Annotated in this window: 53 protein-coding genes (2 of these 53 only partly in view); 31 read left to right on the plus strand and 22 right to left on the minus strand. The window is 63.3% G+C overall.

Annotated elements, in window-relative coordinates; genetic code table 11:
* The 4 genes from H156_RS0106385 to clpB all read right to left on the minus strand — a co-directional run.
* Positions 1–897: the 5' portion of an OmpA family protein gene (locus H156_RS0106385; RefSeq protein WP_010962287.1), read on the minus strand. The gene continues 150 nt to the left of window position 1, outside the view; only the first 897 of its 1,047 coding nucleotides appear in the window; the start codon lies at positions 895–897; its stop codon lies off the left edge, out of view.
* A 197-nt stretch (positions 898–1,094) separates the two neighbouring features.
* Positions 1,095–2,411 carry a phosphate regulon sensor histidine kinase PhoR gene (gene phoR / locus H156_RS15880; protein WP_051220192.1) on the minus strand — a complete coding sequence of 439 codons (1,317 nt, stop codon included), beginning with the start codon at positions 2,409–2,411 and terminating at the stop codon, positions 1,095–1,097.
* Positions 2,412–2,414: 3 nt separating this feature from the next.
* Positions 2,415–3,113 (minus strand): phosphate regulon transcriptional regulator PhoB, encoded by a 699-nt coding sequence (gene phoB, locus H156_RS0106395; RefSeq protein ID WP_010962289.1) that lies wholly within the window; start codon positions 3,111–3,113, stop codon positions 2,415–2,417.
* Between the two features lie 106 nt (positions 3,114–3,219).
* The gene (gene clpB / locus H156_RS0106400) at positions 3,220–5,799 is read right to left on the minus strand and encodes an ATP-dependent chaperone ClpB (RefSeq protein WP_010962290.1); all 2,580 of its coding nucleotides are present in this window, start codon (positions 5,797–5,799) and stop codon (positions 3,220–3,222) included.
* A gap of 235 nt (positions 5,800–6,034) precedes the next feature.
* Here clpB and H156_RS0106405 point away from each other — a divergent pair, with 235 nt between their 5' ends.
* Genes H156_RS0106405 through H156_RS0106415 form a run of 3 tightly spaced genes read left to right on the plus strand, consistent with a single transcriptional unit; the run spans position 6,035 to position 7,987 of the window.
* On the plus strand, positions 6,035–6,358 hold the full coding sequence (locus tag H156_RS0106405; RefSeq protein ID WP_010962291.1) for a hypothetical protein: 324 nt from the start codon (positions 6,035–6,037) through the stop codon (positions 6,356–6,358).
* Positions 6,359–6,384: 26 nt separating this feature from the next.
* Positions 6,385–7,236, plus strand: a complete 852-nt coding sequence (locus H156_RS0106410) for an HvfB family MNIO-type RiPP peptide maturase (RefSeq protein WP_010962292.1) — start codon at positions 6,385–6,387, stop codon at positions 7,234–7,236.
* Positions 7,229–7,987 carry an HvfC family RiPP maturation protein gene (locus H156_RS0106415; RefSeq protein ID WP_010962293.1) on the plus strand — a complete coding sequence of 253 codons (759 nt, stop codon included), beginning with the start codon at positions 7,229–7,231 and terminating at the stop codon, positions 7,985–7,987. The genes H156_RS0106410 and H156_RS0106415 overlap by 8 nt, the downstream gene beginning before the upstream one ends.
* A 6-nt stretch (positions 7,988–7,993) precedes the next feature.
* On the opposite strand, the gene H156_RS0106420 is transcribed toward H156_RS0106415, so the two are convergent.
* Genes H156_RS0106420 through H156_RS0106430 form a run of 3 tightly spaced genes read right to left on the minus strand, consistent with a single transcriptional unit; the run spans position 7,994 to position 12,640 of the window.
* Positions 7,994–11,230: a DUF748 domain-containing protein gene (locus H156_RS0106420; RefSeq protein ID WP_476638831.1), complete on the minus strand. Its 3,237-nt coding sequence runs from the start codon at positions 11,228–11,230 to the stop codon at positions 7,994–7,996.
* A 40-nt stretch (positions 11,231–11,270) separates the two neighbouring features.
* The gene (locus H156_RS0106425) at positions 11,271–11,714 is read right to left on the minus strand and encodes an NfeD family protein (RefSeq protein WP_017364787.1); all 444 of its coding nucleotides are present in this window, start codon (positions 11,712–11,714) and stop codon (positions 11,271–11,273) included.
* On the minus strand, positions 11,711–12,640 hold the full coding sequence (locus H156_RS0106430; protein ID WP_010962296.1) for an SPFH domain-containing protein: 930 nt from the start codon (positions 12,638–12,640) through the stop codon (positions 11,711–11,713). Before H156_RS0106430 ends, H156_RS0106425 begins: the two co-directional genes overlap by 4 nt.
* 323 nt (positions 12,641–12,963) lie before the next feature.
* Here H156_RS0106430 and pap point away from each other — a divergent pair, with 323 nt between their 5' ends.
* From pap to H156_RS0106530, 20 genes are all read left to right on the plus strand, one after another.
* Positions 12,964–14,436, plus strand: a complete 1,473-nt coding sequence (gene pap / locus H156_RS0106435) for a polyphosphate:AMP phosphotransferase (protein WP_017364786.1) — start codon at positions 12,964–12,966, stop codon at positions 14,434–14,436.
* An 82-nt stretch (positions 14,437–14,518) separates the two neighbouring features.
* On the plus strand, positions 14,519–16,396 hold the full coding sequence (mnmG, locus tag H156_RS0106440) for a tRNA uridine-5-carboxymethylaminomethyl(34) synthesis enzyme MnmG (protein ID WP_017364785.1): 1,878 nt from the start codon (positions 14,519–14,521) through the stop codon (positions 16,394–16,396).
* A complete protein-coding gene (gene rsmG, locus H156_RS0106445) occupies positions 16,396–17,028 on the plus strand; it encodes a 16S rRNA (guanine(527)-N(7))-methyltransferase RsmG (RefSeq protein ID WP_017364784.1) in 633 nt (210 codons plus the stop codon). Before mnmG ends, rsmG begins: the two co-directional genes overlap by 1 nt.
* Positions 17,029–17,817 (plus strand): ParA family protein, encoded by a 789-nt coding sequence (locus H156_RS0106450; protein WP_017364783.1) that lies wholly within the window; start codon positions 17,029–17,031, stop codon positions 17,815–17,817. It begins immediately after the preceding gene.
* A 21-nt stretch (positions 17,818–17,838) separates the two neighbouring features.
* Complete coding sequence (locus tag H156_RS0106455) at positions 17,839–18,687, plus strand: ParB/RepB/Spo0J family partition protein (protein WP_010959377.1); 849 nt, start codon at positions 17,839–17,841, stop codon at positions 18,685–18,687.
* Positions 18,688–18,742: 55 nt separating this feature from the next.
* Positions 18,743–19,114 carry an ATP synthase subunit I gene (locus tag H156_RS0106460; protein WP_017364782.1) on the plus strand — a complete coding sequence of 124 codons (372 nt, stop codon included), beginning with the start codon at positions 18,743–18,745 and terminating at the stop codon, positions 19,112–19,114.
* Positions 19,115–19,141: 27 nt separating this feature from the next.
* Entirely contained in the window at positions 19,142–19,921 is a 780-nt protein-coding gene (gene atpB, locus H156_RS0106465; protein WP_010959379.1) for a F0F1 ATP synthase subunit A, read from the plus strand.
* A gap of 55 nt (positions 19,922–19,976) precedes the next feature.
* Entirely contained in the window at positions 19,977–20,222 is a 246-nt protein-coding gene (atpE, locus tag H156_RS0106470; RefSeq protein WP_010959380.1) for a F0F1 ATP synthase subunit C, read from the plus strand.
* Between the two features lie 62 nt (positions 20,223–20,284).
* Positions 20,285–20,758, plus strand: a complete 474-nt coding sequence (locus tag H156_RS0106475; protein WP_010959381.1) for a F0F1 ATP synthase subunit B — start codon at positions 20,285–20,287, stop codon at positions 20,756–20,758.
* Positions 20,759–20,764: 6 nt separating this feature from the next.
* Positions 20,765–21,301 carry a F0F1 ATP synthase subunit delta gene (locus H156_RS0106480; RefSeq protein WP_017364781.1) on the plus strand — a complete coding sequence of 179 codons (537 nt, stop codon included), beginning with the start codon at positions 20,765–20,767 and terminating at the stop codon, positions 21,299–21,301.
* Between the two features lie 15 nt (positions 21,302–21,316).
* Positions 21,317–22,858, plus strand: a complete 1,542-nt coding sequence (atpA, locus tag H156_RS0106485) for a F0F1 ATP synthase subunit alpha (RefSeq protein ID WP_017364780.1) — start codon at positions 21,317–21,319, stop codon at positions 22,856–22,858.
* Between the two features lie 10 nt (positions 22,859–22,868).
* Positions 22,869–23,732 (plus strand): F0F1 ATP synthase subunit gamma, encoded by an 864-nt coding sequence (gene atpG / locus H156_RS0106490; protein WP_017364779.1) that lies wholly within the window; start codon positions 22,869–22,871, stop codon positions 23,730–23,732.
* A 35-nt stretch (positions 23,733–23,767) separates the two neighbouring features.
* Positions 23,768–25,150 (plus strand): F0F1 ATP synthase subunit beta, encoded by a 1,383-nt coding sequence (atpD, locus tag H156_RS0106495; RefSeq protein ID WP_010959385.1) that lies wholly within the window; start codon positions 23,768–23,770, stop codon positions 25,148–25,150.
* Between the two features lie 25 nt (positions 25,151–25,175).
* Positions 25,176–25,598, plus strand: coding sequence for a F0F1 ATP synthase subunit epsilon (locus H156_RS0106500; protein ID WP_010959386.1), 423 nt, complete (start codon positions 25,176–25,178; stop codon positions 25,596–25,598).
* A 118-nt stretch (positions 25,599–25,716) separates the two neighbouring features.
* A complete protein-coding gene (gene glmU, locus H156_RS0106505) occupies positions 25,717–27,102 on the plus strand; it encodes a bifunctional UDP-N-acetylglucosamine diphosphorylase/glucosamine-1-phosphate N-acetyltransferase GlmU (RefSeq protein ID WP_017364778.1) in 1,386 nt (461 codons plus the stop codon).
* On the plus strand, positions 27,090–28,922 hold the full coding sequence (gene glmS / locus H156_RS0106510; protein ID WP_010959388.1) for a glutamine--fructose-6-phosphate transaminase (isomerizing): 1,833 nt from the start codon (positions 27,090–27,092) through the stop codon (positions 28,920–28,922). The genes glmU and glmS overlap by 13 nt, the downstream gene beginning before the upstream one ends.
* Before the next feature lie 86 nt (positions 28,923–29,008).
* Entirely contained in the window at positions 29,009–31,093 is a 2,085-nt protein-coding gene (metG, locus tag H156_RS0106515; RefSeq protein ID WP_017364777.1) for a methionine--tRNA ligase, read from the plus strand.
* A gap of 7 nt (positions 31,094–31,100) precedes the next feature.
* Entirely contained in the window at positions 31,101–32,456 is a 1,356-nt protein-coding gene (locus H156_RS0106520; RefSeq protein ID WP_017364776.1) for an adenosylmethionine--8-amino-7-oxononanoate transaminase, read from the plus strand.
* A 6-nt stretch (positions 32,457–32,462) separates the two neighbouring features.
* Complete coding sequence (locus H156_RS0106525; protein WP_010959391.1) at positions 32,463–33,194, plus strand: 16S rRNA (uracil(1498)-N(3))-methyltransferase; 732 nt, start codon at positions 32,463–32,465, stop codon at positions 33,192–33,194.
* 36 nt (positions 33,195–33,230) lie between these two features.
* Positions 33,231–33,692, plus strand: coding sequence for a CopD family protein (locus H156_RS0106530; protein ID WP_017364775.1), 462 nt, complete (start codon positions 33,231–33,233; stop codon positions 33,690–33,692).
* Positions 33,693–33,695: 3 nt separating this feature from the next.
* Here H156_RS0106530 and djlA read toward each other — a convergent pair whose 3' ends face one another.
* On the minus strand, positions 33,696–34,526 hold the full coding sequence (djlA, locus tag H156_RS0106535) for a co-chaperone DjlA (protein ID WP_010959393.1): 831 nt from the start codon (positions 34,524–34,526) through the stop codon (positions 33,696–33,698).
* 87 nt (positions 34,527–34,613) lie between these two features.
* Here djlA and H156_RS0106540 point away from each other — a divergent pair, with 87 nt between their 5' ends.
* A complete protein-coding gene (locus H156_RS0106540; RefSeq protein ID WP_017364774.1) occupies positions 34,614–35,507 on the plus strand; it encodes a phosphoribosylaminoimidazolesuccinocarboxamide synthase in 894 nt (297 codons plus the stop codon).
* A 20-nt stretch (positions 35,508–35,527) separates the two neighbouring features.
* Here H156_RS0106540 and H156_RS0106545 read toward each other — a convergent pair whose 3' ends face one another.
* On the minus strand, positions 35,528–36,805 hold the full coding sequence (locus tag H156_RS0106545; RefSeq protein WP_017364773.1) for a multifunctional CCA addition/repair protein: 1,278 nt from the start codon (positions 36,803–36,805) through the stop codon (positions 35,528–35,530).
* Positions 36,806–36,870: 65 nt separating this feature from the next.
* Between H156_RS0106545 and H156_RS0106550 the strand changes: the two genes are divergently transcribed.
* Positions 36,871–37,755 (plus strand): sulfite exporter TauE/SafE family protein, encoded by an 885-nt coding sequence (locus H156_RS0106550; RefSeq protein ID WP_017364772.1) that lies wholly within the window; start codon positions 36,871–36,873, stop codon positions 37,753–37,755.
* Between the two features lie 6 nt (positions 37,756–37,761).
* Here H156_RS0106550 and pgl read toward each other — a convergent pair whose 3' ends face one another.
* The 8 genes from pgl to H156_RS15885 form a co-directional block, all read right to left on the minus strand.
* Positions 37,762–38,469, minus strand: a complete 708-nt coding sequence (gene pgl / locus H156_RS0106555; protein WP_010959397.1) for a 6-phosphogluconolactonase — start codon at positions 38,467–38,469, stop codon at positions 37,762–37,764.
* A 1-nt stretch (position 38,470) separates the two neighbouring features.
* Positions 38,471–39,958, minus strand: a complete 1,488-nt coding sequence (zwf, locus tag H156_RS0106560; protein WP_010959398.1) for a glucose-6-phosphate dehydrogenase — start codon at positions 39,956–39,958, stop codon at positions 38,471–38,473.
* Between the two features lie 209 nt (positions 39,959–40,167).
* Positions 40,168–42,909 carry a DEAD/DEAH box helicase family protein gene (locus H156_RS0106565; protein WP_017364770.1) on the minus strand — a complete coding sequence of 914 codons (2,742 nt, stop codon included), beginning with the start codon at positions 42,907–42,909 and terminating at the stop codon, positions 40,168–40,170.
* A gap of 33 nt (positions 42,910–42,942) precedes the next feature.
* Complete coding sequence (locus tag H156_RS0106570; protein WP_017364769.1) at positions 42,943–43,233, minus strand: nucleotidyltransferase family protein; 291 nt, start codon at positions 43,231–43,233, stop codon at positions 42,943–42,945.
* The gene (locus H156_RS0106575) at positions 43,230–43,616 is read right to left on the minus strand and encodes an endonuclease domain-containing protein (RefSeq protein ID WP_017364768.1); all 387 of its coding nucleotides are present in this window, start codon (positions 43,614–43,616) and stop codon (positions 43,230–43,232) included. Before H156_RS0106575 ends, H156_RS0106570 begins: the two co-directional genes overlap by 4 nt.
* A gap of 145 nt (positions 43,617–43,761) precedes the next feature.
* Positions 43,762–45,573, minus strand: a complete 1,812-nt coding sequence (locus H156_RS0106580; protein ID WP_017364767.1) for a site-specific DNA-methyltransferase — start codon at positions 45,571–45,573, stop codon at positions 43,762–43,764.
* Between the two features lie 2 nt (positions 45,574–45,575).
* Positions 45,576–46,160, minus strand: coding sequence for a DUF1016 N-terminal domain-containing protein (locus H156_RS0106585; protein ID WP_017364766.1), 585 nt, complete (start codon positions 46,158–46,160; stop codon positions 45,576–45,578).
* Positions 46,157–47,272, minus strand: a complete 1,116-nt coding sequence (locus tag H156_RS15885; protein ID WP_017364765.1) for an OmpH/Skp family outer membrane protein — start codon at positions 47,270–47,272, stop codon at positions 46,157–46,159. The genes H156_RS0106585 and H156_RS15885 overlap by 4 nt, the downstream gene beginning before the upstream one ends.
* A gap of 840 nt (positions 47,273–48,112) precedes the next feature.
* Here H156_RS15885 and edd point away from each other — a divergent pair.
* The 3 genes from edd (at position 48,113) to dhaL (ending at position 51,526) form a co-directional block, all read left to right on the plus strand.
* Positions 48,113–49,942 (plus strand): phosphogluconate dehydratase, encoded by a 1,830-nt coding sequence (edd, locus tag H156_RS0106595; RefSeq protein ID WP_017364764.1) that lies wholly within the window; start codon positions 48,113–48,115, stop codon positions 49,940–49,942.
* A gap of 31 nt (positions 49,943–49,973) precedes the next feature.
* Positions 49,974–50,597 carry a bifunctional 4-hydroxy-2-oxoglutarate aldolase/2-dehydro-3-deoxy-phosphogluconate aldolase gene (locus H156_RS0106600; RefSeq protein ID WP_026045868.1) on the plus strand — a complete coding sequence of 208 codons (624 nt, stop codon included), beginning with the start codon at positions 49,974–49,976 and terminating at the stop codon, positions 50,595–50,597.
* Between the two features lie 290 nt (positions 50,598–50,887).
* Positions 50,888–51,526, plus strand: a complete 639-nt coding sequence (gene dhaL / locus H156_RS0106605; protein ID WP_017364763.1) for a dihydroxyacetone kinase subunit DhaL — start codon at positions 50,888–50,890, stop codon at positions 51,524–51,526.
* A gap of 13 nt (positions 51,527–51,539) precedes the next feature.
* Here the strand turns inward: dhaL and dhaK are convergent, their stop codons facing one another.
* Positions 51,540–52,529, minus strand: a complete 990-nt coding sequence (gene dhaK, locus H156_RS0106610) for a dihydroxyacetone kinase subunit DhaK (protein ID WP_017364762.1) — start codon at positions 52,527–52,529, stop codon at positions 51,540–51,542.
* Positions 52,530–52,558: 29 nt separating this feature from the next.
* Complete coding sequence (locus tag H156_RS0106615; protein WP_017364761.1) at positions 52,559–53,575, minus strand: Gfo/Idh/MocA family protein; 1,017 nt, start codon at positions 53,573–53,575, stop codon at positions 52,559–52,561.
* 198 nt (positions 53,576–53,773) lie between these two features.
* On the opposite strand from H156_RS0106615, the gene H156_RS0106620 reads away from it, so the two are divergent.
* The 3 genes from H156_RS0106620 to H156_RS0106630 all read left to right on the plus strand — a co-directional run bounded on the left by H156_RS0106620 (position 53,774) and on the right by H156_RS0106630 (position 55,184).
* Entirely contained in the window at positions 53,774–54,280 is a 507-nt protein-coding gene (locus H156_RS0106620; RefSeq protein ID WP_010959414.1) for a peroxiredoxin, read from the plus strand.
* 41 nt (positions 54,281–54,321) lie between these two features.
* Positions 54,322–54,750 (plus strand): ribose 5-phosphate isomerase B, encoded by a 429-nt coding sequence (gene rpiB, locus H156_RS0106625; RefSeq protein ID WP_010959415.1) that lies wholly within the window; start codon positions 54,322–54,324, stop codon positions 54,748–54,750.
* A gap of 212 nt (positions 54,751–54,962) precedes the next feature.
* Positions 54,963–55,184, plus strand: coding sequence for a hypothetical protein (locus H156_RS0106630; RefSeq protein WP_010959416.1), 222 nt, complete (start codon positions 54,963–54,965; stop codon positions 55,182–55,184).
* Between the two features lie 9 nt (positions 55,185–55,193).
* On the opposite strand, the gene nfi is transcribed toward H156_RS0106630, so the two are convergent.
* The 3 genes in view from nfi to H156_RS0106645 are tightly spaced (at most 3 nt apart) and all read right to left on the minus strand, a layout consistent with a single transcriptional unit that may run on beyond the window.
* Positions 55,194–55,862: a deoxyribonuclease V gene (gene nfi, locus H156_RS0106635; RefSeq protein ID WP_017364760.1), complete on the minus strand. Its 669-nt coding sequence runs from the start codon at positions 55,860–55,862 to the stop codon at positions 55,194–55,196.
* Positions 55,863–55,865: 3 nt separating this feature from the next.
* Positions 55,866–56,654, minus strand: coding sequence for a nucleoside triphosphate pyrophosphohydrolase (mazG, locus tag H156_RS0106640; RefSeq protein ID WP_017364759.1), 789 nt, complete (start codon positions 56,652–56,654; stop codon positions 55,866–55,868).
* A gap of 2 nt (positions 56,655–56,656) precedes the next feature.
* Positions 56,657–57,147: the 3' portion of a carbohydrate kinase family protein gene (locus H156_RS0106645; RefSeq protein WP_017364758.1), read on the minus strand. The gene runs 442 nt beyond the window's last position; only the last 491 of its 933 coding nucleotides appear in the window; its start codon lies beyond the right edge, outside the window; the stop codon is at positions 56,657–56,659.

Below are 57,147 nucleotides of genomic sequence, written 5' to 3' on the forward strand. Positions count from 1 at the left end.
CGCACGGCGAATCGACAGGCGCATGTTGTACTCGTTGGTACCCTCGGTGCTGGTATGGCCGGCGACTTCGATGTCCCGCTTCTCGGGGAAAAGGATCAGGTTTTCCGCCGTCTCGTCGAGGATACGCTTGGCGCTGTCGGTCAGCTCGGCCGAGTCGTACTTGAAGTTGACGCCATGCAGCTCGATGCGGATCAAGCAGCCATCGCTGTCGACCTTCGCGCCCTTCATCGTGCCGGGACATTTGTCGAGGCAGTCGTTCACACCGTCGCCATCGGAATCGCGCGATTCGCAGGTGTCCTGGGCAACCGGTGCGGCGGCCACGGCTGCATGGGGCTTCTCGCCGAACGGAACCATGAAGCCGATGTTCAGTATCAAACCGTGCTGGTCTCCAGGACCATTATTGTCCGCCAGCACGTTGGCACGGTAACGAAGGTCACCGCGGAGCAGGAAGTTGTCGCTCAGCTCGTAGTTTGCACCGAGCCCGGCTTCCCCCAGGAAACGGGTCGATCGATTATTTCCGTTGTAGCCCCAGGTCGAACCACCGGCGGCAACGACCGCATACGGCTGGAACGCATCCCTAGAAAAGTAATACTGCACGTCGACCACGCCGCCGTACATGTCCGCGTTACGGTTCTCCGGCCCACCTACATTGGTGGTGTTGCCTTCGTAATGATTCCACAACGGACGTACTTCGACATTGAAGTATTCATTGATAATCTTGCCGATGCCAAGACCTGCGCCCCAGGCTTGCTGAAGAATGCCCGGACTACGCCCCGTATAGGTGTACTCCGCGACCGGCGCAATGTACCAGCGGTCGTCCATGAAAGTCTCTTCGGCCTGTACCGAAGCGGTCGCTGCGGCCACCATGCCCAGCGCCATCAAAGTGCGTTTAACCATACCCCGTCTCCTTAGCAAAAATGCAACAAATCACGCGTGATAAAACAACAGGTCCAATAGTAAAACAGCCTAACAGACGAGCGCAACCACAATCCCACCCCCTCCATTGAATTTTCTTGACAGGCGGATTCGAGCCCGATCCGGGGGGATTCAGTGCAAATGATAGAAAAAGAAGGACCCGGAAAGGAACTCGCCGGTTACTCTGGGTCTCCCCTGTCCGCGCCGGGCACGACGCGGCTCGACGGGAAAAGACAGGTGAACCGGCTGCCTCGGCCCAGTTCACTGGCGATGAGCAATTCGGCATCATGCCGCGACATGACGTGCTTGACGATGGCGAGTCCCAGGCCGGTGCCCGACTTGTTGCGGCAGCCTTCGATTTCCACCCGATAGAAACGTTCAGTGAGACGGGGAATGTGTTCCTTCGGAATTCCCGGACCGGTATCTTCGACATCCAGCCGGGCGGCTCCGGATTCCTCCTGCGACCAGCGTACCGTCACGGTATCGGACGGTCTGCTGTACTTGATGGCGTTGGAAACCAGATTGGCGAACGCGCTGTGCAGGTCGATCTCGTTGCCCAGTAGGGAAACCTGGGAATCGAGTATCAGCCGCACGGGCGTGTGTTCATTCGCCTCCGCCACGTTGGCTTCCTTGCACAGCCGTTCCAGCAGAGCGGGCACCCGAACCACGGCCGCCGGCTTGGGCGGACCCGATTCCAGGCGGGTGAGGGAAAGCAGATTGTCGACCAGACTCTGCATGCGGCCGGTCTGTTCCACCATGCGCTGGACCATCTTTCGGTAGGCCGACGGGGGGAGATCCTGTCCGCCCTCGTTCAGCGTTTCCATGTAACCCTTCAAGACCGTCAACGGCGTGCGCAGCTCGTGAGAAACGTTCGCCACGAAATCACTGCGCACCCGCTCCATGAAACGGAGCTGGGTCACGTCCTGGGCGATCAGCAGCCTGGAGTCCTCACCGTAGGGGACGACCCGAACCTCCAGCTGTATCGCCTCGTCCACCGGGGAGGGGATGCAGACGGTCGCGCTGTCCCGGGAATTCTTCAAGTGTTCGGCGAACTTCGGATAGCGCACCAGATTGCCGATGTTCTGACCGAGATCGCTCTTGCGGAGGCCGAGAAGACGGCAGGCCGATTCGTTGAACCAGTCGATTTCGTCCCGCGCACCCAGCACCACCGTGGCGTCCGGCAAGGCGGAAGTCGCCGTCCGGAATTGCTCCAGCATGCGGATGAGCTGCTTCTTACGCCGTTTGTTGCGGCGGCGCAGCTTGTGGATCAGGTAATAGATTTCTTCCCAGATTCCCGTGCCGGCGGGAACACGGCCGCTCCGCCCGCCCCGCATCCAGACATACAGGCGGTTGGCATGGACCAGGTGATGAAGCAGGTACAAGAGCGTGCCGACCCACAGGGCGAAACCGAAGTCCTCAGCGATACGGCCAGCGATGACCGCAACCAGCACCACCCAGAATATCGTGAAGAGCTCGGAGGCCCAGGCCCGGAACATGCGTCAGTCGGGCCGCGTCGAGAAACGATAACCAAATCCGCGGACGGTCTGAATCATGTCTTCCCGGTCGTGTTCCGAAAGTATCTTGCGCAGCCTCCGGATATGGACATCGACCGTGCGTTCCTCGATATAGGCACTGCGGCCCCACACCTGGTCGAGCAGCTGGGCCCGACTGTACACCTTGCTCGGGTGGGTCAGGAAAAACTCCATCAGGCGGTACTCCGTCGGACTGAGGTTCACCGATTCGTCATCGATGCTGAGTCTGTGTTCATCGGTGTCCAGCAGGATACCGCCGATCTCGATGCGCCCGTCCAGCTTGGACTGCCGGTTGCTGCGACGCAGGACCGCGCGGATGCGTGCGATCAACTCCCGCGGCGAAAAGGGCTTGGTCACGTAGTCGTCGGCGCCCACGTCGAGCCCCCTGATCTTGTCTTCCTCCTCACCGCGGGCCGTCACCAGTATCAACGGGATGTCGCCATAATTCTCGTCCTTCTTCAGGCGACGCGCCCACTCGACGCCGCTGACGCCGGGCAGCATCCAGTCCAGCAGGATCAGATCGGGTTCCTGTTCGTCCATCCGGTTCAAGGCCTGCTGGACGTCTCCTGCGGTCTGCACGGCGAAATCCGCCTGTTCGAGGACCAGGGTCAGCATCTCCCGGATGGCTTCCTCGTCTTCCACTACCAGCACGTTGATGTCGGACATTCTTCGGATTCCAGCGTTAAAAAACCGCGTCTAATCTAATTACCGAAGATTACCGTCCCGTTACAACTCCGCGTCAGGCCGGGGGACGAAGGCGGCGCGGTCAGCCTCAGCCCATCCGGGAGAATTGCAGCTTTCCGTTCTCGACATCCACCCCGATCACGTCGCCGGCTGCGAAGCGGCCGGCGAGTATGTCCAGCGCCAGAGGATTTTCCAGTTCCTGCTGAATGGTCCGCTTCAGCGGCCTCGCCCCATAGACCGGGTCGAATCCGGCCTCGCCGAGCAGGTCCAGCGCAGCATCCGATACCACCAGGGACAGTTCGCGCGCCTCCAGGCGTTCCTGGAGATGGCGGACCTGGAGCCGGGCGATGGCGCGGATCTGCTCCCGCCCCAAGGGATGGAACACCACCGCCTCGTCGATGCGGTTGATGAACTCCGGCCGGAAATACTGACCCACGATTTCCATGACCTCGGCCTTCATCTCGGCGTAATGCGCCTCCCCCGCCAACTCCTGGATGCGATTGGAGCCCAGGTTGGAGGTCATCACCACCACCGCATTGCGGAAATCCACAGTACGGCCATGGCCATCGGTGAGGCGGCCATCGTCCAGCACCTGCAGCAAGACGTTGAAGACGTCCGGATGGGCCTTTTCGACTTCGTCCAGCAGGATCACGGAATAGGGCTTGCGCCGCACGGCCTCGGTGAGATAACCGCCCTCTTCGTACCCGACATAGCCGGGCGGTGCCCCGATCAGGCGGGCGACCGAATGCTTTTCCATGAATTCCGACATGTCGATGCGTACCATCGCCTCGTCGGTGTCGAACAGGAATTCGGCCAGCGCCTTGCACAATTCGGTCTTGCCCACGCCGGTCGGCCCCAGGAACAGGAATGATCCATTCGGCCGGTTGGGATCGGCCAGACCCGCGCGGGACCGGCGTATGGCGTTGGCCACTGCGGTAATCGCCTCCTGTTGGCCAACCACCCGCCGGCTCAGGTTCTCCTCCATGTGCAAAAGTTTCTCACGCTCACCCTCGAGCATCTTCGCCACCGGAATTCCGGTCCATTTGGAAACGACCTCGGCGATTTCCTCGTCGGTGACCTTGTTGCGCAGCAGGCGGAACTCGCTATCCTCACCGGCTTCGGCCACGGCCAGCCGTTTTTCCAAAGCCGGGATCCGTTCATACTGGATCTGGCCGGCGCGGGTCAGATCGCCGCTGCGCTTGGCGTTGTCCAGGTCGAGCCGGGCCTTTTCCAGTTCCTCCTTGATGCTGGCGGCACCGGAGAGCCGGGCCTTTTCGCTCTTCCAGATCTCCTCCAGATCGGCGTATTCCTTTTCCAGCTTGCCGATCTCGCCTTCCAGTGCCTCCAGCCGCTTCTTCGATGCCTCGTCGGTCTCTTTCTTCAAAGCTTCGCGTTCGATCCGGAGCTGGATCAGACGGCGGTCGAGCCGGTCCATTTCCTCCGGCTTGGAATCGATCTCCATGCGGATGCGGCTGGCGGCCTCGTCCACCAGGTCGATGGCCTTATCCGGCAACTGGCGGTCGGTGATGTAACGGTGCGACAGCGTGGCGGCGGCCACGATCGCCGGATCGGTGATGGTGACGCCGTGATGGACCTCGTAGCGTTCTTTCAGGCCCCGCAGAATGGCAATGGTGTCCTCGACGGTCGGCTCATCCACCAGCACCTTCTGGAAGCGCCGTTCCAGCGCCGCATCCTTTTCTATGTATTTGCGGTATTCGTCCAGCGTGGTGGCCCCGATGCAGTGCAATTCCCCGCGCGCCAGTGCCGGCTTGAGCATGTTGCCGGCATCCATGGCCCCTTCCGCCTTGCCGGCGCCGACCATCGTATGCAACTCGTCGATGAACAGGATGACGCGGCCTTCCTGCTTGGCGATGTCATTGAGGACGCCCTTCAGCCGCTCCTCGAACTCACCACGGAACTTCGCCCCGGCGATCAGCCCCGCCATGTCCAGAGCCAGCAGGCGCTTGCCCTTGACGCCTTCCGGCACTTCACCGTTGACGATGCGCTGGGCCAATCCCTCGACGATGGCCGTCTTGCCCACGCCCGGTTCGCCGATCAGCACCGGATTGTTCTTGGTGCGCCGCTGCAGCACCTGAATGGTCCTGCGGATTTCGTCGTCCCGGCCGATCACCGGATCGAGCTTGCCGCGTTCGGCACGCTCGGTCAGATCGATAGTGTATTTCTGTAAGGCCTGACGCTGGTCCTCCACGTTCGGATCATCCGCCGCCTGGCCGCCACGCATCGCCTGGATCGCGTGTTCCAAGGCTTCCTTGGTCAAGCCGGCCTTGCGCAGGAGCTCGGCAAGTTCGCCGCGCGATTCCAGCGCCGCCAGCACGAACATCTCGCTGGTGATGAACTGGTCACCGCGTTTCTGGGCGAGTTTGTCGGTCAGGTTCAGCACCCGCGACAGCTCGGCCGAAATCTGCACGTCCCCGCCGACGCCTTCCACCACCGGCAGACGCTCCAGCGCCGCACCCAAGGCCTGCTGCAGTTGGGGCACGTCGGCTCCGGCCTGAATCAGCAGCGGCCGCACCGTACTGCCTTCCTGATCGAGCAGCGCCGACATCACGTGCACCGCTTCGATGAACTGATGATCACGTCCGAGCGCCAGGCTCTGAGCATCGGCGAGGGCCGCCTGAAATTTGCTGGTCAGTTTGTCCATTCGCATCGGTTCAACCCCTCAAGGTCGTATTCAATTGTCCGAGGTTGTGAGGGCGGGAGCGCTCATTTCAAGCACACTCTCGGAGTACCCAAGGTGTGGGCCATGTGTGACAATAACCGCAGGGGAGAATGCCCCGGACAATGGCTTCGGCGATTCATGATGACTTTTCGCTCCGGCGTTGTCTAACCAAATGCATGCCTCGATCGTGCATGATTACTTACCTTGGAGGATTTGAGCTGCCATGAGCAATAAATTCCAGAAAACCTCGCTGTCGACCGTCGTGGGCACCGCCCTGGCCACCTCCCTGTCGGCCGGCACCGTCGCCGCCGAGAACCCCTTCGCCGCCAAGGAACTAACGAGCGGCTACATGCAGGTCGCCGAAGCCGGCAAAGAGCAGAAGGAAATGAAATGCGGCGCCGAGGTGATGAAAAACAACCCGGAGATGAAGTGCGGCGCCTCGATGATGCAGAGCACCGACACCAAGGCGATGGAAGGCAAGTGCGCCGGCATGAAGAAAGATGGTGCCTCCCCGGCTCCCGCTCCGGCCGAGACCCCCAAACCCTGAATTTCCTACGGGCTGCGCCGCGCGGGATGAGCGACCGACCCACCGGCATTTGCGGCGCGGGGCTGGGCCTCAGACGCAACTTCATCGAATCTGTTGCCGCCGATCCGCCGGAATCGGTGGATTTCTATGAAGTCGCGCCCGAGAACTGGATGCGAATGGGCGGCCGCAACGGTCGCCTGTTTCGTTCTCTGACCGAACGCTTCCCGTTCGTCTGCCACGGACTGACGCTTTCCCTGGGCGGACCGACGCCTCTGGACCGGGCATTTCTCACCGAACTCAAGGCGTTCCTGGAATACCATTCCATCTCACTGTACAGCGAGCACCTCAGCTACTGCAGCGACGAAGGACATCTCTATGATCTGCTGCCGATCCCGTTCACCACCGACGCGGTGGACTACGTCGCGGCACGCATCCGCCGGGTCCAGGAAATCCTGGAGCGGCGCATCGCCATCGAGAACATTTCCTATTACGCCGCGCTGGGCCAGGAAATGGACGAGATCGATTTCCTCAACGCCGTGCTCGCGGAAGCCGATTGCGACCTGCTGCTCGATGTCAACAACATCTACGTGAACAGTGTCAACCACGGCTACGACCCGACGGCCTTCCTCCGGGCCCTGCCATCCGAGCGCATCGTCTACGCCCACATAGCGGGCCACTACGTACAAGCACCGGATCTCCTGATCGACACCCATGGCGCGCCGGTGGTGGACCCGGTCTGGGAACTGCTCGGCGCCGCCTATGAGACCTTCGGCGTTTTCCCAACACTGCTGGAACGGGACTTCGACATCCCTCCTCTGTCCAGACTGCTGGACGAGCTCGGTACGATCCGAGCCATGCAGCGGCGACCGGCGGCCGAACCCAAACTGTGTCATGGCTGAAACCGGATTCGCCTTTCAGCGCCTGCAGCGAGCTTTCGCCTCCCACATCCGGGATCCTGCACGGCATCCCGCGCCAGCCGGCATCCCCTCCAAGCGGATCGCGATCTATCGGGAACTGCTGTACAACAACATCGAAAGTTTCATCGGTCACGGCTTTCCGGTCATCAAACGGATTCTGGGCGAGGAGCGCTGGAATGCGCTGGTACGGGATTTCTTCGCCCGTCACGTCTGCACCACCCCGTATTTCTCCGAGATAGGCGAGGAATTCCTCGCCTATCTCGAACAAGAGCGGAAAGCGGGCGGGGATGACCCACCATTTCTGTTCGAACTCGCCCATTACGAATGGGTTGAACTCGCTCTGGCCATCCATCCTGCCGAGGCGTTTTCGCGATCAGACGGCCTGCCGCCAGACTGGCTGGACCGAAGCGTGGAGATTTCCCCTCTGGCCTGGCGCCTGGCCTACCGGTACCCGGTCCACCGCATCGGTCCGGATTTCACGCCGGATTCCCCCCCGGAAATGCCCAGCTTCCTTCTGGTCTACCGCGGCCGGGACGACCGGGTGCACTTTCTGGAGTGCCCACCACTGCTGTATCGCCTGTTGGAACGGTTCGGCGAAAGCGGAACCTCCGCGCTCAGGAAGCATGTCGAAGGGCTGGCGGAAGAAACCGGCGGCGATACCCTGATCCTGAGCCGGCAGGTCGAGCCGGTACTGGCAGACCTCCACGAGCGCGGCATTCTCCGTTTCATCTGACAGCCCTCAACTCAGGCTCAAGAGGGCGACGGTGTCACCGTCACCGGGGGTCAGCTCCACGTCGAGCAGATAAATCCGCGTCGGTTCGATCCCTTTCTGCACGAGATAGCTGCGTACTGCCGCGGCGCGCGCCTGCGCCAGACGGCGCAGATCGATTTCGCTAATGGACCAGTCCTTCAACACTTTCCCCCGGGCGCTTTCAAAAAGCTCCCCCCCAAGCACCCGCTCGCCTCGCGGCAACGCCGCCCATTCCGCTGCTCCGGGGTAACGGAGACGGTAGAAGTGACTGAACAAGCGGCGATAGTCCTCCCCGGACAGGACCGAGGAACCGGCCGGCGCCCTGTCTCGGTCTCCTCCAGCAAGACGCAGTTCGATGGCTTTGGCGTTCTCCAGCTGCCGCCGCAACTGCTGTTCTGCGAGCGCGCTCGCATCCCTGCCGCTCCGGGCTGTTCCGCGGATTTCCAGGGACAGGCCGGGGCGTTGCGAAAGCGCGGTCGCCAGTCCGTCCAGCCTACTCTTTTCGGCACCCTCCAGTTCGAACGAACCAGGACGGAAATCGATCGAGCCGGCATCGTCACTGCCGCCGTCGAACAACATGCCGATCGCTGAAAACGGCGAGCTGACCACCTTGGTGATCACCCCCACGGCAGCTTTCGTCAACAAGCCGGTGATGCTGAACTTAGGATCGTCCAAATTGCCGCTGATGGGCAAATCGATGTTGATCTTGCCGTCCAGCCCCCGCATCAGGGACACCGCGAGCTTCACCGGCAGGGAAATCGCCTCCGGGCTGTCGACGCGCTCACCCAGGGTCAGATGGTCGAACACCAGGTTGTTGTCGGCCAGCAGTTTCCGGTCGCGAAGCCGGTAATGCAGATCCAGGTCGGCCTTGCCCTTGTCGATGCGATAACCGGCGAAGCGGGCGGAATAAGGCGAGAGTTCGGTGAGATCGACGTTCTTGAAGCGTATGCTGAGGTCGGCGAAGGTACCGAACAGGAACGGGTTGATCCGGCCGCTGATGGTCACCGGTGAGGTATCGCTGATGCTGCCTTTGATCGAGACTTCCGCCTCGGCGTCCGGCCTGGACGACAAAGACTGGACGACACCGGTCAGACCGCGAATATCGACGGAAACGCTCGGCTGGAGACTGAGGTCGGAAAAATCCGCGGAGCCATCGCGAACCAGGAGGGAACCCACCGTGACCGCGAACGGCCGGCTCGCCTGCCCAGACGGACCAGCGGGCTTCGAACGCGGCTGAAACAGATTTTCGATCAAATTGAGCGTACGTTGCCGGCTCACGACGATACGGGCATAGGGCCTGTCGGCGACCAGTTGGCGTATGCTCAGCCGGTTCGCGGACGTTTCCAGTGTCAGTCCTTCCGCGCGCAAGGACCGCCAGTGAATGAAATCCCTTCCATCCTTCCTGTCCACGGTAACCAGGCCGGCGATTTCGGCCGTTCCGCTGAAACGAACGTCGTTCCCGACCGGACGGTATGCCAGCCCCCCTTCGAGGTTGAGCCGTCCCTTGGCCAGATCAATCCGGGCGAAATCGTCGAGATAGGATCGGAACGGCCGCAGACCGAGGTTTTCCACTTGCAGGCGCAGTTCGGCTTCCGGTGGATCGAAACTCCCGGAACCCTGCACGCTGATCCTGCCCTTACGGTCCACGACAGATTCCAGACGGAGCGCGAATTTTCCCTGCCGAGTATCCACTCCCTGGAGCCGTATTTCCAAATCATCGAGGCCGATACGGGCTGGCGGATCGACGCCATGGTCGGCGAGGTTGAGCCGGTAATTTCGGATCACTCCTTCCCCCAGACTGAACGCCCAGCCTTCGTTAGAAGAGCCAGGACGTATCACACCGGCCCAGTCACCGAGAAAACCAGGAATTTCGAATTCCCTTTTTGGCGAAATCCAGGCACTGATTTCAGCATCGGCGGAATCGAACTTGGCCATCGAAAAAGACCTTTTTACGAAATCGGCCGCCACATCTTCCGCTGACATTTTTCTGAAACGAATCTCCGGTGGTTCACCCAAGGTCGCGGAAGAATCCCAGAGCCTCATGCCCTCCCATCCTAATCCTCTCGCCGCCAGCCGGGTTTCACTCCATCCCAAACCATTGGACCAGAGATTGGAAACTGCCGCCGCCATGCTTCCAGACCCGCGGTCCTGGGTCAGGTCGACGGTACGTATGGCGATGCTCCCGGCCTGCGCCGAAAACCTGTACAAATCGAGCAACAGCTTTCCCAAATCCGCGTCACAAATCCGGACCTTGACCCCATTCCGGGAAGCAACTGCCAGAGTATCTATATGTGACTTGGCCAACCTCAGCGTCGCCGTAGCACCATCGTATTCCAGCCCGTCGAGGCGAATGTCGTCGACCTCCCAATCTGCGTCCGGACCGTTTTTCATGCCCCATTGAACGTCATGCCATATAAGATTCGATTTACCCAGCCTGAACACTTGTCCTGCCTCATCCGATCCATATTCAAACGCCAGATTTCCTTTCATCCTTCCTTGCTTGATCACGACGCCCATCCCTTCGAGATAAGCCGCGATGGATGTCAGGTCGAAATCATCCAGGTAGACGACTGGATTCACATGAAAAGGAATCAGCGTGAGTTCCGAATTGCCGCTGACCTTGGCCCTGCCTGCAATGGAAGCCTTCATTTCCAGGCGCGCCGGCTCGCTCAAATCCGGACCCAGACCGTAAAGATCGGCATTCACCTCCGAGGCGCCGAGGTGGACCTTGCTACCTTCATCGATGAATTCCACGCCAGCGTTTCTGATGGAAAATCTTTCGACACCAAAAGGCACCCGTGGAGCAGGCGACTCTCCGGTCCCTCCCATGAGCTTGGTCCAGTTGGAAACCCCCTTCGTATCCAGACATATACGCAGACCGACCTGGTCAGCCATGCCTTCCACCACCAAATACCCGCTTCTCAGGCTGGCCGCCACGGCGATATCGAAAAAGACGTGCTCCGCCGTCAGGGCGGATTGGCCATCGAGGGTGGCCAATGCCATCTGATCGAACTCCAACCTGCCTGAAAACGGATTGAATCTGACCTCCGTCAACCGGAGCGACCCCTGCAATCGCGCTGCCGCAATCTCCGGTAACCTGGCTTTAAGGCAATAGGGAACGATCCATAATCCGGCGGCCGCATACAAGACGAAGAGGAACGAAAACCCGACCGCCGGATAAACGATGGCGCGTAGCCGTTTATTCCGAATGAATTCGAAATGCACTTCGAAAAGACCCGCAGACGCAGGATTCAAATGACGGCAATCAATCGACCCGCTCGACCTTCAGAATGACGCCGTCCACGTCACACACCCTGATTTTGGTACCGGCGGGGCAATCATCCCCATGCACCCGCCAAATCAAGTCGTCGATACGGATTTTCCCCATACCATTGACGATGGGCTGCTCCAACATCAGGGTTCGCCCGATGTATTGCGCCGCCCGGCGGTTGAGCAGAGGCCGATCGGAAACGATGGGTTTGCGGCCGATGAATTTTTCGAAGACGAAGATGCTGGCCAGAGAAAGGACGGAAAACACCAGCAGCTGGATTTCCCACCCCAGCCCGGGGAGCAGCCAGAGTACCGCACCCGTCAGCAGCGCTGCTTCCGCCATCCAGAGGAAATACATCCCCGGGAGGAGGAGCTCGAGGATCAGCAACAGGGCACCCAGCGTCCACCAGTGCCAGAAAACCAGGCTGAACCCGGTCATTGGCGGACCTTGGGCGCGCCAAAGCTCTCCCGAGCCAGCTCGGCGATGCCTCCCAGGGAACCGAGCAGGCTGGAGGCCTCCAGCGGCATGAGGATGAGCTTGTTGTTCGGCGCGGCGGCCACATCGCGCAGAGCTTCGACGTATTTCTGGGCGACGAAATAGTTGACGGCCTGGATGTCGCCCTTGGCGATGGCCTCGGAGACCAGAGCCGTGGCGCGTGCCTCGGCTTCCGCCAGCCTTTCGCGGGCTTCAGCGTCGCGGAAAGCCGCTTCACGCCGTCCTTCGGCTTCGAGGATCATCGCCTGTTTTTCGCCCTCCGCCTTGAGGATTTCGGCCTGGCGATGACCCTCCGCTTCCAGGATGGCGGCGCGCTTGTCCCGCTCGGCCTTCATCTGCCGGGCCATCGAATCGACGAGGTCCTGCGGTGGGGCGATATCCTTGATTTCGATGCGGGTGACCTTGACGCCCCAGGGGGTGGTGGCGTCATCCACGACGGTGAGAAGGCGAGCGTTGATCTCGTCCCGCTTCGAGAGCAACTCATCCAGATCCATCGATCCCATGACGGTGCGGATATTGGTCATGGTCAGCTGCATGATGGCGAACTGGAGGTTGTTGACTTCATAAGCGGCCCTTGCGGCGTCCACCACTTGGTAGAACACCACTCCGTTGACCGTGACCATGGCATTGTCCTTGGTGATCACTTCCTGCGAGGGGACGTCCAGGACTTGCTCCATCATGTTCAGCCGGGCGCCGATCTGATCGATGACCGGACGAATCCAGTTGATGCCGGGACTCAGCGTCCTCGTGTATTTGCCGAAGCGTTCCACCGTGTATTCGGTTCCCTGGGGTACGAATTTGACGCTGAGCACCACCAGGATGATGCAAAGGACGAAGAAAAACAGAACGAACAGTGCAAAGCCGGACATGTGCGTCTCTCATGGAAGTCAGGGAATCGGGCGTGTCTAGGATAGCTTGATCGCTCACCGGTCCACATGGTCAGATGCAAAAAGTTCTTCGAAGAAAGAGATCTGATTTACGATTGGCCTGGAACGAAACGGTGGGTAACGCATTTTTTTCATATGAATCCTATGGTTAGGATGGCACCAAAAATGTTGGTAAAACGAGGCTGACATGTAGATGGATTGTGGATAACTTGATCCCATCCGGGCATCGCGAGCGACCGCACACGTTATGCACAGGGAACGACCCGGTTTTTCCCCTCTCCCTTCCGCCTCCAGGAGCCGCGCCGATGTTCGAAGTCGCAGAACTCAAGTCCAGGCTCGACAAAACCTCCTACGCCGCCCAGCTTCCCGATCTCCGGATGCAACTTCTGGATTTGCAGCAGATGATCGAACCCGCGAGGATCTCGGTCGTGTTCCTGCTGGCGGGTCTGGATTGCGCGGGGAAGGGAGACATCATCCACACGCTGAACGAATGGATGGACCCGCGCTACATGGAGACCCATGCCTTCGGGAGGCCTTCGGAAGACGAACGGGAGCGTCCGAACCACTGGCGTTACTGGATGGCTCAGCCGCGGCGGGGCCGGATCGGGATTTTCTCGGTCGGATGGTACGGACCGCCGCTTGCGGACCGGCTGTATTCGCGTATCGACGAGGCTGCTTTCTTGGCAGAACTGGCTCACATCAACCGTCTGGAAAAGGCCTGGACCAGCGATGGCACCGTGGTGGTCAAATGCTGGCTGCATCTGAGCAAGAAACAGCAGCGCAAAATCATCGAGAAGACCGAGAGCGATCCCGAGACCCGCTGGAAGATCACCGAAACCGAGCACGAGCACCTCAAGCTTTACGACGAATTTGTCGTGATCGCGGAGCAGGCGCTACGGGCGACCAATACCCCGGAGGCCCCGTGGTTCCTGGTCAACGGCTACGATTCGCATTACCGGCGGATCGCCATCGGCCGTCATCTGGCCCAGTGCATCACCGCCCGCCTCGAAGGTGTCCGGGAGCAACACGTCAAACCCGAACCGCCGGTTTCGAGTCCCGGCCCCAGCATCCTTGGCACAGTGGATTTGAAAGCCAGACTCGGAAAAAAAGCCTATCAGGAGGAAAAAACCGCCTTTCAGGCCAAGATCAGCCGCCTGACCCGGCTGGCGCGGCAACGGAAGCGCTCGGCCATGCTGGTGTTCGAGGGTTGGGATGCGGCGGGCAAGGGCGGCGTCATCCGCCGGATCACGCCGGCGATGGATGCGCGCAACTACCGGGTCATTCCGATCCAGGCGCCGACCGACGAGGAAAAGGCGCACCACTACCTCTGGCGGTTCTGGCGGCACCTGCCGCGCGACGGCAACGTCACCATCTACGACCGGAGCTGGTACGGCAGGGTATTGGTGGAACGGGTGGAAGGTTTCGCCAGCGAAGAGGAATGGCATCGTGCCTATTCGGAAATCAACGACTTCGAGGAGGAACTGACCGGCCACGGCATCATCCTGCTCAAGTTCTGGCTGCATATCTCCAAGGACGAGCAGGCCAGACGGTTCCGCGAGCGCGAGCAGACCCGTTACAAGCGTTACAAGATCACCGAGGAAGACTTGCGCAACCGGGAGAAGTGGGATGCCTATGAATTGGCGGTGAACGACATGGTGACCCAGACCAGCACCATCCATGCGCCCTGGCACCTCGTCGCTGCCGACGACAAATACCACGCCCGGATCGAAGTGTTCCGCATCCTATGCAGGGCGTATCAGCGGGAGCTGAATGGCTAGATTTGCCTAACGGCATGAAAAATCTGGTAAACTCCGCCCCCTCAAGCCATTCCCAACCGGGCTGGAACCGGTGGAGTCCCCGATGTTTTTCGACGATGAGTTCGACGTGATCGTAGTCGGCGGCGGACACGCCGGCACCGAGGCCGCCCTGGCCGCGGCGCGGACGGGTGCGCGCACCCTGTTGTTGACGCAGAACGTCGAGACCCTGGGCCAGATGAGCTGCAATCCGGCCATCGGCGGCATCGGCAAGGGGCATCTGGTGAAGGAAATCGATGCCATGGGCGGCCTCATGGCACGGGCAGCGGACCGGGCAGGTATCCAGTTCCGCATCCTCAACGCGAGCAAGGGGCCCGCCGTGCGCGCGACCCGGGCACAGGCGGACCGCAGCCTCTACCGCAAGGCGGTGCGCGAGGGCCTGAGCGCCCAGGAAAACCTCAGCCTGTTCCAGCAGACCGTGGTCGACTTGATCGTCGAAGGTCGCAGAGCGGCCGGGGTCGTTACCCAGATGGGGCTCAAGTTCCGTTCCCGCTGCGTGGTGCTCACCGTCGGGACGTTCCTGGCCGGACGCATCCACATCGGCCTGGAAAACTACGATGGCGGCCGGGCGGGCGATCCGCCGGCGACCGATCTGGCGCGGCGCCTGCGTGATCTGGGGTTCAAGGTCGCCCGGCTGAAGACCGGTACCCCTCCGCGCATCGACCGCCGCAGCGTCGACTTCAGCCGGATGGCGGAACAGCCGGGCGATGACCCCACGCCGGTGTTTTCCTTCCTCGGCACGCGCGAGGAGCACCCGCCTCAGGTATCGTGTTACATCACCCGTACCAACGAACGTACCCATGAGCTGATTCGCGCCGGTCTCGACCGGTCGCCGATGTTCACCGGCGTGATTGAAGGCATTGGCCCGCGCTACTGTCCTTCCATCGAAGACAAGGTGGTGCGCTTCGCCGAGCGCGATTCACACCAGATTTTCGTCGAGCCGGAAGGTCTCGACAGCCTGGAAATCTATCCCAACGGCATTTCCACCAGTCTCCCCTTCGACGTCCAGCTTGCCGTGGTGCGCTCGATCCAGGGGTTCGAGGACGCTCGGATCACCCGCCCCGGCTATGCGATCGAATACGATTTCTTCGACCCGCGGGACCTCCGTCATTCGCTCGAGACACGTCACATGGAGAACCTGTTTTTCGCCGGCCAGATCAACGGCACCACGGGTTACGAGGAGGCCGCTGCGCAGGGGTTGCTGGCGGGTTTGAACGCTGCGCGCAAAGCGCGTGACTTGGAACCCTGGTGGCCGGGCCGGGACGAGGCCTACCTCGGCGTGCTGGTCGACGACCTCATCACCCGCGGCACCTCCGAACCGTACCGTATGTTCACCAGCCGCGCCGAGTACCGCCTGGTGCTGCGCGAAGACAATGCCGACCTGCGCCTCACCGAAACCGGCCGCGCCCTGGGACTGGTGGACGATGCCCGCTGGTCGGCATTCGAAGCCAAGCGCGAAGCCATCGAGACGCTGGGCGCGCGTCTTGCCGCCCGGCGCATCCGCCCCGACAGCAGTCAAGCCGAAAGCTGGAACGCGCTCACCGAAATACCGCTGCAACGCGAAGCCAGCCTGCTGGAACTGCTCAGACGCCCGGATGTCGGGCTGGAACACCTTGCCGGCCATGCTCCGGAGCTGTTCGAAGGCATGGACAGGGCGGTGCGTGAACAGGTGGAAATCGCAGCCAAGTACACCGGCTACATCGAACGCCAGCAGGCCGAAATCGAACGCGTCCGGCGCTACGAGGCCTGGCAATTGCCGGACTCCATGGATTACGGCAAGGTCGTCGGGCTCTCCAGCGAAGTGCGGGAAAAGCTCGGCCGCGTCAGGCCCGCCACCGTCGGCCAGGCGGCGCGTATCCCGGGCATCACGCCGGCGGCGATCTCGCTGCTGCTGGTACACCTGCGCCGAACCGGCGCTGCGTGATGTCTCCGAACGCGATGCTCGAGCGGGGCCTGAGCGAACTGGGGTCGGATGCCGGGGGCGATCAGCGCGAACGTCTGCTTCGATTTCTCGAACTGCTGCGCAAATGGAACCGGGTGTACAGTCTCACGGCCATCGAAGACCTCTGCGAAGGCGTGCGGCTTCACCTCCTGGACAGCCTTTCGATCGCATCCTTCCTTCATGGCAGGCGGGTGCTGGACGTGGGGACGGGCCCGGGACTGCCCGGCATTCCCTTGGCGATCGTGCAGCCGGAGCGGCGATTCGTACTGCTCGACTGCAATGCGAAGAAGATCCGTTTCGTCCGGCAGGCGGTGATCGAACTGGGCCTGGCCAATGTCGTGCCGGTGCAGGCGCGGATCGAATCTTTCACCGATGCCGAGGGTTTCGACTGCGTGTTGGCGCGGGCCTATGCCTCGCTGGCGGAAATCTGGACCGATGCGGCACCCCTGCTCAGGACCGGCGGTACGGTGCTGGCCCTCAAGGGGCGCCGGCCCGAGGCCGAACTCGGCGACCTGCCGGCCGGCGTCGCGGTCGGCATCCATCGGCTGCGGGTGCCCGGCGTGGAAGCGGAAAGGCATCTTGCAGAACTGAAGCCGACAGGGCAGGATTCGTAAATGGGCAAGGCAAAGATCATAGCAATCGCGAACCAGAAAGGGGGGGTCGGCAAGACCACGACCGGTGTCAATCTGGCGGCATCGCTCGCGGCCACGAAAAACAGAGTGCTGCTGATCGATCTCGATCCCCAGGGCAACGCGACCATGGGATGCGGTGTCGACAAGCGCTCGCTGAGCCGGTCCAGCTACCAGGTGCTGATCCGGGAGGCGCCGGCGTCCGAAGCGATCATCGAACTCGATGGGCCGGGTTTCGATCTGATTCCCAGCAATTCGGACCTCGCGGCCGCGCAGGTCGATCTTCTGCAGATCGAAGGACGCGACCGTTGCCTGAGGGAGGCGCTCGAACCCTGTCTCGGCCGTTACCGGTTCATCCTGATCGACTGTCCACCCTCCCTGAACATGCTGACGGTCAACGCCCTGGTGGCGGCGGACAGCGTGCTGATCCCCATGCAATGCGAGTACTACGCGCTGGAAGGCCTGTCCGATCTGATGGACACCCTGGGCAAGATCCGCGCGACCGTGAATCCCCGGCTGGCGGTGGAAGGCCTGCTGCGCACGATGTACGACACCCGCAGCCGGCTTGCCAACGAGGTTTCCGAACAACTCCTCGAGCATTTCCCGGACCGTGTGTTCCGCACCGTCATCCCTCGCAACATCCGCTTGGCCGAGGCGCCGAGTCACGGCGTGCCGGTCATGTATCACGACAAGAGTTCCAAGGGGGCGTTGGCCTATCTGGCGCTGGCCGGTGAAATCGTCCGGCGCAACGAGCGTAAGACCGCCGCCGCATAGAAAACGAGTGAATCGACGAGCATGAAGAAACCCGCCCTGGGCAGGGGCCTGGAAGCCCTGCTGGGAGAAGCCAGGCTGGATCCGAAGCAGGAGTCTTTGCGCAAACTCCCCATCGAGCATTTGGAACCGAGCCCGTTTCAGCCGCGCAAGGATTTCGACTCTGCCAAGTTGCGCGAACTTGCCGACTCCATCAGTGCGCAGGGCATCGTCCAGCCGATCGTGGTGCGTTCCGCGGAGCCGGGGCGTTACCAGATCGTCGCCGGCGAACGGCGCTGGCGCGCGGCCCAGCTCGCCGGCGTCCGCGAGGTGCCGGTCGTGGTGCGCGAAGTGCCGGACCAAGCCGCCCTCGCCATTGCGCTGATCGAAAACATCCAGCGCGAAGATTTGAATCCGCTGGAAGAAGCCGAGGCGATCCAGCGTCTGCTGGAAGAGCATCGGATGACCCATCAGCAAGTGGCCGATGCCCTCGGCAAGTCCCGCGTCACCATCACCAACCTCAACCGCCTCAACGACTTGCATCCCGATGCCAAGGCACTGCTGCGCGCCGGCGAGATCGACATGGGCCATGCCCGGGCCCTGCTCGCCCTGCCTTACGGCCAGCAGGGCGAAGCCGCCCGGCGTGTGGCCGAAAAGCGCCTGAGCGTGCGGGAAACCGAGTCCCTGGTGAATGGTCTGTTGAAAGCCGCCGACGCCGGTCCGAAGCCGGCCAAGGTCGTCGACCCCGACATCGCCCGGTTGGAACGTCGCATGACCGAGCGCCTGGGCGCCGGCGTCCGGATCCAGCATGGCGCAAAAGGGGCGGGCAGGCTCGTCATCTCCTATGCCAGCCTGGAGCAGCTCGAGGGTTTGCTGGCGCGCTTCGAAGGCTGAACCGGTTTGATCTTTGGAAAACCCGCTGCTATGATGCCGCGGCGTTTGTGCGGGGATGCCTGAAATGTTGGGCGGGCGTTTGTACGGGGGGGTACGACGGATCATCCGCTGGCAACTCGTCGTGATGGTTGCCTGCGGAGTGATTGCCTACGTTGCGGGCGGATGGAAAACAGCAATATCGGCATCTGCAGGGGGGCTGATCGCATTCGTACCGAATGCGTTCTTCGCGCTCCGTTTCGGCTTCTTCGACCCGACCCGGAGTGCCCGCGACATCGTACGGGCCTTCTATGTCGGCGAGTCCATGAAGCTCGTCTTGACCGGCGTCCTGTTCTTCCTGGCATTCCAATTCCGCGAACTGGAATTTTTGCCGCTTTTCTCCGGATTTATAGTGGCACTCGGGGTGTATTGGATCGCCCTGCTGCAATGAATTTGAACAACTAGAGCAAGGCTGACAATGGCGACAGAAGCGCACGATGCCGGTGGCGCCACCGGTTACATCGTCCATCACCTGACCCCCCTCTCTTCCGGTGAGGGTTTCTGGACACTGCATGTGGATACGCTGTTCTTTTCGGTGTTCCTCGGCGCGGTGTTCCTGTTTTTCTTCCGTAAGGCCGCCGAACAGGCGACGGCCGGCGTGCCCGGTCCTTTCCAGAACTTCGTCGAGATGATCGTCGAGTTCGTCGACACCCAGGTCAAGGACAGTTTCCATGGCCGCAATGCCCTGATCGCCCCGCTGGCCCTGAGTATCTTCGCCTGGGTCTTCCTGATGAACGCCATGGATCTCCTGCCGGTCGACCTGCTGCCGGACGTGGGCAAGGCGATCGGCCTCGAATATCTGCGCGTGGTCCCGAGCACCGACCTCAACGCCACCTTCGGCATGTCGATCTCGGTGTTTTTCCTGATCATTTTCTACAGCCTGAAGGTCAAGGGCCCGGGCCATTTCGCGATGGAATTCCTGTTCCATCCATTCAGCCACTGGGCGCTGGTCCCCTTCAATCTGTTGCTGAACACCGTCGAGTACCTGGCCAAGCCGGTCTCTCTCGGCTTGCGACTGTTCGGCAACATGTATGCGGGCGAATTGATCTTCATCCTGATCGCGCTGCTGCCCTGGTGGGTGCAGCCGGCACTGAGCTTCCCTTGGGCGGTGTTCCACATCCTGATCATCACGCTGCAAGCGTTCATATTCATGGTGCTGACCATCGTCTATCTCAGTCTGGCGCACGAAAGCCACTAAGGGATGCTCCCGGTTCTTCTTTCTAAATCACTTTAACTGACCTTTTGGAGGAAAAATGGAAACTGTATACGGTATGACCGCGATTGCTGTCGGCATCATCCTGGGCCTGGGCGCCATGGGTACCGCCATCGGCTTTGGGCTGCTCGGCGGCAAGTTCCTGGAAGGCGCCGCCCGTCAGCCGGAAATGGTACCGATGCTGCAGGTCAAGATGTTCATCGTTGCGGGTCTGCTCGACGCAGTGACCATGATCGGCGTCGGCCTCGCTCTCTTCTTCACCTTCGCGAACCCGTTCGTGAAGTAAGCTGACCCTTCGCATACGGTTGGAACCCTAGCGAAAGCACTCAAGCAAGTGAGGACAGCGCCGTGAACATCAATGCCACGCTATTTGGGCAAATGGTCACATTCGCGCTTCTGGTGTGGTTCACCATGAAGTACGTCTGGCCGCCCCTGTTGCAAGCGCTGGAAGAGCGCAAGAAAAAAATCGCCGAAGGTCTGGCTGCCGCCGAAAAAGGCAAGCACGAAATGGAGCTTGCCGAAAAGCGTGCGACCGCCGCCTTGAAGGAGGCCAAAGACCAGGCTGCGGAGATCGTGAACCAGGCTCAAAAGCGCGCCAATGCCCTGGTGGACGAATCCAAGGAAGCGGCCAAGATCGAGGGTGAGCGTATCCTCGCCAATGCCCGGTCCGAGATCGACCGCGAGCTGGAGAATGCCAAGGAAGAACTCCGCAAACAGGTTTCTGCCCTGGCGATCAGTGCCGCCGAGAAGATCCTGCAGCGGGAGGTCGACCAGAAAAAGCACAAGGAAATCCTCGCCGGACTCGGCAAGCAGTTGGGCTAGACACCGATGAGCGAACTGACCACCCTGGCTCGGCCCTACGCCGTCGCCGTATTCAAAGCGGCCAAGGAAGCCGGCAACATCCAGGAATGGGCCGACATGCTCGAATTCCTCAAGCAGGTCATGGCCGATCCCCTCATGCAACGGGCCGCCAGTGATCCGAAGGCAGGCAAAGACAGGTTCATCGCCAACTTCTTGGATCTCTGCAAAGGTCACGTCATCCCGGAAGGCGAGAATTTCATTCGTCTCCTGGCGAGCAATGGCCGCCTGGGGCTGGTCGGGACGATCGCCGACATGTTCGCCGAGTTCCGGGCGGAAGAGGAAGGTTACGTCGATGTCGATGTCATTACCGCTTACCCGCTCGAAGAGAGCGAAACAACGAATCTCAATGCGTTGGTGGAAAAGTGGATGTCGCGTAAGGGGCGCCTTCACGTCACCGTGGATGAATCCCTGATCGCCGGCGTGGTTCTTCGCGCCGGTGGCCGGGTCGTCGATGCTTCCGTCCATGGCCAGCTCCAGCGATTGGCGAAACGACTCTCCAATTAGTAATGAGACAGTATCATGCAACTGAACGCGTCTGAAATCAGTGATCTCATCAAGCAGAGGATCGGAAAATTCGATCTGGGCGTTGAGTCACGCAGTGAAGGAACCATCGTCAGCCTGACCGACGGCATCGTCCGCATCCATGGCCTCCAGGACGTGATGCAAGGGGAAATGGTGGAGTTTCCGGGCAATACCTACGGCATGGCGCTCAACCTGGAGCGCGATTCCGTCGGTGCCGTGGTGCTCGGTTCCTATGAGCACCTTTCCGAAGGCGACACCGCCAAATGCACCGGGCGCATTCTGGAAGTGCCGGTGGGTGAAGCGCTGCTCGGCCGCGTGGTCGACGCGCTGGGCAATCCGATCGACGGAGCCGGCCCGATCGATGCGAAGCTGTTCTCGCCGATCGAGAAGATCGCCCCGGGTGTCATTTCGCGCCAGTCGGTGAGCCAGCCGCTGCAGACCGGCCTCAAGGCCATCGACTCGATGATCCCGGTGGGCCGGGGCCAGCGCGAGCTGATCATCGGTGACCGTCAGACCGGAAAGACCGCCATCGCGATCGACGCCATCATCAACCAGAAGGGCACCGGGGTTAAGTGCATCTATGTCGCCGTCGGCCAGAAGCAGTCGTCGATCGCCAACGTGGTGCGCAAGCTGCAGGAACACGGCGCGATGGAGCACACCATCGTCGTGTCGGCCTCGGCCTCCGAATCCGCGGCGCTGCAGTTCATCGCCCCTTATGCCGGTTGCGCGATGGGCGAATATTTCCGCGACCGCGGCGAAGATGCGCTCATCGTCTATGACGACCTCACCAAGCAGGCCTGGGCCTACCGTCAGATCTCGCTGCTGCTGCGGCGTCCCCCAGGGCGCGAAGCCTATCCGGGCGACGTGTTCTACCTGCATTCGCGCCTGTTGGAACGGGCTTCGCGGATCAATGCGGAAGAGGTCGAGCGTCTCACCAAGGGCGAGGTGAAAGGCAAGACCGGTTCATTGACCGCCCTGCCCATCATCGAAACCCAGGCCGGTGACGTTTCCGCCTTCGTGCCGACCAACGTGATCTCGATCACCGATGGCCAGATTTTCCTGGAAACCAACCTGTTCAACGCAGGTATCCGCCCGGCCGTGAACGCCGGTCTGTCGGTGTCGCGTGTGGGCGGCGCGGCCCAGACCAAGGTGATCAAGAAGCTCGGCGGCGGCATCCGTCTCGACCTCGCCCAGTACCGCGAGCTCGCGGCGTTCGCCCAGTTCGCGTCCGACTTGGACGAGGCGACCCGTAAGCAGATCGAGCGTGGCCAGCGGGTCACCGAGCTGATGAAGCAGAACCAGTATTCGCCGATGAGCATCGCCCAGATGGCCGTCTCCCTGTTCGCCGCCAACGAGGGATATCTGGATGACGTCGAGGTCAGCAAGGTGCGTGACTTCGAGGATGCCCTACAGGAGTACATGAAGTCGCAGTGTGCCGAACTGCTGAAGTCGATCGACGCCACCGGCGATTACAACGACGCGATCCAGGCCGGCTTGCACGAAGCGATCAAGAAGTTCAAAGCGACTCACGCCTGGTGAAGGTGCAGCCATGGCCGTCGGCAAAGAAATCCGCATAAAGATCGCGAGCGTCCGCAACACACAGAAGATCACGCGCGCCATGGAAATGGTTGCGGCGAGCAAGATGCGCCGTACCCAGGACCGGCTGCAGGCGACCCGTCCGTATGCGCGCAAGATCGCCCGGATCATCAAGCACCTCGCCCAGGCCAACCCGGAGTACAAGAATCCGTTCATGGTCGAACGCCCCGTCAAACGGGTGGGGGTGGTGCTGGTGTCTTCCGACCGTGGTCTGTGCGGGGGGCTGAACTCCAACCTGTTCCGGCTGCTGCTGCGGCGGATGAAGGCATGGGGCGAGGCGGGCGTCGAGGTCCGCTTGGGCGTGATCGGGCAGAAGGGGGCGTCGTTCTTCGGCGGCGTGGGAGCGGACGTCGCCGCCCAGGTCGTCCGCTTGGGTGACACGCCGCACCTCGAGGGCATCATCGGTGTTCTGAAGGTCATGCTGGATGCGTACGGCGAAGGCGAGATCGATGAGCTTTACGTGGCTCACAACGAATTCGTCAACACGATGACGCAGAAGCCGAAGCTGGAGTGCCTGGCCCCGATCAAGGCGGAAGAGCTTTCCGATGAGCTCAAGGGGCATTGGGACTACCTATACGAGCCGGACGCCAAGACCGTGCTGGATGCGCTCATCACCCGCTACATCGAGTCCCTGGTGTTCCAGGGGCTGGTCGAGAACAACGCGTGCGAGCAGGCCGCCCGCATGGTCGCCATGAAGAGTGCCTCCGACAACGCCGGCAAACTCATCAAGGAGTTGCAGCTGATCTACAACAAGGCGCGGCAGGCGGCCATCACGCAGGAGATCGCCGAAATCGTCGGCGGCGCGGCTGCGGTCTAGCGGAATAAATCAATAGATATCCGAAGAGGGCAGAAATGAGTTCTGGGAAAATCGTACAGATCATCGGCGCGGTGGTCGACGCGGAATTTCCGCGCGAATCCTTACCGAAGATTTACGACGCATTGCGCGTCGACGAGGTCGGCCTCGTCCTGGAAGTCCAGCAGCAGCTGGGCGACGGTGTGGTGCGCTGCATCGCCATGGGTTCCACCGACGGGGTCCGGCGCGGCGTCACGGTGACCAACACCGGTGCGCCGATCTCGGTACCGGTGGGCACGGAGACCCTGGGTCGCATCATGAACGTGCTGGGCGATCCCATCGACGAGAAGGGACCGATCGGCGAGAAGGAACGCTGGGGCATCCACCGCAAGGCGCCTTCCTATCAGGACCAGGCGGCCGCCAACGAATTGCTGGAGACCGGCATCAAGGTGATCGACCTGATCTGCCCGTTCGCCAAAGGCGGCAAAGTCGGGCTGTTCGGTGGCGCCGGCGTGGGCAAGACCGTCAACATGATGGAGCTGATCCGCAACATCGCCATCGAACACAGCGGCTACTCGGTGTTCGCGGGCGTAGGCGAACGTACCCGTGAGGGTAACGACTTCTACCACGAAATGAAGGAGTCCAACGTTCTCGACAAGGTGTCGCTGGTTTACGGCCAGATGAACGAACCGCCTGGCAACCGTCTGCGCGTGGCTCTGACCGGCCTGACCATCGCCGAGAAGTTCCGCGACGAAGGCCGTGACGTGCTGCTGTTCATCGACAACATCTACCGCTACACCCTGGCGGGTACGGAAGTGTCGGCCCTGCTCGGGCGCATGCCTTCGGCCGTGGGCTACCAGCCCAACCTGGCGGAGGAAATGGGTATTCTGCAGGAGCGCATCACCTCCACCAAGACCGGTTCCATCACGTCTATCCAGGCCGTGTACGTTCCGGCCGACGACTTGACCGACCCGTCTCCGGCGACCACCTTCGCGCATCTCGACGCCACCGTCGTGCTGTCGCGCCAGATCGCCGAGCTGGGTATCTACCCGGCGGTCGATCCGCTGGATTCCACCAGCCGCCAGCTCGATCCGCTGGTAATCGGGCACGAGCATTACGAGACGACCCGCCGGGTGCAGAGCACTCTGCAGCGCTACAAGGAGCTGCGCGACATCATCGCCATCCTCGGCATGGACGAGCTGTCGGAAAACGACAAGCTGATCGTCTCGCGCGCCCGCAAGATCCAGCGCTTCCTGTCGCAGCCGTTCTTCGTGGCCGAGGTGTTCACCGGCTCGCCCGGCAAGTACGTTCCCCTCAAGGACACGATCGCCGGTTTCAAGGGGATCGTCGACGGAGACTACGACGACGTGCCGGAGCAGGCGTTCTACATGGTCGGTTCGATCGACGAGGCGCTGGAGAAAGCCAAACGCCTGGCCGCTTGACCGGCAGCCATAGGAGGTAACTGAGATGGCCATGACGATGCATGTGGACATCGTGAGTGCGGAAGGCGAGATCTTCTCCGGGCAGGCCGAGCTGGTCGTGGCACCGGGCCAGGAAGGCGAGGTGGGCATCGCCGCCCGGCACGCGCCGTTCCTCTCGCCGCTCAAGCCGGGAGAGGTCAGGGTCAAGAGCGAGGGTCAGGAGCCGTTGTCGTTCTACGTCTCCGGCGGCATGCTGGAGGTGCAGCCGTATCTGGTGACGATCCTTTCGGAAACCGCGGTGCGCGCGAAAGACATCGACGAAGCAGCGGCGCAGGAAGCCAAGCGGGCCGCCGAGGAAGCGCTGGCGGACCGCTCCGGCCGCATGGAATACGCCAAGGCCCAGGCGCAGCTGGCGGAGGCGGTGGCGCAGTTGCGGACGCTGGAGAATTACCGCAAGGGCCGGGCGTAACCGGCCGATCCCGCGGCGGTCAGCGGCCCGGTAAAGGTGATGCTATGCTTCACCTTTACCGGGTTTTTTGTTGGCGGAAATACCCGTTTATTCGGCGATCCTCGTGAAGGAGACTTGAGTGGAAGTCATCGCTCTCATTCTGGCGGCGGGTCAGGGCACGCGCATGCGTTCCGGTCTGCCGAAGGTTCTGCACCGGATCGGCGGCCTCTGTCTGCTCGAGCATGTCTACCGGCTCGCGGCGGCCCTCGAAGTCCGTGAAACGGTCATCGTTTACGGCCACGGCGGTGAGCAGGCGCTGTCCGCATTGGGCCATCTGCCGGCGACCTGGATCGAGCAGAAGGAGCGCAGGGGGACCGGCCATGCGGTGATGCAGGCCGTGGACCGGATCGGCGACGATTCGACGGTGCTCGTTTTGTACGGCGACGTCCCGCTGCTGAGACGGGAGACGGTGGAAACCCTGCTGCACCACGCCGGCGAATCGAGCTTGGGGCTACTGACGGTCGAGCTGGACAACCCGACCGGCTACGGCCGCATCATTCGCGACGCCAGCGGCAGGGTGCTTCGTATCGTCGAGGAGAAGGATGCCACGCCGGAAGAACGCGCCGTCCGCGAGGTCAACACCGGCATCCTGGCGGTCGAAGGGGCGCCATTGAAGCGCTGGCTGAAGGCTTTGCGCAACGACAACGCGCAGGGCGAGTACTACCTCACCGACATCGTCGCCATGGCGGTGGCGGAGGGCTATTTCATCGATGCGACGCATCCCACCAGTCCGGACGAAGTGCTCGGCGTGAACGACCGCCGGCAACTGGCCGAACTGGAGCGAATCTACCAAGTCCACCAGGCGCGCGCGCTGATGGAGCGGGGTGTGACCCTGCGCGACCCCGCGCGTTTCGACCTGAGAGGGGAAATCGTCGAACTGGGTCGTGACGTGGAGATCGACGTCAACGTGATTCTCGAAGGAAGAATCGCCTTGGGCGACGAGGCGCGCATCGGTCCCAACGTTTATCTGAAGGACACCGTGATAGGACCGGGCGTGGCGGTCCTCGCCAATAGCGTGATCGAAGGCGCCGTCATCGGTGCCGGTTCCAGGGTCGGACCCTTTGCCCGGCTGCGGCCCGAATCCGTGCTCGCCGAAGGGGTTCACATCGGCAATTTCGTGGAAGTGAAGCAATCCGACATCGCCGTCGGTTCCAAGGTCAACCATTTGAGCTATATCGGCGATGCCAGCATCGGCAGGGGTGTCAACGTCGGTGCCGGCACCATCACCTGCAACTACGACGGCGTCGCCAAGCACCGGACCATCATCGAGGACGGCGCCTTCATCGGCTCCGACACTCAGCTCGTCGCGCCGGTCCGGGTGGGGCGCAATGCCACCATCGGCGCCGGTTCCACCATCACCCGGGATACGCCGGAAGACTGCTTGACTTTGAGCCGCGCCCGGCAGCTCAGCGTGGAAGGCTGGAAACGTCCGGAGAAAGCGAGGAAGGAGTCATGTGCGGAATAGTGGGCGCGGTGGCACACCGCAATGTCACCCCGATCCTGCTGGAAGGTCTGCGGCGGTTGGAATACCGCGGTTACGATTCCGCCGGCATCGCAGTGATCGCTGCGGACGGGTCGCTGGAGCGGGTGCGCCGTCCGGGCAAGCTGCGCGAGCTGGAAGCCGCCCTGGAATCCGCCCTGGTCGAAGGTGAAACCGGTATCGCTCACACCCGCTGGGCCACCCACGGCGTGCCGTCCGAACGCAACGCCCATCCGCATGTCTGCCGCGAGCGAGTCGCCGTGGTCCACAACGGCATCATCGAGAACCACGAGGCGCTGCGCCGGCAGCTCCAGCAGAAGGGGTACGAGTTCCTGTCGGAGACCGACACCGAAGTCGTCGTCAACCAGATCCACGACTTCCTGGAGCAGGGGTTCCCGCTGTTGGAGGCAGTACGCGCCACCGTCGGCATCCTGGAAGGCGCGTATGCCATCGGCGTCGTCAGCACTTGCGAGCCGGGCCGGCTGATAGCCGCCCGTAAGGGCAGTCCCCTGGTGGTCGGCTTGGGCGAAAGCGAAAACTTCGTCGCTTCCGACGTTTTCGCCCTGGTCGGCGAAACGCAGCGCTTCGTCTTCCTGGAAGAGGGCGACCTCGTCGAACTGACCACCGAGTCGGTCCGGGTCTATGGCAAGGATGGCGGCAGGGTCGAGCGCCCGGTCCACGAGACCCGGCTGGCGCCGGATTCGGTGGAGCGCGGTGAATACCGCCATTACATGCAGAAGGAAATCCACGAGCAGCCGGTCGCGGTCGAAAAGACCCTGAGCGGCCGCATCCATCAGGGCAAGGTGCTGTCTGCCGCATTCGGCGAGCGCGCCGAGGCCGCGTTCGAGCACGTCCGGGCGGTGCAGATCGTCGCCTGCGGCACCAGCTACCACGCCGGCAAGGTGGCGCGTTACTGGTTCGAGGCCTTGGCCGGCCTGCCCTGCAGCGTGGAGGTTGCCAGTGAATTCCGCTACCGCCGGCAGGTCGTGCAGCCCGGCACCCTGTTCGTGACCATTTCCCAGTCTGGCGAGACCGCGGACACGCTGGCGGCGCTGAAGGCCGCCAAGGAACTCGGCTATGCGCACACCCTGGCCATCTGCAACGTGCCGGAAAGCTCGATCGTGCGCGAATCGGACTCCTGCCTGATGACGCGGGCCGGCCCCGAGATCGGGGTGGCCTCGACCAAGGCTTTCACCACCCAGCTGACCGCCCTGCTGCTCCTGGTGCTGGCGCTGGGCCGGCGCCACGCCTTGGCCGCCGAACAGGAAGCGAAGATCGTCCGCGAGCTGGAGACCCTGCCTGCGCAGATCCGGCATGTCCTGCAACTCGAAGACGAAATCGCGGCCTGGGCCGAGCTGTTCGGCGAGAAGCACCACGCCCTCTATCTCGGCCGCGGCGCCCAGTATCCGGTCGCCATGGAAGGAGCGCTCAAGCTCAAGGAAATCTCCTACATCCACGCGGAGGCCTATCCGGCGGGCGAGCTCAAGCATGGGCCGCTGGCGCTCATCGACAACGAGATGCCGGTGGTCGCCGTCGCGCCCAACAACGAGCTGCTGGAGAAGCTCAAGTCGAACCTGCAGGAAGTCCAGGCGCGCGGCGGCGAACTCTACGTGTTCGCCGATGCCGAAGCGCCGATCGAAAACGTGCCCGGCGTCAGGATCCTCAGGGTGGCGGAGACCGACGAAGTCGTCGCGCCGATCGTCTACAGCGTGCCGCTGCAGCTCCTCGCCTACCACGTCGCCCTGATCAAGGGAACGGACGTCGACCAGCCGCGCAATCTCGCCAAGTCGGTGACGGTGGAGTGAGGCGGGCGGCTTGAGCGCTCGCCGGAGCCGCCCCGGTCGATTATGGGATAATCGCACATTCGATCCGTTTGCCAGACTCCGTTTCCATGACCAGCCCGCGAAAAATCCTTGTCACCAGCGCTCTTCCCTACGCCAACGGTCCGATCCACCTGGGCCATCTGGTCGAATACATCCAGACCGACATCTGGGTGCGCTTCCAGAAGATGCGTGGGCACGACTGCCGCTACGTCTGCGCCGACGACACCCACGGCACGCCCATCATGCTGCGTGCGGAGAAGGAGGGCATCAGCCCTGAAGAGCTGATCGCCCGCGTCCATGGCGAGCATCTGCGCGACTTCACCGGCTTCCACATCGAGTTCGACAACTACTATTCGACCCATTCGGAGGAGACCCGAGCTCATGCCGCCGATATCTACGGCAGGCTCAAGGACCGCGGACTGATCGAATCGCGGGCGATCGAGCAGTACTTCGATCCGGTCAAGGAAATGTTCCTGCCCGACCGTTTCATCAAGGGCGAATGTCCCAAGTGCCACGCCAAGGACCAGTACGGCGATTCCTGCGAAGTCTGCGGCACCACCTATTCGCCCACCGACCTGATCAACCCCTACTCCGTGGTATCCGGCGCCGCGCCGGTGCGCAGGGAATCGGTGCATTACTTCTTCAAGCTGGGCGAGTGCGCCGAATTCCTGAAGGACTGGACCCGCTCCGGCGCCCTTCAGACCGAGGCTGCCAACAAACTCAACGAATGGTTCGAAGCAGGTCTTTCCGATTGGGACATTTCCCGCGATGCGCCGTATTTCGGTTTCGAGATTCCCGATGCGCCGGGCAAGTATTTCTACGTCTGGCTGGATGCGCCGATCGGTTACATGGGGAGTTTCCAGAACCTCTGCGACAGACTGGGCCTGGATTTCGCGGAATACTGGAAAAAGGACTCGGAGGCCGAGCTGTACCATTTCATCGGCAAGGACATCCTCTATTTCCACGCCCTGTTCTGGCCGGCCATGCTGGAACATTCAGGTTTCCGCACCCCGACCAGGATATTCGCCCACGGCTTCCTGACCGTGAACGGCGAGAAGATGTCCAAGTCGCGCGGCACTTTCATCACCGCCCAGAGCTATCTCGAGCAGGGTCTCAATCCCGAATGGCTGCGCTACTACTACGCCTGCAAGCTGAACGGCACCATGGAGGACATCGACCTCAGCCTGGAGGACTTCGTCGCCCGGGTGAACAGCGATCTGGTGGGGAAGTACATCAATATCGCCAGCCGGACCGCGGGGTTTGTGACGAAATTTTTCGACGGACGACTGGATGTGCCGATGCAGCTTGCCGATGGCGAGGCACTGGATTTCCTTATCGACAGGCTGCGGGATTCGGCCGAGGAGATTTCCGGCTATTACGACAGCCGTGACTACAACAAAGCGATTCGTAAGATCATGGAATTAGCCGATGAGGTAAATATCTTCGTTAACGAGAAAAAACCATGGGAAATCGCAAAAAGGGATGACAGCTATTCCCGTGGAGACCTAAGAGTGGTTTGTGCGATAACGTTGAACCTGTTCAGGTTGCTGACGATTTATCTCAAGCCGATTCTGCCCAGGCTGGCAGAGGCGGTCGAAGGGTTTTTGAAGATTCCTTCTCTTACTTGGCAGGACGCGCAAACCCTGCTGCCGCAAGGTCATACCATCAACGATTATCGACATCTGATGACCCGCATCGACCCCAAGCAGGTCGATGCCCTGGTCGAAGCCAACCGCCAGAGCCTGCAAGCCACGGCAGGGCAGCCGGAGCCGCATTCCCAGGTGCGCCATGCCGAGCATCAGCAGCACCAGGTCCAGCCGATCGCCGAGACGATTTCCATCGACGACTTCGCCAAGGTCGATCTGCGCATCGCCCGTATCGCCAATGCCGAGCACGTCGAGGGCGCGGACAAGCTGCTGAAGCTGACGCTGGATCTGGGCGGCGAGACCCGCACGGTGTTCGCCGGCATCAAGTCGGCCTATGCGCCGGAGACCCTGATCGGGCGGCTGACCGTGATGGTCGCCAATCTCGCGCCGCGCAAGATGAAGTTCGGCCTGTCCGAAGGCATGGTGCTGGCGGCGGGGCCGGGCGGCGGCGACATCTTCCTCCTGTCGCCGGACGAAGGCGCCCAGCCCGGCATGAAGGTCAAGTAGCCGGGGCATGGGATCCGCCGACCGCGAATGGATGGAGCGCGATCTCGCGGTGCTGTGGCACCCGTGCAGCCAGATGAAGGACCACGAGTCGCTGCCGCTGATCCCGATCCGCCGCGGCGAGGGTGTCTGGCTGGAGGATTTCGACGGCAGGCGCTACCTGGACGCGATCAGCTCCTGGTGGGTCAACCTGTTCGGCCACTGCCATCCCGCGATCAACGCCGCGCTGGCCGACCAGCTCGGAAGGCTGGAGCACGTGATCTTCGCCGGTTTCAGCCACGAGCCGGGCATCCGGCTGGCGGAGCGGCTGGTAGACATCACCCCGCCGGGGCTGGAGCGCTGCTTCTACGCCGACAACGGCTCGGCGGCGGTCGAGGTGGCGCTGAAGATGAGCTTCCACTATTGGCGCAACCGGGGCCGCCCCGGCAAGACCCGCTTCGTCACCCTGGAGAACAGCTATCACGGGGAGACCCTGGGCGCACTGGCGGTGGGCGACGTGCCGCTGTACAAGGAGACCTACCGGCCCCTGCTGATGGAGGCCGTGGCCGCGCCCAGTCCGGACGCCTACGGACGCGAGCCGGGCGAAACCGAAGCCGGCTATGCCGAGCGGCGCTTCCGCGACATGCTGGCGATCCTGGAGCGGGGCGCCGATGAAATCTGCGCCGTGATCGTCGAACCGCTGGTGCAATGCGCCGGCGGCATGCGCATGTACGATCCTCTGTACCTCCGTTTGCTGCGCGCTGCCTGCGACCGGCTGGGTATACACCTGATCGCGGACGAGATCGCGGTCGGCTTCGGCCGCACCGGCACCTTGTTCGCCTGCGAACAGGCCGGCATCAGCCCGGACTTCCTGTGCCTTTCCAAGGGCCTCACCGGCGGTTATCTGCCGCTGGCGGCGGTGCTGACCCGCCCGGAAATCTACGCGGCCTTCTACGACGACTACGGCACGCTGAAGGCTTTCCTGCATTCCCACAGCTACACGGGCAACCCGCTGGCCTGCCGGGCGGCCCTGGCGACGCTGGAGCTGTTCGATGCGACCGACGTGCTGGGGCGAAACCGCGAACTGGCGCGCTGCATGGCGGATGCCACCGAGCGTTTCCAGGAGCATCCCCATGTCGCCGAAGTCCGCCAGCGCGGCATGATCCTGGCGATCGAGATGGTGAAGGACAAGACGACCCGCGAGCCCTATCCCTGGCAGGAGCGGCGGGGCCTGCGGGTCTACCGCCGTGCGCTGGAGCGGGGCGTGCTGCTGCGCCCCCTGGGCAATGTGATCTATTTCATGCCGCCTTACCTCATCACCCCCGAGCAGATTCGCCTCATGGCGGAGGTGGCCTGGGAAGGCCTGCTGGTGGCGGCGGAGGACTGAAAGGCCATGCGCATTTCCAGACTCTATCTCCCGGTGCCGCTGGCATCGGGCGCCGATGTCGTGCTGGACGGGGAGCGCGCCCATTATCTGCGCACGGTCCTGCGGCTCAAGCGCGGCTTCGATCTCACGGTGTTCAATGGCGAAGGCGGCGAGTTCGCTGCGCGGATCGGGGTCTGTCACCGGGAGGCCGTGAGTCTGACGGTGGGGGCGCATCGGCCGGACGACCGCGAATCCCGGCTCGACGTGAGGCTGGGGCTGGGCATCTCGCGCGGCGAGCGTATGGACCTGGCCATCCAGAAGGCGGTGGAACTGGGTGTCGGCGCCATCACCCCGCTGTTCACCGAACGCTGCGTGGTGCAGCTCGATGGGGAACGCAAGGCGCAGCGGCTGGAGCACTGGCGCCGGGTGGTTTGGGCCGCCTGCGAGCAGAGCGGGCGCAACCGGGTGCCGGAAGTGCTGGAGCCGCGTTCCCTGGAAGCCTGGCTCCCGGAGGCCGCGGGCCTTCGGATCTGTCTCGATCCCCATGCCGTTCACGGCCTGCGGGAGCTGGCACCGCCCGTCGGTTCGGTGACCCTGCTGTCGGGGCCGGAGGGCGGCTTCAGCGACGCCGAGCGTGATATGGCGGTGGCGGCTGCGTTCGTTCCCATCCGCCTCGGCCCGCGCGTGCTGCGCACCGAAACCGCCGCCCTGGCGGCCTTGGCGGCCATCCAGACGCTGTGGGGCGACATGGCCGTCTGACCCTTCCATACCCTTCGGTGTCGGGCAGGAAATCCCATGATATTACTGGCGCTGGTACTGCATGTCCTTTCCGCCGTGCTCTGGGTCGGCGGCATGTTCTTCGCCCATCAGGTCCTGCGCCCGGTCGCTGCCGGCTTGCTGCAGGCGCCGGAACGGCTGCGGCTGTGGAACGCGGTGTTCGCACGCTTCTTTCCCTGGGTCAAGGGAGCCATCGTGCTGCTGTTCCTCACCGGCTTCGGGCTGATCCATGCTTATGGCGGCTTCGGGCAGGTGGGGTGGCCGGTGCATCTGATGCTGCTCATCGCCCTCACCATGACCGTGATTTTCGGCCTGATCTACGCCCGGCCCTACCAGGCGCTGAAAGCCGCGGTGGCCGCGGAGGACTGGGCCGTGGGGGCGGAAGCCCTGGGTGTGATCCGCCGTCTGGTCGGCATCAATCTGGTGCTCGGACTGATCACCGCGGCGGTGGCAAGCGGCGGAAGTTTCCTGCCGATTTGAGGCTCAGAGGTTTCTCGCCGCCGCGATGACCTCGTAAGCCTTGCGGATCTGCTGGGTCTTCTCGTTGGCGATGCGCACCATCTCCTCGGGCATCCCCCGGGCGACCAGCTTGTCCGGGTGATGCCGGCTGATGAGCTTGCGGTAAGCGCGCTTGACTTCGTCAGCCCCGGCCGATGCCTCGATGCCGAGCATGGCGTAGGCGTCTTCCAGCGTGTCCTCGCGGCGGCGCGCGGGTGTGTTCCGGTGGCCGCCGTAAGAGGAATTCTGATAGGCCCGGGCGAAACGTAACGCCGCATCCAGGCGTCCCTTCATGGCGTGATACTCGAAGCGCGAGATGCGGAGCCGGTCGCAAATGTCGAGCAGGACGCGTTCCTCGGCCTGGTTGACGGGGCCGTCGGCGAAGGCGGCTTCGAGCTGGATTTCCAGGAAAATGCGGAGCAGTGCGTAGCGGCGGTGACATTCTTTCCGGAATTGTTCGACCGCTTCCCGCAGTGGGAAATCAGGCTGCTTGCCGCGGCTGAAGAGTTCGATGGCGGTGCGGCGCATGCCCTCGGACAGGCTCATGCGGTTCATCACCGTCCGCGCCACGGTGATTTCGGCCTCGGACACCCGGCCGTCGGCCCTGGCGACGTGGCCCATCACCGAGAACGTGGCGGTGAAGAAAGCCATCTGTATCCGGTGCTGGGCGTCGGGTGACGGGTCCGATTCGATCTGGGCGTACTTGTCCTTGCCGCCGTCCAGCTTGTGGACGATGGCGGCGCCCAGCAATGCGCCGAGCGGACCTCCGAGAAGGAAACCGAAGGTACCCCCCAAGAGTTTGCCGAGCCAGCTCACCTGAGAAACCGTCCCTCGAGACTTGCCATAAACCTTCGCACCTTACATGATTGATGTTTATCCTTAAAGTCTGGAAGAGTCAGCCCGATGACCGTCCCTGAGACATTGTTCGAATCCAGCCTGTCTTCGCTGCGGCTGAAAGCGCGGGGAAAAGTTCGCGACATCTACGAAGCCGGCGACGATCTGATGCTGATCGTCACGACGGACCGGCTGTCGGCCTTCGACGTCATTTTACCCGACCCCATTCCCGGCAAGGGCCGGGTACTGACCCGCGTCTCGCGATTCTGGTTCGAGCGCTTGAAGGACCGGGTGCCCAACCACCTTTCCGGCACGCCGTTGGAGGCGGTGCTGCCCGATCCGGCCGAGCGCGAGCAGGTCGAGGGCCGGGCCATGGTGGTCAAGCGCCTCAGGCCGTTGCCGGTGGAGGCCGTGGTGCGGGGTTATCTCATCGGCTCGGGCTGGAAGGACTACCAGCGCAGCGGCGCCGTCTGCGGCATCGGGCTGCCGTCCGGCCTTCGACTGGCCGAACGGCTGCCGGACGCGCTGTTCACGCCGTCCACCAAGGCCGAGATGGGTTCGCACGATGAAAACATCGGGTTCGACCAGGTGGTCGGCCTCATCGGACGGGAGCTGGCCGAGCGGATGCGCGAGGTGGCGTTGGGGTTGTACCGGGAAGCCGCGGCCTATGCGCTGGACCGCGGCATCATCATCGCCGACACCAAATTCGAATTCGGGGTGGACGAGGCGGGTGTGCTGCACTGGATCGACGAGGCGCTGACCCCGGATTCCTCACGGTTCTGGCCGGCTGACGGTTACCGCCCCGGCATCAGCCCGCCGAGCTTCGACAAGCAGTTCGTGCGCGATTACCTGGAGACGCTGGAGTGGGACAAGAAGCCGCCGGCGCCCCATCTGCCCCCGGACATCCTGGCGCGCACCGCGGAGAAATACCGGGAGGCGGAGCGGCGGCTGACCGGCGAATGATACGAAGTCGCGTAGGTAGCTCATTCCCCCTCTCCCTGTGGGTGAGGGAGGCGGCCGGCGGGCGTCGCGGGGGACCGGGCGGCTCGGAGCCGCCGTACCGCGGCGATGCGTAGTTGTCGCAGAGCCCGTCCGAACGCCGGACCCTGCAGCCGCTGTTCGATCAACGGACGGCTGTCCACCGAAACGGCCGCGCGTTGCGCCTCCCGCAGCCAATCGGCCTGGGGATAGGGCCGCTCCTCGAAGCCGGCCCGGCCCCTGGCGTCCGCCTCGCAGGCGAGCAGGAAGGGTTCCAGGGTGTCGTCGTGACGCTTGAGCGCGCCCAGCCGGTCCAACAGGTCCACCAGGGTCGACGTGCGCAGTTCCGCCGCGCGGTGGCAGAGGTCGTGGTAGCGCATCACCTTCTCCGCCAGGCGGCGGAAGGCGTTGGGCGCACGGAAGCGGTCGCAGAGTGTATTCAGGGCGCCGAGGCCGAGGCGCTCGTGGCCGCGATGGCTGGGCCAGAGTTCGGGCGGCGTGAGCGCCTTGCCGAGGTCGTGGGTCAGGGCGGCGAAGCGTGCGGAAGGGTCGGCAGTGAGGCGCGCGGCCTGGTCCAGCACCATCAGCGTGTGTACACCGGTGTCGATCTCCGGATGATGCCGCGGCGGCTGGGGTACCCCGAACAGCCGCTCGATTTCCGGGAACAGCCGTTTGAGCGCCCCGCAGTCGCGCAGCGTCCGGAAGAAGGCCGAGGGCGCCGGTTCGGCCAGTGCCTTGGCGAACTCGGCCCAGACCCGTTCCGGAACCAGGGCGTCGACCTCGCCGGCCTCGACCATGCGCCGCATTTCCACTAGGGTTTCCGGCGCCACGCGGAAACCGAGCGGCGTCAGCCGGGCCGTGAAGCGGGCGACGCGCAGGATGCGCACCGGATCTTCGGCGAAGGCGGATGAGACGTGGCGCAGCAGCCGGGCTTCCAGGTCGCGCCGGCCGCCGAAGGGATCGACGAGCCGGCCATCCGGCGTTTCCGCCATGGCGTTGATGGTGAGGTCGCGCCGTTCAAGGTCCTGCTCCAGCGTGACGTCGGGCGCGGCGTGCACCACGAAACCGCGGTAGCCGGGCGCAGTCTTCCGTTCGGTGCGGGCGAGGGCATACTCCTCGTGGGTTTCCGGGTGCAGGAACACCGGGAAGTCGCGGCCTACGGGGCGGAAGCCGCGCGCGATCATGGTTTCCGGCGATTCGCCCACTACCACCCAGTCGCGCTCGCGGACCGGCAGGCCGAGCAGGCGGTCGCGGACGGCGCCGCCAACCAGAAAGGCTTTCATGTGGACTCGACTCTTCGAGGATTCAAGGTTCGTTCCGTCGCCTGCGGGGACGGCTGCATGACCGTATGTATACCACGCTCACGTTCTACCTCGCCTTCGGCGCCCTTGCAGGCGTCGCTTCCGGCCTGTTCGGCATCGGTGGCGGCGCCATCATCGTGCCGTTCCTGGTCTGGCTGTTCCCCGGCCAGGGCGTGCCGGAAAGCATCCTCATGATCATGGCGGTCGCCACCTCGCTGGCCACCATCGTGGTGACTTCGGTCGCTTCGGTCCGTGCCCACCACCGCCGCGGCGCGGTGGTCTGGCCGCTGGTGTGGCGGCTGGTGCCAGGGATCGCCCTGGGGACGGTCGCCGGCTCGATCGTCGCCGACCATCTGCCCACCCGGCAGTTCGAGCGGTTGTTCGCAGTGTTCCTGATGCTGGTCGCGGTGCAGGTATACCGGGGAAGGCGGGAAGAAACGGCGGGCGAAAAGCCCGTCCCGCCCGGCGTGATGACCGGCGGGGGGATCATGATCGGTCTTCTGTCGGCGCTGTTCGGCATCGGCGGCGGCAGCATCACCGTGCCCTTCCTGCTCCGCTGCCGGCAGAACATCCGCCATGCCGTCGCCGTCTCCTCGGCCTGCGGTTTCCCCATCGCCGTCGTCGGGACCCTGAGCTACGTCGTCCTGGGCTGGGGCCATCCGTCGCTGCCCGCCCACAGCCTGGGCTACATCTACTGGCCCGCCTTCCTCGGCATCGGCGCCGCCAGCGTGCTGACCGCCCCATACGGGGCGGCGCTGGCCCACCGTCTGCCGATGCGGGGACTCAAGCGGCTGTTCGCCGCCGTGCTGTTCCTCCTCGGCGCCCGCATGTTGGCGAGATCCGCCGATCCTTCCTGGCTCGGAGCGCTGAACGAGGGCCTCGAAACCGCTGCCGCATCGGCGCAGCGCCTGAAGTCTTTTCTCGGCCCCTGAACCGTTTCAACTCCGCGCCGCGAACACGGTGACCGGGGTCCGCGTCTGGGCCAGCACGAAACTCACGGGATATTGCCGGTTGGGGCCGGCCAGGGCGGCGTTGAACACCTCCACCTTGCCCGCTCCGCCGAACTGCAGGTAGATATGCCGGGCGTCGAGGATCCAGGGCAGGGTGAGGCTGACGCGTTCGGTCGGCGCGATCGCGCCCACCTGAGCCAGACAGGGCGGGGTATTCTCGACCGTGCCGCCCAGCGCCAGACCGGCCTCCAGGTTGGGGCTGGCCGGGAACAGCGAGGCGGTATGGCCATCGTCGCCCATGCCCAGGATCAGCGCCGCGAATGGCCGTGGCAGCTCGGCGAAGGACCGGGCCAGGCGGGTTTCGGCTGCGGCGGCGGAAGCGTCCCCGGTGTACAGCGGCAGGAAGCGGGCCGCCGCCGCCTTGCCCTGCAGCAAATGGGTCTTCACCAGGGCGGCGTTGCTGGCGGGATCGGTTTCCGGCACCCAGCGTTCGTCGACCAGGGTGACGATGACCCGTGCCCAGTCCAAATCGGCTTCGCGCAAGGCCTCGAACACCGGTACCGGCGAGCGGCCGCCCGAAACGGCCAAAATAGCCGCGGGATCGGTCGCCAACGCGGCGCGCACATCCTCCGCCACCGCCGCGGCCAGCGCCGGCGCCAAGCTCGTGTTGTCGTCGAACCATCGGATCTCGGTCATGTCATTTCCCCTCGTGCCAGCAGATGCCGTCGCGTCTCAACAGATCCAGGGATGCGGCCGGCCCCCAGGTACCCGCGGCATAGGGTTCCGGGCCCTTCGGATCGTTGGCCCAGGTGTTGAGTATGGGCTCGACCCAGCGCCAGGCCTGCTCCTGTTCGTCATGCCTGACGAACAGTGCCTGGTTGCCGCGGATGGCATCGAGCAACAGGCGCTCATAGCCGCCTTCGGCGCGGCGTACCTTGAATTGCTCGGCAAAATTCAGGTCCAGCGACACTGGCTGCAGTTCCATCGAATCGCCCGGCTGCTTGGCATACAGGTAGAGGCGGATGAACTCGTCTGGCTGCAGGCGGATCACCAGCTTGGCCGGCGCGCAGGCGCCGCTCTTGGGCAGCGGGAAGATCGGGTGGGGGACGTCGTGGAAGTGGATGACGATTTCCGCCAGGCGTTCCGGCAGCCGCTTGCCGGTGAAGAGGTAGAACGGTACCCCCGCCCAGCGCCAGTTGGCGATCTCCGCCTTGATGGCGACGAAGGTCTCGGTGTGGCTGCCCGGCGGAATGCCCTCCTCTTCCAGATACCCCGGCACCGCTTTGCCGCCGCAGATGCCGGCGCGGTACTGGCCGCGCACGGTTTTTTGATGCACGTCTTCTTCGGTGAACGGCACCAGCGACTCCAGCACCTTGAGTTTCTCGTTGCGGATGGCGTTGGAATCCAGGCTGGCCGGCGGTTCCATCGCCACGAAGCACAGCAGCTGCAGCAGATGGTTCTGCACCATGTCGCGCAAGGCGCCGGCCTTGTCATAGAAGCCAGCGCGGCTGCCGATGCCGACGTCCTCGGCGATGGTGATCTGGACGTCGCGGATCCACATCCGCCGCCACAACGGCTCGAACAGCGCGTTGCCGAAACGCAAGGCCATCAGGTTCTGCACCGATTCCTTGCCCAGGTAATGGTCGATCCGGTACACCTGGTTCTCGTGGAAATAGCGGTCCACGTCGGCGGTGATCGCATTGGCGGAGGCCAGGTCGTGCCCCAGGGGCTTTTCCAGCACCACCCGGCTGTGGGGGCCGTTGAGGCCTTGGCGGGTCAGATGGGCGCAGATCGTCGCGAACAGGGACGGTGCCGTGGACAGGTAGAATACGGTGACGGCCGCCGGCGCTTTTTTCAGCCGCTCCTTCAGCGGCGCGTACTGTTCGGGCTGGGTGGCGTCGATGCGCAGATAGGCCAGGCGTTGGCGGAATCCGGCCCACACCGCGGCATCCCAGTCGGCGGTGGGGATGAACTGGCACGCCTTTTCATCCGCCAGTTCGAGGAAAGCCTCCTCGCTCAGATCCTGCCGGTCGACGCAGAGAATATGGCCGGCTTCGACCAGCAGGCCGTTCTTGTGGCACTGATACATTGCCGGCAACAGCTTGCGCGTGACCAGGTCGCCGGCGCCGCCGAAGAACACCATGTTGAAAGATTCGGGAAATGGGAGCTGACTCACCGCTGACATCCTCTTGTTATGGCCCCGCCGTCGAACGGCCGGCAGGGGGACTGATGACGCGCCGGGTTCACAACGAAAAAGCCCGGCCAAAAATCGGTCAATGTTAGTCGCCGCAATGCGGACTGTCGAGCGATGGATTCGTTCGATGCGCCAAGGGGGCGGGGCATCCGCAACGGCCCCGCACGTGGAAGCGGCGAGGAGTGGATGGCGACGGCCGATCAGGCCGTGATTCGGAACCGGAGAAAATCGGTGAGCCGCCGCGACTCATCGACCTCGTCGTGGGGTAGCAGCAGATACTGCCAGGGCTTGCCCTGGACGCTCGCCGTGTACTCCGAGGCATGCCCGCACCACTGCACGGCGGCAGCGGCCTTGGCCTGAACCTCTTGGGTGTCGAGGTCGGCGCGCGCCTTGGTCTCCACCATGAAGATCGTGGTATCGGTTTCGGCCACGAAGTCGGGGATGTATTCCGGCTGCTCGGTACCCAGCTTGTAGTAGATCTGGAACTGCCCCTTCGCGGGCTTGAACCACCTGCTGGCGTCGCGTTCGAGGATGACGGCGAAGCGGCGCTCGCTGTCAGAGTCGAACTTCTGCAGCGGGTACAGACACTTCGTGAACCCGCCGAACAGCATTTGCTTGATGCGGCCCACATCCTCCACCGTTTCGCGGAAATGGCGCGGGGGTTGTCCCGCCGTGGCGGTGTAGTTGCAGGGCTTCAGTTCCGTGAAGCCGCGACTGACCTGCACCTCGAACTCGGTCGCCTCCTCGAAGAAGTGCGCCATCATCTGGGCGTGGATTTCCCGCGCGATCAGGCGGCGATCCCGATCCAGCACACTGACTGCCTCGGACTCCGAGAGGTAACTCTGGAGATGCCTCACCATCTGGCCCGCGAGGTCGTAGAGCAGGTCGGCGTGGGTGAAGTAGTCGATGTCGTCGAAGTCCACCAGCGCGTGGACGATGTAGTCCTCTGGGCGCTGCTCTTTCAGGCCGATTTCCGCCGCCAGGGTGAACTGCTCGTTGGTGCGCAGCATCTGGCCGACGATCTCGCGCTCGCCCGGTTGCAGGCGAAGCTGGCTCACGTCCAGCGAGAACGGGCGAAAGCCGGTGGTGACCTCACCCTTGGGCACCACGGCAATGCGCGGGATGTCGATGGTCTGCTGAACGACGATCTCCGTCGTCTTCGCCACAACGACCGAAAGATCCAGTGCGGGAATGGCCTCATCCGCGCCCGTCAGCAGGTTGCCCTGCATCGGGCGCAAACGCTCCGTCACTTCCGCCTGAATGACCTTCTGCACCTCCGGCGTGAGCAACGCGCCACTGGTCGGCACCAAGTCGCGCTGCGTCTCCAGCTTGCCGATCACCTCCATGACCACGCGCGCCGCCTGCTTCTCGGCTTCGGTGGTGAAAACCGGACCCTCACCCCCGGCCCCTCTCCCGCGAGCGGGAGAGGGGAGTGCAAGCCCCTCGCCCTCCGGGAGAGGGGTTGGGGTGAGGGCAGACAAGCCAAGGCGCACTGCCGCACCAGAGCCGACCTGCACGCTGACCTTCTTGTCGTCGGCACTGGGCGCGTCGAGGATGACCTGCTTCAGGCGGATCGGCGAATCGCCACGGTTGGCCTCGTCGATGATCTCCTGAAACTTGTCGTGCGCGACGATGTTCAGGCGATCCACCGCCGCCACGCCGGTGCGCTTGCCATAGGGCAGGCGCAGGCCGCGTCCGATGCTCTGCTCGATCAGCGTGCGGGCATTGGCGGCGCGCAGCGGCACGATGGTGTAGAGGTTGGTCACGTCCCAGCCCTCCTTGAGCATGTTGACGTGAATCACGATCTCGGTCGGCTCCTCCACGCGCTCCACGGCCAAGAGGCGCGCGATCATCTCCTCCTCTTCTGCGCCGGTACGGCTGGAATCCACCTGGATCACCTTGCCCGCATAGCGGCCCTCGTAGAACTGCACCGACTCGATCAGCGACTTCAATTGTGCCGCGTGCGTGGTGTCGCGCGCGATGACGAGCATGAAGGGCTTCACGGGCTTGACGCCGTTCTCGCGGGCATAGGTCAAGAGCTCCACTTTCGTGGTCTCGTGCAGGCGCACGCCGTCTTCCAGCTTGATCTTCTCCACTTCCTCCGGCGTGTGGTCGCTGGCCTTGAAGTTGCGCTGGGTGACCACGGCAGGCTCCTTGACAAAGCCGTCCTCCATCGCCCGTGCCAGCGGGTAGTGCATCACCACGTTCTTGAAAGGCACCGGCCCCCGGCTCGACTCCACGAAGGGCGTTGCCGTCACCTCCAGACCGAACAGCGGTTTCAGATCGTTGATGGCGCGCACGCCCGCGCTGGCGCGATAGCGGTGCGATTCATCCATCAGCAGCACCAGGTCAGGCAGGTTCGCCAGATGGTTGAAGTAACTGTCGCCCAGCACCTCGCGCATCCGCTTGATGCGCGGCTCGCGGCCGCCGCGCACTTCGGAATTGATCTTGGAGATGTTGAAGATGTTGACCCGCACTTCTCCGAACAGCTCGCCCGCCGCGATGTTTTGCTGGTCATAGTTGTCACCGGTAATGATGCGGGGCGATTGAATGGCAAACTCACCAATGCCCTTGAACACATATTTGGGCGTATTGGGCGTGAAATCGGTGATCAGCTTGTTGTAGATGGTCAGGTTGGGCGCGAGCACGAAGAAGTTGTTGATGCCGTGCGCCAGATGCAGGTAGGCGATGAACGCGCCCATGAGCCGCGTCTTGCCAACGCCCGTGGCCAGCGCAAAGCACAGCGAGGGAAATTCGCGCTCAAAGTCCTCCAGCGTGGGGAACTCGGCCTGCAAGGTGGACAGAATGGCCGACACGTCCCGCTGGTGACCGAGCATGTCCGGCGCGGCGTCCAGTGCACGTCTCAGGCGATCCAGGGATTCCGCCTGCGGCGGCCGCAGCGAGAGGCGGCCGGCGATGTGGTTTCGCACGCGGGCGTTCATGCGACACCCCAGGCTGTTGCAGCAGGCATGCTTTCAGACATCGACCACCTCCGCCTCGATGATGGTCTTGAGCGCCGGGCGCAGCGCCTTCTCGGTAACCAGATCGACCGGGCTGCCCAGCACATCCTCCAGATAAAACTGCACGCCGAAGTAACGCGCCGCGCTGGCCGGTCCATCGAAGGCCACCAGCACATCGATGTCGCTGTCCGCACGCGCTTCGTCGCGTGCCGTGGAGCCGAACAGCGCCAGCCGCATTACCCCGAAACGCCGCTGCAACTCGGGTTTGGCTGCGGCAATTTTTCGCATCGCGTCTTTACGATTCATGCCATGGCCTCCTGGTTTTTCTCCCCTCTCCCGCTTGCGGGAGAGGGGCCGGGGGAGAGGGCCAAAATCTCCATTCGGATGCGCTCCAACACCGCCGCAGTCTCGCCCAAAACCTCGTTGTTCCAAAACCGCAGCACGGTAAATCCATGTTCCCGAAACCACGCATCCCGCCGTCGGTCGGATTCGCCACCGTGCTGCCCTCCGTCCACTTCGATGACCAACCCGTATTCCATGCAGACAAAATCAGCAATGTACGAACCGATTGGCTTCTGACGCTTGAACTTCAACCCCATGAAACGACGGGCGCGCAGGTGATACCAAAGCCGTTGCTCGGCCTCGGTCTGGTTTGCTCTTAGAAATTTGGCACGTTCAAGCTGATTCACCCTCTCCCCAACCCCTCTCCCGCCAGCGGGAGAGGGGCATGCAGATGCCGAAATTGGCCAGTTCGGTACAGACGCTCTCCCGCAAGCGGGAGAAGGGCAGGTCAAGGTACTGCCCACCTCGACGGTGGAAGCTGGATCGGATTTTTTATTTGTCATCGGATTCGTCGAACAAATCGGCGGTGCGCTGTGGTCTGGCTTGGCACAAGTCATACCCCTGTCCCGTATCAGATGGCGAATGATTCCCCCCTTCTTCCGCTTGCGCTGGCAGCATTTTCGCCTTTCTCCCCTCTCCCGCTTGCGGTGACGGCATCCCAGTCTTTCTCCCCTCTCCCGCTGGCGGGAGAGGGGCCGGGGGAGAGGGTGCCATCGGCAGGTTCGCCACGTTCAAGCTGTAGTCGTCATGGCCCCATTCGCAGCGCGCCAGCACCATCTTTGGAATCTTCTTCAGCGTCAGGTTCGGCCAGCGTTCCGCCGCCTGCGCCGCCGTCACCCCCCGGAAGGCGGAGCAGCACACGAGCAGGCTGCGGTCGGCGCCCACTTCTTCGGACAGCGCCTGCAACTGGTCGGCGGACAGGTTCTGCGTGGTGACATAGATGAAATCCCGCTCGCTGGAATGCCCGTGCTGCCACCACAGCACCTCGGAAGGCGCGTAGGTGAAGCCTTCCAGCTTGGCGAGCGCCTCGGCCAGCATGGCGGCGTTGTACTCCGGGTTGATGACCGGATTGCCCCAGCGGTCGTTGACGATCAGCGTGGGCGCGAGCCGGTAGTAGCGAAAACCGCCGCCGCCTTGCCAGCCTACGGCTTTCGTGATGCCGCCGGGGTCTTCGCCATTGATGACTTTCTTCAGGCGCGGGATGATGTGGGTGTGGCAACTCTCCTCAAGCTCAACCATGATCCATCTGCGCCCCATCTTGTGAGCAACAGCACCAGTAGTCCCGGATCCGGCAAAAGAGTCCAAAACTAAATCACCAGCATTTGTCGAGATATGCAAAATCAGTCGAAGCAGTTCCTCTGGCTTTGGCGTTGAAAACGGCTCGATATCTGGCAAAAGTTTTCTTAGATGATCCCGCTTCGCCGACTGATTAGACCCCGCTTCTTCGGCGGGCCACCAGGTTCTCGGTACAACACCGTCCTGAACATCGGTCAAATAGCGCTTGATCAATGGCATCCCATCCCCGTTAGCGCCGAAATAGACTCGCCCCTCAGCACGAGCTCTCTCGAAACTTTCCTTCGAGAAGCGCCAGTAGTTGCCCTTTGGAGGCAATACGACTCTTCCTGATGGCAGAGTTATTGGATACAACAACGACTCTCCGCCGCTTTTTGCAGTACCGTTATCCCCCTGTAACCAAGGCCCCCTTGGATCATTGTCAGGGTTTCGGTATCGAGCCTTTTGACTCTCTGTACGAGGAAGGGGGTTGCGCACCTTCTTCCAGATATCACGATTCTTCACAAACAGCAGTACGTGGTCATGTGCGCTTGAAATATCCGTATCGTTTCGACGCCCCTTATCCTTTTCCCATGCAAAGCTACTAACAAAATTCGCTCGACCGAATATCTCATCACACAAAACCTTGAGGTAATGGCATTCGTTGTCATCGATGGTGATCCACAACGAGCCATCCTCCGACAACAGCCGCTTGATGATCTCCAGCCGGTCGCGCATCAGACCTAGCCAGATGGAATGCTCCAGCCCGTCGTCGTAATGGGTGAAGGCGCTGCCGGTGTTGTAGGGCGGGTCGATGAACACGCATTTGACCTTGCCCGAAAACTCCTGCTCCAACGCCTTTAGCGCGAGGAGGTTGTCCCCGAAGATCAGCCGGTTGTCGAAGAGGTCGTTCTCGCTGACGCGGTGCCTGGCGTGGTAGGACTTGTCCGGGTCTTCGAGCAGGATGCGCGGCTCAAGCTTGGGGCGCTTTTCTTTACCTATCCAGGTCAATTCCAGCTTTTGCTTGGTCATGTTCAATCGTTCAGGTTCAGAAAATCCAGCACATAGGGGTCGCGCAGAAAGTCTTTCGCGGTTTCTGCCAAGGGCGCGGTGTTCTCTCTTGCCTCGGCTTCGACAATGGCCTTTTCTTTGCTGGCGAGCAGGCGTTCGTAATAGAGCACGCCGATTTGTCGCTCCAGCGCCCGTACACTCCAGTTTTGCGCGACGGCTTCGCGCAGATACCAGTCACGGGCGGCTGGCTTTTCGATGCGCGCCAGCAGGTTGTAGTGCGACCAGCTCAATTCGAGAGACAGCGTCTCTCGAATCGGAAAGGCGAGGTAAAACCGCCGCATATTGCGCAGGTTGCTGATGTCGAACCCCTTGCCGAACAGCGCCGTGAGCCGGGTGGAGAGCTGGGCCAGTTGTCCCTTGCCGTAGACCGCGCGAGCCTGCCCCTGCTGCTCGTGCTCCACGATCAGGCGGCCGATTTCCCAGTAGCAGGCCACCATGGCCTGATTGACGCTTTGCCGCACGCGGTTGCGGGCCTGTTGCACAATCTTTGCAATCTGGTCGATCAGGGGCTCCAGAACATCGGTTTGTTGGGCTGGGGGGCGCGTCATCTCAACTCCCATTCGATGGTGAACAACGTGCGCTCGTCCACCTGCTGCTGGAGCTGCGCCTCCAACTGGCTGATGAGGTCGTTGCGCTCGGCCTCGACTTCATCCTGCCGAAGGAACAACTCGCGGCGCAGCTTGCTGCGCTTGCCTTCAAGTTCGCGCTGCTTCTTCTGCCATGACAGCTTTTCTTCCAGCGTGGGCGAAGTCGCGGCGGTGCGGCGTACTTCCTTGATCTCGCGGTCGATCTCCTTGATCTCCTGCTCAAGACCCAGCTTCAGGTCGTCCGCCCACGCATCCAGCTTCTGAACTTCCTGCTCGAAGTAGCCGAGGTTGCGTTGATTGATCTCCCGCAGCAACTGGGTTCGTCGATTCTCCACGTCTGCCGCCAGCGCGGCGTTGCCCGCGTCGTTGAACAGGCCTGCCGCTCGTGTGGTGGCAGGCAAGCGCAGCAGCTTCTCCGGGTCTTCTTCGGCCAATACGTCACCGTCGGTGGTGATGGCTGCGACTAAGAGGTGCTGCTCCTCCTGATTGCCCAAGGCAACGACTTCAAGCAACTTGCATGTGAGCCACCCGGCCTTACCGCGATAGGGCTCCAGGGTGCTGACCCTGGTGCCATAAGCGTCGTAGTCGAACACCAGTTTTGCGCTGTCGAGCTTTCGGGACTTGGCCTGCTGCGTGACCCATTGCGCCAGCGGATGATGGATGCGGTACAGGTGAGCCTCGCCGGAACGGCGCGGCAGTTCGTAGCGGCCCAGGGGGATGTCGGCATCCGGCCCGCCCTCTCCCCCAGCCACCTTTCCGCCTGCGGGCGAGGGGAGCCGATACAGGGTGAAACCATCGTCATCGAAGTCGGCGCAGCCGCCCAGCTCCGCCCGGGTGAGGTCCATCAGCATGCGCTCGAAGCGGTTACGCGCGCTTCGGCTGTCCTCGGCGCGGACGCGGAGCTTGTCCTGCACTTCCTCGTCGAAGTTCTCCAGCAGGATCTGGCGCGTCTTGACCATCGCCTCGTTGATTTCGCTGGAGAGGTCGAGCTGGAGCCGTTCGAAGCTGGCCTTGATTTCGTCCGGATTCCGGCAGTTCTGGTAGATGTCGGCGATGCGGCGCTCGAAGTCCACGCCGGAGCCAGCAGAACTGCAGGTTGATGCCTTCCGCGCCCGCTTCGGTGGCGATCATCACCGTGTCGCGTTCCTTTGCATACGGTGGAGAGTCGTTCGCGCAAAGCACCGAAGGCTAAGCAGTCAAGGTCGCCAAAGACACGGTCGTCGATGAGGCTGACGAGGCCCGCCTCGATGGTCTTTCCGAGGCCCACTTCGTCGGCGAGGATGACGCCGCGCGAAAGCGGATTGCGGCAGGCGAACAGGGCGGCATCGACCTGATGCGGATTGAGATCCACCTGGGAATCGACCAGCGTCGAGGCCAGCGACTCCACGGTGTCGCCTGCCGCGCGGCGGGTGAGCAGCCAGGCGATGTATTGGCTTTGGTGTGGCGTCAGGGGCTGCGGGGTCATCAATGGTGGCCTTCCCTCGATACGTTCCCGGGCGGGCTTGGTTCGCCGGTTCCGCTCCAGGCATCCTTTCTGCCGATGCCCTCGGTCGGCCGGCGATCCGAGCCCGGAGCGGCGAAACCGTGAGGACTTCCGGTTGGGACTTTTTTCTCCCGGCTTAGGGGGAACCGCAGGAACGGTCATCGTCACGTTTTGGCCGGTGTGGGACGCCGTCTGCAAAATCCGGGCGATTTTCCCATGCCGCCGCTTCATCGACCAGTGACCGGACGCGGTCCCATCCGGCACCGCCCGGATCGTCTCGAAGGGCTCCGGGAGGCGGGGAATTCACGGCAGGAGACAGTGTGTTGCCATTTCTTGACACCCGTTGCGACCTTGGATTAAATGCGGAGGTTTTATCTCCGGCTATGGGTGTTTTCCCTGCGCCCAAAAGAAGACGAGCATCGACGAACCCATGTTCCTGCACCAGACACTGGTCGACGTGACCGACCGCATCCGCGCCCGCAGCCACGACCGCCGCGCCGCTTACCTCGATCTCATGCACCGCGCACGCCAGAAGGGTGTAGAGCGCTCTCACATCGCCTGCACCAACGTGGCCCATGCCTATGCGGCGACCCCCGCCAACGACAAGCTGGTGCTGAAGGCCGCGACCGTGCCGAATCTCGGCATCGTGACCGCCTACAACGACATGCTCTCGGCCCATCAGCCCTACGAGCGCTATCCGGAGATCATCAAGGACGAGGCGCGTCGGGCCGGCGTCACCGCCCAGGTCGCGGGCGGCGTGCCGGCGATGTGCGACGGCGTGACCCAGGGTCAGACCGGCATGGAGCTGTCGCTGTTCTCGCGCGACGTGATCGCGCTGTCCACGGCGGTGGCGCTGTCGCATCGTGTGTTCGATGCCAATCTCTATCTCGGCGTCTGCGACAAAATCGTGCCGGGCCTGCTTATCGCCGCGCTGCGCTTCGGCCATCTGCCCGGCGTGTTCGTGCCGGCCGGCCCCATGGTGTCCGGCATCTCGAATTCCGAAAAAGCCAAGGTGCGGCAGCAGTTCGCCGAAGGCAAGGTCGGCCGCGATGCGCTGCTGGAGTCGGAAATGGCTTCCTACCACAGCGCCGGCACCTGCACTTTCTACGGCACCGCCAACAGCAACCAGATGCTGCTGGAGATCATGGGGCTGCAACTGCCGGGCTCGTCCTTCGTCAATCCCGGCACGCCGCTGCGCGAAGCGCTGACCCGTGCGGCGACCCGTGTGGCGGTGGATCTGGCCCGGGATGCCACGGCGCCCGCCCTCTGCCATATCGTGGACGAACGGGTGATCGTCAATGCCATCGTCGGCCTGTTGGCGACCGGCGGCTCGACCAACCACACCATCCACCTGGTGGCCATCGCCCGCGCCGCGGGGATCGAGGTCAACTGGGACGATTTCAACGATCTCTCGGCCGTGGTGCCGCTCCTGGCCCGCGTCTATCCCAATGGCAAGGCCGACGTGAACCATTTCCACGCCGCCGGCGGCATGGGTTTCCTGGTGCGGGAGCTGCTCGATGCCGGCCTGCTGCACGAGGACGTGCAGACCATCCTCGGCCCGGGGCTGCGCCGCTGGGCGGAAGAGCCCTGGCTGGACAACGGTACGCTGGCCTGGCGCGATGCGCCTGAGAAGAGCCACGATCCGGAGGTGCTCGCCCCGGCGGGCGAGCCGTTCAGTCCGGACGGCGGCTTGCGTCTGGTCACCGGCAATATCGGCCGCGGTGTCATCAAGGTCTCGGCGGTGGCGCCGGAGAACCGGGTGGTGCGGGCGCCCGCCATCGTGTTCGAAAGCCAGGACGAACTGATCGCCGCCTTCAAACGCGGCGAGCTGGAGCGCGATTTCGTCGCCGTGCTGCGCTTCCAGGGGCCCCGCGCCAACGGCATGCCCGAGCTGCATCAGCTCACGCCGGCCCTGGCCTCGCTGCAGGACCGTGGCTTCAAGGTCGCCCTGATCACCGATGGCCGTATGTCCGGGGCCTCCGGCAAGGTACCGGCGGCGATCCACATCTCCCCGGAGGCCGCCATGGGCGGCCCGCTGACCCTGCTGCGCACCGGCGACACCATCCTGCTCGACGCCGTGCGGGGCAAGCTGGAAGCCGAGGTGCCGGCCGATCGCTGGGCGCTGCGTGAACCGGTGACCGACGATCTGTCCGGCAACCGGTTCGGCTGCGGAAGGGAGCTGTTCAGCGGCTTCCGCCATCTGGCCGATACGCCGGAGCGCGGAGCTTTCACTTTCAATTTCGACGACGGTGTCCGCTAGGGCCCGTTCCTGCAACTGCAAGGAAAAAACCATGAATCTGGATCAGATCATCGAAGCCACCAGCGTCATGCCGGTGATGGTGGTGGACCGTCCCGAAGATGCCGTGCCGCTGGCCCGCGCCCTGGTCGAGGGTGGCATCCGCGTGCTGGAGATCACCCTGCGCACCGCCGCCGGTCTCGACGCCGTCAAGGCGATCCGCCGCGAGGTTCCCGATGCCATCGTCGGCGTCGGCACCATCGCCACCCCCGCCCAGCTCGAGGCCTCGATCGCCGCGGGCGCCCAGTTCGGGGTTTCACCGGGCACCACGCCGACTCTGCTCAAGGCCATCGTCGACAGCAGGCTGCCGTTCTTCCCCGGTGTTGCCACGACTTCCGAGGTGATGCAGGTGCTGGAGGGCGGGCTGACCGTGATGAAGTTCTTCCCGGCGGTGGCCGCCGGTGGCGTCAAGATGCTGGAATCCTTCCGGGGTCCGTTCCCGCAGGTGCGGTTCTGCCCGACCGGCGGCATCAACGCCCAGAACGCCCCGGATTTCTTCAAGCTCCCCAACGTGGTCTGCGTCGGCGGCTCCTGGCTGACCCCCAAAGACCTCGTCGCCGCCGGCAACTGGGCGGAAATCACCCGCCTGGCGCGCGAGGCGGCCGCGCTCAAGCCCTGAATCCTCCGGCAGGGACGGCCCACCGGCGGGTCGTCTGGCAGGGTCTATCGGCTTCGCGCCTGGCTTGATCGATGGGGAACGGCCCGTGGTTCCGCTCAGAGCGATGCGGCGTCCATCGTGCCGATGCTCGACGGGTTTCCATGCGGCGAGTGATGCCGGGATGCGACCGGGGACGGTTGTTGCGAACCTGCAATGCGAAAGACCGATGATCCGATTTTCATCGCCCTTGGACACGTTGATCGAAGTCATCAAACGCTTCCGCTTCCACCTCCGTAGGTAAAGGTGATCCGATGCCGGCCACTCCCCACCTCATCTCCACTCTCATCCAAGGCGCCGCATCGGCCATCCAGTCGCATGCCGAGGAGGTGAGCGCTCTCGATCAGGCGATCGGCGACGGTGACCATGTCGTCAACCTCCAGCGAGGGCTGGAGGCTTTGTCGCAGCAGGCGGAAAGTCTGGCGGCGCTGGACTGGCCGGCGGCCTTGCAGAAGATCGGCATGACCCTGATGGCGTCGGTGGGCGGGGCGTCGGGCTCGCTGTACGGCACCTTGTTCATCGCCATGGGCAAGGCCATGAAAGACCGGGAAATGAACCTGGCGAATCTGGCCGAGGCCTTCGGTCGGGGCGTGGAGGCGATGAAGGCGCGCGGCAAGGCGGATCGGGGCGAGAAGACCATGCTGGACGTGCTGATCCCGGTGGCCGACGTACTGAAATCGGCGGCGGAGCATGCCATCGCTCCGGGGCAACTGGCGGAGGAGGTGAGCCGCGCCGCCGAGGCGGGCATGGAATCCACCCGCGACATGCTGGCCACCAAGGGCCGCGCCTCTTTCCTGGGCGAGCGCGCCATCGGCCACGTCGATGCCGGCGCCCGCAGCAGCCAGTTGATGATCTCGGCCATCGCCGAAGTCGTGGCGGAATCGGCCTGGTGACGCCGCCGGCGCCTCAGCATCCCCAGCGCAGGGCGGCCGTGTGCACCGGCGCGTCCCACAGCCTGAGCATTTCCTCGTCCAGCAGGCTCAGGGTGAGGGAGCAGCCGGCCATGTCCAGCGAAGTGGTGTAATTCCCTACCAGGGAGCGCGCGATGTCGACGCCGCGTCCGCTCCAGTACCGGTGCGCCAGCCCGTACACCAGATGCAGCTCGATCAGGGGAGTGCCGCCGAAGCCGTTGACGTGCAGCAGCACCGGCTGGCCAGGTCGCGGTTTCAGCTCCTCGTCGATGACGGCGGCGATGTAGTCCACGATCTCGCCGGCGCTGCCCAGAGCCATGCGCTCCCGCCCCCGTTCGCCGTGGATGCCCACACCCATTTCCATTTCCCGCTCGCCGAGCTCGAACATCGGCTTGCTCAGGGCTGGCACGGTGCAACTGGTCAGGGCGACGCCCATGGAGGCGGTGGCGTGGACCACGCGTTCCCCCAGGGCCTTGCAGGCGGCGAGGTCGTAGCCGGCTTCCGCCGCCGCGCCGACGATCTTCTCCACCACCGTGGTGCCGGCGATGCCGCGCCGGCCCATGCCGCGGTTTTCCGGGAGGGAGACGTCGTCGTGCACGAGCAGCGAGTCGTGGGGGATGTCCAGCATCTCGGCGGCGATTTCGAAGTTCATCACGTCACCGGCGTAGTTCTTGACGATGAACAGGACGCCGCCGCCGTGGTCCACCGCCTGGGCGGCCGCCAGCATCTGGTCCGGGGTCGGCGAGGTGAACACCTGGCCGGGGCAGGCGGCGTCCAGCATGCCGAGGCCGACGAATCCCGTGTGCAGCGGCTCGTGCCCCGAACCTCCGCCCGAGACCAGGGCCACTTTGCCCGGCCTGGCCGGTGCCTTGCGGAAGACGAAGCGGGGTTCGGGGCTGAAATCGACGATGTCGGCGTGGGCCAGGGCGAAACCGCGGAGGCTTTCGTCCAGGAAATCCTCGACCGTGTTGATGAATTTTTTCATGAGGCTTCTTTGGGAGGCGATCAAAAGATTCAGGCGTCCAATCTCACGGTCCGGCCGCTGGCGGCGGATTCCAGCGCGGCCACGAGGGTCCGGCAATTCGTCCTGGCATCGTCCAGCGACAGCAACGGCGGCTTGCCGTTCAGGACGCAGTCGGCGAAATGCTCGATCTCCAGCCGGAAATGGTTGGCCACCGGCAGTTGTTCGAGGCACTGGCGGCCGTCCTCGGTCCACCAGGAGATGACCGGGATGTCGCCGGGATTCTGCCAGGCCGTATGGCATTTCACGCCGCCCAGTGTGCCGGTGATCTCGTACTCCGAGCGCCGCGCGCATTCGAAGCTGATATCGAAATGGCCGCGCCGGCCGTCGCCGAAATCGATCACGCCGCTGGTGGCGATGTCCGCGCCGCTCTCGACGTATTTCGCCATCGCCGTCACAGCGACCGGATCCTGCTCGAAGCACCAGCGCAGGGAATGCACCGCATAGGGCCCGATGTCCCACATCGCGCCGCCGCCGTGTCGGACGTCGCGTGCCAAGCGGTAGCGCCGGGCCGGGCGCATCATGAACGAATAGCTGGCGCGGGCATAGCGGACCTCGCCGATCGCGCCGGAGCGGACGATCTCCTGCACCCGCGCATGCTGGGGATGGAAGCGGTACATGAAGCCTTCCATCACCGTCAGGCCGCGTTCGCGGGCAGCCGTTGCGATCGCCTCGATGTCCGCCGCCGTCAGCGCCATGGGCTTCTCGCACAGCACGTGCTTGCCGGCCTGCAGCGCCCGCACCGCCCATTCGGCGTGTTCGTGATTGGCCATCGGGAGATACACCGCCTGGACCGCGTCATCGGCGAGCAGGACCTCGGGTTGGTCGTAGCAGCGCACGCCCTGCTGGTGCGGTGCGTATTTGACCAGGGTCTCTGCGGCGGTGCCGGGACGCCGGCTGGCGATGGCCACCAGTTCGGAATTCGAGGCCTCGACGATGGCGGGCATCAGGCGTTCGTTGACGCGGGCCGCGCCGAGGATGCCCCAGCGCAGTTTCGTTGGAATTTCCATGGTTTCCCCTCCTCGAGCGTTGTCGTTTTGAAAAATTTTTTCGCGCCGTGACTGTAGCACAGCGCCGGAACTGCGGGTGCATGACTAAATACCATGAAAATCATAAGGTTGAGATCGCCTCCCTTTTGACTTCCGGCACCGCTTGCGCCATCCTCCCGCCTGTCCCAGACCACTGACGAAACACCAGGAGGAAATCCCATGACCATCCGAGTCGGAGACCGTCTGCCCGCGGGCAGCCTCACCGAATGCACCGAGTTCGATCCGGCCACCGCCTGTCCCATGAATCCCAGAGCGGTCGACGTCGGTGAACAGGCCCGAGGCAAGAAGCTCGTGATCTTCGGCGTGCCCGGCGCCTTCACCCCTACCTGTTCGGTCAAGCACCTGCCTGGCTTCGTTGCGAATCACGATCGGCTCAGGGCCAAGGGCGTGGACGAAATCTGGTGCATGGCCGTGAACGACGGCTTCGTGATGGCGGCTTGGGGCCGCGAGCAAAAGGCCGGCGGCAAGGTGCGCATGATGGCCGATGGCAGCGCCGAATATGCGAAGAAGCTCGGCCTGGAGCGCGACCTGACCGCCAACGGCATGGGCATCCGCTGCCACCGCTTCGCCATGATCGTCGACGACGGCGTGGTCAAATACCTCGGCGTCGAAGCCTCCGGCAAGTTCGAAGTCTCGAATGCCGAGGCCGTGCTGGCGCATCTCTGACCGTGTTGTCAGATCCCCCCACCCCATGCAGGAACCCACCCATGAAAATAGGCATCGCATCCGATCACGCCGGTTTCGATTACAAAGAACGGCTCCGTGCCTGGCTCGCTTCGCTCGGCCATGAGGTCGTCGACTACGGCTGTTTCAGCGACGAGCGCACCGATTATCCCACCTGGATACGCCCCTGCGCGCAGGCCGTGGCCGCCGGCGAGGTCGAGCGCGGCATCGTGCTCGGCGGCAGTGGCAATGGCGAGGCCATCGTCGCCAACCGGGTCAAAGGCTGCCGTTGCGGCTACTGCTTCAACGAAGAAACCGCCTACCTCACCCGTTGGCACAACGACGCCAACTGCATCGCCATCGGCCAGCGCATCGTGACTTTGGACATGGCCAAGAAGATCGTCGAGACCTTTCTCTCGACCGGCTTCGAGGGTGGCCGGCACATTCCACGGATCGTGGCGATCGACGCCTAGCCCCTGCCGCCCAGGGCCACCGGCCACTCCGATGGGTACCGTCTTTGCCTGGGCGGTTCGATGCCGCCGAGTCTGCAAAGGGGGACGTCGAAGCGATGCGATGTTGAAAATGTTTTCGGGGTGGGAGTAGTCTTTGCGCGGGACCGATGGATCGATCGTCGACATGCGAATCGCCTTCGGATTGCCGTTTCAGCCATAGATGGAGAAGACCCATGTTTCTCAAGAAAAAACAGAACGGACATCTGGTCGAGATTCTCGGCCTCGGCGATTTGTTCAATCCGATGCACAAGATGGTGCCCGGCCGTCTGCACTACGGCGAGGAGCTGCAGGACCCCGAAAAGTTCGCCAAGTCGGATCTGATGTTCCCCTCCGGCGAGGACCTGCCCCGCTGCTGGGTCGATCCCCACTACCGCGACAGCGAGCTGAAAAAATAACTCCCGGCTTCAGTCGGAAGCCAGACGGTGCGCCTGCCGGGTCGTTTCCGGCAGGCGGTACCGGGGGGCGCAGCGCAGTACCCAGTCCACCGCGGTCGGCAGACTGAGCCGATGCCCCACCGAGACGTACACCGGCTGGACGCCCCGGCGGGTCCGCACCACCGCACCGATGGTTTCGTCCCCGTCGATCAGCGGTATCCAACTTCCCCGATCCTCCGCCAATTCTCCATGCGTGCCGACCAGGCGGGTCTTGCCGACGCCGATGGTCGGAATTCCCGTCAGCACCCCGAGGTGGCAGGCGATGCCGAAACGCCGCGGGTGGGCATAGCCATGCCCGTCCACCAGGATGAGTTCGGGTAGGAGATTCAGCCGTTCCAGCGCTTCGAGCAGTGCGGGCAGTTCGCGGAAGGAAAGCAGGCCGGGTACGTAGGGGAAACGGGTCGGCCGGCGAACGATGGCCTGGTCGCTCGGGCGGAGGCTGGGAAAATCGAGCACGGCGACCGCGGCGCGGGTGATGTGGCCATGATCCTCGAAACCCACGTCCACCCCGGCCACCGTGCGGATCTCGTCGGGGAGCGCGTCTTCGGCCAGCACCAGCGGGCGGAGACGGGTTTGCAGGCTGGCGGCTTCCCTGGGACTCAAGTCCCAGCGATGTGAATGCTGGAGCGCCAGGCCCACGGTTCAATGTCCGGCTCGCTTGGCCTCGTCCCAGAAAGCATCGAGTTCGGCCAGGGTGCAGTCGGTCAGCCGCTTGCCGCTCCGGCTGACGCAGTCCTCGATGAACCGGAAACGCCGGCGGAACTTGCGGTTGCCTTCGCGCAGCGCGGTTTCGGCGTCCACGTCCAGGTGACGGGCGAGGTTGACCAGCACGAACAGCAGATCGCCCATTTCCTCACGCACATGCGCCGTATCGCCCGAGGCGACGGCTTGTTCCAGCTCGTCCAACTCTTCGCGGACCTTGCTCAATACCGCTGCGGATGCATCCCAGTCGAAGCCGTGGCGGGCTGCGCGCTTCTGCAGTTTCTGGGCTTCCATCAAGGCCGGCAAGGCGGTGGCGACGCCCTCCAGAACGCTCCCGCCGGTCTGGCCGTTTTTCTCCGACCGCTCTTCGAGCTTGGCCGTCTCCCAATGGCGCAGCCGTTCCGCATCGCTGGCGAAGTCGATGCCGGCGAAGACGTGCGGATGGCGGCGTTCCAGCTTGTCGGCGATCGCGGCAGCGACGGCTTCGAAATCGAACAGCCCCCGTTCCTCCGCCATCCGCGAATGGAACGCGACCTGCAGCAGCAGATCGCCCAGTTCGTCCCGCAGGTCGGTGAAGTCGCCCCTTTCGATGGCATCGGCGACCTCGTAGGCTTCTTCCAGCGTGTAAGGGACCAGGCTGGCGAAGTCCTGCCGAAGGTCCCAAGGGCAGCCCGTGTCCGGGTCCCGTAAGCGGGCCATGATATCGAGGAGGCGTCGGGTCTGTTGCACGGTCAGAAGGCGTAATCGAAGTTTTCGCGGAAACGTTCCCGGAAGGCTTCGAGCGAGAAGCTGTGATTCTGGGTGCCGGCCGTTTCCACCTTGATCGCGCCCATGAGCGAGGCGATGCGGCCCGTGGTGACCCAGTCCAGGTCTTCGAGCAGGCCGTAGATCAGCCCGGCCCGGTAAGCATCGCCGCAGCCGGTGGGATCGAGCACGGCGTTGGGGCGTGCGGCGGGGATTTCATGGCAGGCTCCGGCGGCGTAGATGAGGGAGCCGCCGGCTCCGCGGGTGACGATCACAGCATCGACCCGCTCGGCGAGCCGGGCCGGATTCAGGCCGGTGCGCTCCTGCATCAGGCGTGCCTCGTAGTCGTTCAGTGTGACCCAATTCGCCAGCTCGACAAACTTGAGCAGTTCCTCCCCGTCGAACATCGGCATGCCCTGACCCGGATCGAAGATGAAAGGGATATGGGCATCGGCGAACTGGCGCGCATGCTGGAGCA

Source organism: Methylococcus capsulatus str. Texas = ATCC 19069, assembly GCF_000424685.1.
Lineage (GTDB): Bacteria > Pseudomonadota > Gammaproteobacteria > Methylococcales > Methylococcaceae > Methylococcus > Methylococcus capsulatus.

Excerpts from the sequence above, each read along its gene's own strand:
- H156_RS0106480 (WP_017364781.1), top strand. The coding sequence starts at position 20,765 with ATGAGCGAACTGACCACCCTGGCTCGGCCCTACGCCGTCGCCGTATTC.
- H156_RS0106455 (WP_010959377.1), top strand. The coding sequence starts at position 17,839 with ATGAAGAAACCCGCCCTGGGCAGGGGCCTGGAAGCCCTGCTGGGAGAA.
- pgl (WP_010959397.1), bottom strand. The coding sequence starts at position 38,469 with ATGACCGAGATCCGATGGTTCGACGACAACACGAGCTTGGCGCCGGCG.
- H156_RS0106460 (WP_017364782.1), top strand. The coding sequence starts at position 18,743 with ATGCCTGAAATGTTGGGCGGGCGTTTGTACGGGGGGGTACGACGGATC.
- metG (WP_017364777.1), top strand. The coding sequence starts at position 29,009 with ATGACCAGCCCGCGAAAAATCCTTGTCACCAGCGCTCTTCCCTACGCC.
- glmS (WP_010959388.1), top strand. The coding sequence starts at position 27,090 with ATGTGCGGAATAGTGGGCGCGGTGGCACACCGCAATGTCACCCCGATC.
- rsmG (WP_017364784.1), top strand. The coding sequence starts at position 16,396 with ATGTCTCCGAACGCGATGCTCGAGCGGGGCCTGAGCGAACTGGGGTCG.
- H156_RS0106600 (WP_026045868.1), top strand. The coding sequence starts at position 49,974 with ATGAATCTGGATCAGATCATCGAAGCCACCAGCGTCATGCCGGTGATG.
- edd (WP_017364764.1), top strand. The coding sequence starts at position 48,113 with ATGTTCCTGCACCAGACACTGGTCGACGTGACCGACCGCATCCGCGCC.
- H156_RS0106540 (WP_017364774.1), top strand. The coding sequence starts at position 34,614 with ATGACCGTCCCTGAGACATTGTTCGAATCCAGCCTGTCTTCGCTGCGG.
- H156_RS0106405 (WP_010962291.1), top strand. The coding sequence starts at position 6,035 with ATGAGCAATAAATTCCAGAAAACCTCGCTGTCGACCGTCGTGGGCACC.
- H156_RS0106550 (WP_017364772.1), top strand. The coding sequence starts at position 36,871 with ATGTATACCACGCTCACGTTCTACCTCGCCTTCGGCGCCCTTGCAGGC.
- H156_RS0106410 (WP_010962292.1), top strand. The coding sequence starts at position 6,385 with ATGAGCGACCGACCCACCGGCATTTGCGGCGCGGGGCTGGGCCTCAGA.
- phoB (WP_010962289.1), bottom strand. The coding sequence starts at position 3,113 with ATGTCCGACATCAACGTGCTGGTAGTGGAAGACGAGGAAGCCATCCGG.
- rpiB (WP_010959415.1), top strand. The coding sequence starts at position 54,322 with ATGAAAATAGGCATCGCATCCGATCACGCCGGTTTCGATTACAAAGAA.
- dhaK (WP_017364762.1), bottom strand. The coding sequence starts at position 52,529 with ATGAAAAAATTCATCAACACGGTCGAGGATTTCCTGGACGAAAGCCTC.
- H156_RS0106525 (WP_010959391.1), top strand. The coding sequence starts at position 32,463 with ATGCGCATTTCCAGACTCTATCTCCCGGTGCCGCTGGCATCGGGCGCC.
- atpA (WP_017364780.1), top strand. The coding sequence starts at position 21,317 with ATGCAACTGAACGCGTCTGAAATCAGTGATCTCATCAAGCAGAGGATC.
- H156_RS0106425 (WP_017364787.1), bottom strand. The coding sequence starts at position 11,714 with ATGACCGGGTTCAGCCTGGTTTTCTGGCACTGGTGGACGCTGGGTGCC.
- H156_RS0106450 (WP_017364783.1), top strand. The coding sequence starts at position 17,029 with ATGGGCAAGGCAAAGATCATAGCAATCGCGAACCAGAAAGGGGGGGTC.
- clpB (WP_010962290.1), bottom strand. The coding sequence starts at position 5,799 with ATGCGAATGGACAAACTGACCAGCAAATTTCAGGCGGCCCTCGCCGAT.
- dhaL (WP_017364763.1), top strand. The coding sequence starts at position 50,888 with ATGCCGGCCACTCCCCACCTCATCTCCACTCTCATCCAAGGCGCCGCA.
- phoR (WP_051220192.1), bottom strand. The coding sequence starts at position 2,411 with ATGTTCCGGGCCTGGGCCTCCGAGCTCTTCACGATATTCTGGGTGGTG.
- H156_RS0106415 (WP_010962293.1), top strand. The coding sequence starts at position 7,229 with ATGGCTGAAACCGGATTCGCCTTTCAGCGCCTGCAGCGAGCTTTCGCC.
- H156_RS0106545 (WP_017364773.1), bottom strand. The coding sequence starts at position 36,805 with ATGAAAGCCTTTCTGGTTGGCGGCGCCGTCCGCGACCGCCTGCTCGGC.
- mnmG (WP_017364785.1), top strand. The coding sequence starts at position 14,519 with ATGTTTTTCGACGATGAGTTCGACGTGATCGTAGTCGGCGGCGGACAC.
- H156_RS0106630 (WP_010959416.1), top strand. The coding sequence starts at position 54,963 with ATGTTTCTCAAGAAAAAACAGAACGGACATCTGGTCGAGATTCTCGGC.
- H156_RS0106585 (WP_017364766.1), bottom strand. The coding sequence starts at position 46,160 with ATGACGCGCCCCCCAGCCCAACAAACCGATGTTCTGGAGCCCCTGATC.
- atpD (WP_010959385.1), top strand. The coding sequence starts at position 23,768 with ATGAGTTCTGGGAAAATCGTACAGATCATCGGCGCGGTGGTCGACGCG.
- H156_RS0106620 (WP_010959414.1), top strand. The coding sequence starts at position 53,774 with ATGACCATCCGAGTCGGAGACCGTCTGCCCGCGGGCAGCCTCACCGAA.
- H156_RS0106570 (WP_017364769.1), bottom strand. The coding sequence starts at position 43,233 with ATGAATCGTAAAGACGCGATGCGAAAAATTGCCGCAGCCAAACCCGAG.
- H156_RS0106530 (WP_017364775.1), top strand. The coding sequence starts at position 33,231 with ATGATATTACTGGCGCTGGTACTGCATGTCCTTTCCGCCGTGCTCTGG.
- zwf (WP_010959398.1), bottom strand. The coding sequence starts at position 39,958 with ATGTCAGCGGTGAGTCAGCTCCCATTTCCCGAATCTTTCAACATGGTG.
- H156_RS0106430 (WP_010962296.1), bottom strand. The coding sequence starts at position 12,640 with ATGTCCGGCTTTGCACTGTTCGTTCTGTTTTTCTTCGTCCTTTGCATC.
- H156_RS0106520 (WP_017364776.1), top strand. The coding sequence starts at position 31,101 with ATGGGATCCGCCGACCGCGAATGGATGGAGCGCGATCTCGCGGTGCTG.
- H156_RS0106500 (WP_010959386.1), top strand. The coding sequence starts at position 25,176 with ATGGCCATGACGATGCATGTGGACATCGTGAGTGCGGAAGGCGAGATC.
- atpB (WP_010959379.1), top strand. The coding sequence starts at position 19,142 with ATGGCGACAGAAGCGCACGATGCCGGTGGCGCCACCGGTTACATCGTC.
- atpG (WP_017364779.1), top strand. The coding sequence starts at position 22,869 with ATGGCCGTCGGCAAAGAAATCCGCATAAAGATCGCGAGCGTCCGCAAC.
- pap (WP_017364786.1), top strand. The coding sequence starts at position 12,964 with ATGTTCGAAGTCGCAGAACTCAAGTCCAGGCTCGACAAAACCTCCTAC.
- H156_RS0106615 (WP_017364761.1), bottom strand. The coding sequence starts at position 53,575 with ATGGAAATTCCAACGAAACTGCGCTGGGGCATCCTCGGCGCGGCCCGC.
- atpE (WP_010959380.1), top strand. The coding sequence starts at position 19,977 with ATGGAAACTGTATACGGTATGACCGCGATTGCTGTCGGCATCATCCTG.
- H156_RS0106580 (WP_017364767.1), bottom strand. The coding sequence starts at position 45,573 with ATGACCAAGCAAAAGCTGGAATTGACCTGGATAGGTAAAGAAAAGCGC.
- H156_RS0106565 (WP_017364770.1), bottom strand. The coding sequence starts at position 42,909 with ATGAACGCCCGCGTGCGAAACCACATCGCCGGCCGCCTCTCGCTGCGG.